Source organism: Haloferula chungangensis, assembly GCF_042664875.1.
Taxonomy (GTDB): Bacteria; Verrucomicrobiota; Verrucomicrobiia; order Verrucomicrobiales; family Akkermansiaceae; genus Haloferula; species Haloferula chungangensis.
The window spans coordinates 1-55,142 of the sequence record NZ_JBHTBS010000017.1; the positions used below are offsets into that span (position 1 = coordinate 1).

The 55,142-nt window shown below is 59.0% G+C and carries 45 protein-coding genes and 1 rRNA gene; 29 read left to right on the plus strand and 17 right to left on the minus strand.

Translation table 11 applies throughout. The annotated features are described in order from the left end of the window. Both ACFQY0_RS19700 and ACFQY0_RS19705 read right to left on the minus strand, forming a co-directional pair. The coding region (locus ACFQY0_RS19700) for an IS4 family transposase (RefSeq protein WP_379716232.1) at positions 1-1,062 on the minus strand (1,062 nt) is incomplete at its 3' end. Between the two features lie 460 nt (positions 1,063-1,522). Next, positions 1,523-2,002: a hypothetical protein gene (locus ACFQY0_RS19705; RefSeq protein WP_379716235.1), complete on the minus strand. Its 480-nt coding sequence runs from the start codon at positions 2,000-2,002 to the stop codon at positions 1,523-1,525. Positions 2,003-2,318: 316 nt separating this feature from the next. Between ACFQY0_RS19705 and ACFQY0_RS19710 the strand changes: the two genes are divergently transcribed. Further along, positions 2,319-2,588: a glycine zipper domain-containing protein gene (locus ACFQY0_RS19710; RefSeq protein ID WP_379716238.1), complete on the plus strand. Its 270-nt coding sequence runs from the start codon at positions 2,319-2,321 to the stop codon at positions 2,586-2,588. Positions 2,589-2,867: 279 nt separating this feature from the next. After that, positions 2,868-3,308, plus strand: coding sequence for a hypothetical protein (locus tag ACFQY0_RS19715; protein WP_379716241.1), 441 nt, complete (start codon positions 2,868-2,870; stop codon positions 3,306-3,308). Here the strand turns inward: ACFQY0_RS19715 and ACFQY0_RS19720 are convergent. Both ACFQY0_RS19720 and ACFQY0_RS19725 read right to left on the minus strand, forming a co-directional pair. Then, the gene (locus ACFQY0_RS19720; protein ID WP_379716244.1) at positions 3,242-4,453 is read right to left on the minus strand and encodes an outer membrane protein assembly factor BamB family protein; all 1,212 of its coding nucleotides are present in this window, start codon (positions 4,451-4,453) and stop codon (positions 3,242-3,244) included. The genes ACFQY0_RS19715 and ACFQY0_RS19720 overlap by 67 nt on opposite strands. Positions 4,454-4,568: 115 nt before the next feature. After that, positions 4,569-5,996 carry a PQQ-binding-like beta-propeller repeat protein gene (locus ACFQY0_RS19725; protein WP_379716247.1) on the minus strand — a complete coding sequence of 476 codons (1,428 nt, stop codon included), beginning with the start codon at positions 5,994-5,996 and terminating at the stop codon, positions 4,569-4,571. Positions 5,997-6,091: 95 nt separating this feature from the next. Here ACFQY0_RS19725 and ACFQY0_RS19730 point away from each other — a divergent pair, with 95 nt between their 5' ends. The 6 genes from ACFQY0_RS19730 (at position 6,092) to ACFQY0_RS19755 (ending at position 14,881) form a co-directional block, all read left to right on the plus strand. Next, entirely contained in the window at positions 6,092-8,131 is a 2,040-nt protein-coding gene (locus tag ACFQY0_RS19730; RefSeq protein WP_379716250.1) for a TonB-dependent receptor, read from the plus strand. 206 nt (positions 8,132-8,337) lie between these two features. Further along, positions 8,338-10,584: an outer membrane protein assembly factor BamB family protein gene (locus ACFQY0_RS19735; protein WP_379716253.1), complete on the plus strand. Its 2,247-nt coding sequence runs from the start codon at positions 8,338-8,340 to the stop codon at positions 10,582-10,584. 185 nt (positions 10,585-10,769) lie between these two features. Continuing rightward, complete coding sequence (locus tag ACFQY0_RS19740; RefSeq protein ID WP_379716256.1) at positions 10,770-11,288, plus strand: hypothetical protein; 519 nt, start codon at positions 10,770-10,772, stop codon at positions 11,286-11,288. 35 nt (positions 11,289-11,323) lie between these two features. Continuing rightward, entirely contained in the window at positions 11,324-12,847 is a 1,524-nt protein-coding gene (locus ACFQY0_RS19745) for an outer membrane protein assembly factor BamB family protein (protein ID WP_379716259.1), read from the plus strand. A 182-nt stretch (positions 12,848-13,029) separates the two neighbouring features. Continuing rightward, the gene (locus ACFQY0_RS19750) at positions 13,030-13,254 is read left to right on the plus strand and encodes a DUF3311 domain-containing protein (protein ID WP_379716262.1); all 225 of its coding nucleotides are present in this window, start codon (positions 13,030-13,032) and stop codon (positions 13,252-13,254) included. A 70-nt stretch (positions 13,255-13,324) separates the two neighbouring features. Further along, the gene (locus ACFQY0_RS19755) at positions 13,325-14,881 is read left to right on the plus strand and encodes a sodium:solute symporter family protein (protein WP_379716265.1); all 1,557 of its coding nucleotides are present in this window, start codon (positions 13,325-13,327) and stop codon (positions 14,879-14,881) included. Here ACFQY0_RS19755 and ACFQY0_RS19760 read toward each other — a convergent pair. Then, the gene (locus ACFQY0_RS19760; RefSeq protein WP_379716268.1) at positions 14,878-15,237 is read right to left on the minus strand and encodes a hypothetical protein; all 360 of its coding nucleotides are present in this window, start codon (positions 15,235-15,237) and stop codon (positions 14,878-14,880) included. The genes ACFQY0_RS19755 and ACFQY0_RS19760 overlap by 4 nt on opposite strands. A 435-nt stretch (positions 15,238-15,672) precedes the next feature. Next, a complete protein-coding gene (locus ACFQY0_RS19765) occupies positions 15,673-17,010 on the minus strand; it encodes an outer membrane protein assembly factor BamB family protein (protein WP_379716271.1) in 1,338 nt (445 codons plus the stop codon). Positions 17,011-17,514: 504 nt separating this feature from the next. Here ACFQY0_RS19765 and ACFQY0_RS19770 point away from each other — a divergent pair. The 6 genes from ACFQY0_RS19770 to ACFQY0_RS19795 all read left to right on the plus strand — a co-directional run bounded on the left by ACFQY0_RS19770 (position 17,515) and on the right by ACFQY0_RS19795 (position 23,801). Beyond that, positions 17,515-18,585, plus strand: a complete 1,071-nt coding sequence (locus ACFQY0_RS19770; protein ID WP_379716274.1) for a hypothetical protein — start codon at positions 17,515-17,517, stop codon at positions 18,583-18,585. A gap of 153 nt (positions 18,586-18,738) precedes the next feature. Continuing rightward, complete coding sequence (locus tag ACFQY0_RS19775; protein WP_379716277.1) at positions 18,739-19,026, plus strand: hypothetical protein; 288 nt, start codon at positions 18,739-18,741, stop codon at positions 19,024-19,026. Positions 19,027-19,079: 53 nt separating this feature from the next. Continuing rightward, entirely contained in the window at positions 19,080-19,457 is a 378-nt protein-coding gene (locus ACFQY0_RS19780; RefSeq protein ID WP_379716280.1) for a hypothetical protein, read from the plus strand. A 40-nt stretch (positions 19,458-19,497) separates the two neighbouring features. After that, positions 19,498-21,015, plus strand: coding sequence for an aldehyde dehydrogenase family protein (locus ACFQY0_RS19785; protein WP_379716282.1), 1,518 nt, complete (start codon positions 19,498-19,500; stop codon positions 21,013-21,015). A 375-nt stretch (positions 21,016-21,390) separates the two neighbouring features. Beyond that, positions 21,391-22,509, plus strand: a complete 1,119-nt coding sequence (locus ACFQY0_RS19790; RefSeq protein ID WP_379716285.1) for an iron-containing alcohol dehydrogenase — start codon at positions 21,391-21,393, stop codon at positions 22,507-22,509. Next, positions 22,506-23,801, plus strand: a complete 1,296-nt coding sequence (locus ACFQY0_RS19795) for a beta-alanine-activating enzyme beta-propeller domain-containing protein (protein WP_379716288.1) — start codon at positions 22,506-22,508, stop codon at positions 23,799-23,801. The genes ACFQY0_RS19790 and ACFQY0_RS19795 overlap by 4 nt, the downstream gene beginning before the upstream one ends. Position 23,802: 1 nt before the next feature. Here the strand turns inward: ACFQY0_RS19795 and ACFQY0_RS19800 are convergent, their stop codons facing one another. Beyond that, positions 23,803-25,008 carry a cation:proton antiporter gene (locus ACFQY0_RS19800; protein WP_379716291.1) on the minus strand — a complete coding sequence of 402 codons (1,206 nt, stop codon included), beginning with the start codon at positions 25,006-25,008 and terminating at the stop codon, positions 23,803-23,805. A 143-nt stretch (positions 25,009-25,151) separates the two neighbouring features. Here ACFQY0_RS19800 and ACFQY0_RS19805 point away from each other — a divergent pair, with 143 nt between their 5' ends. The 13 genes from ACFQY0_RS19805 to ACFQY0_RS19865 all read left to right on the plus strand — a co-directional run bounded on the left by ACFQY0_RS19805 (position 25,152) and on the right by ACFQY0_RS19865 (position 38,488). Continuing rightward, positions 25,152-26,477 carry a coproporphyrinogen-III oxidase family protein gene (locus ACFQY0_RS19805; RefSeq protein ID WP_379716294.1) on the plus strand — a complete coding sequence of 442 codons (1,326 nt, stop codon included), beginning with the start codon at positions 25,152-25,154 and terminating at the stop codon, positions 26,475-26,477. A gap of 129 nt (positions 26,478-26,606) precedes the next feature. Beyond that, complete coding sequence (locus ACFQY0_RS19810; RefSeq protein ID WP_379716297.1) at positions 26,607-26,813, plus strand: addiction module protein; 207 nt, start codon at positions 26,607-26,609, stop codon at positions 26,811-26,813. A 288-nt stretch (positions 26,814-27,101) separates the two neighbouring features. After that, entirely contained in the window at positions 27,102-27,641 is a 540-nt protein-coding gene (locus ACFQY0_RS19815) for a hypothetical protein (protein WP_379716300.1), read from the plus strand. Between the two features lie 26 nt (positions 27,642-27,667). Next, positions 27,668-28,924 (plus strand): NAD(P)/FAD-dependent oxidoreductase, encoded by a 1,257-nt coding sequence (locus ACFQY0_RS19820; protein ID WP_379716303.1) that lies wholly within the window; start codon positions 27,668-27,670, stop codon positions 28,922-28,924. A gap of 132 nt (positions 28,925-29,056) precedes the next feature. Then, on the plus strand, positions 29,057-29,281 hold the full coding sequence (locus ACFQY0_RS19825) for a DUF433 domain-containing protein (protein ID WP_379716306.1): 225 nt from the start codon (positions 29,057-29,059) through the stop codon (positions 29,279-29,281). A gap of 126 nt (positions 29,282-29,407) precedes the next feature. Next, the gene (locus ACFQY0_RS19830) at positions 29,408-29,884 is read left to right on the plus strand and encodes a hypothetical protein (RefSeq protein ID WP_379716309.1); all 477 of its coding nucleotides are present in this window, start codon (positions 29,408-29,410) and stop codon (positions 29,882-29,884) included. 63 nt (positions 29,885-29,947) lie between these two features. Next, entirely contained in the window at positions 29,948-31,321 is a 1,374-nt protein-coding gene (locus tag ACFQY0_RS19835) for a glycosyltransferase family 4 protein (protein ID WP_379716312.1), read from the plus strand. Further along, positions 31,318-31,452 (plus strand): hypothetical protein, encoded by a 135-nt coding sequence (locus tag ACFQY0_RS19840; RefSeq protein ID WP_379716315.1) that lies wholly within the window; start codon positions 31,318-31,320, stop codon positions 31,450-31,452. The genes ACFQY0_RS19835 and ACFQY0_RS19840 overlap by 4 nt, the downstream gene beginning before the upstream one ends. 367 nt (positions 31,453-31,819) lie before the next feature. Beyond that, complete coding sequence (locus tag ACFQY0_RS19845) at positions 31,820-32,245, plus strand: acyl-CoA thioesterase (protein ID WP_379716318.1); 426 nt, start codon at positions 31,820-31,822, stop codon at positions 32,243-32,245. A 32-nt stretch (positions 32,246-32,277) separates the two neighbouring features. Next, entirely contained in the window at positions 32,278-32,814 is a 537-nt protein-coding gene (locus ACFQY0_RS19850) for a hypothetical protein (protein WP_379716321.1), read from the plus strand. Between the two features lie 97 nt (positions 32,815-32,911). Beyond that, entirely contained in the window at positions 32,912-34,183 is a 1,272-nt protein-coding gene (locus ACFQY0_RS19855; protein ID WP_379716324.1) for a phenylacetate--CoA ligase family protein, read from the plus strand. Between the two features lie 122 nt (positions 34,184-34,305). Then, positions 34,306-34,989, plus strand: coding sequence for an ABC transporter ATP-binding protein (locus ACFQY0_RS19860; RefSeq protein WP_379716327.1), 684 nt, complete (start codon positions 34,306-34,308; stop codon positions 34,987-34,989). 247 nt (positions 34,990-35,236) lie between these two features. Next, the gene (locus ACFQY0_RS19865) at positions 35,237-38,488 is read left to right on the plus strand and encodes an FtsX-like permease family protein (protein WP_379716330.1); all 3,252 of its coding nucleotides are present in this window, start codon (positions 35,237-35,239) and stop codon (positions 38,486-38,488) included. Between the two features lie 21 nt (positions 38,489-38,509). Here ACFQY0_RS19865 and ACFQY0_RS19870 read toward each other — a convergent pair whose 3' ends face one another. The 7 genes from ACFQY0_RS19870 to ACFQY0_RS19900 all read right to left on the minus strand — a co-directional run bounded on the left by ACFQY0_RS19870 (position 38,510) and on the right by ACFQY0_RS19900 (position 52,303). Next, positions 38,510-39,649, minus strand: coding sequence for a DUF6242 domain-containing protein (locus ACFQY0_RS19870; RefSeq protein ID WP_379716333.1), 1,140 nt, complete (start codon positions 39,647-39,649; stop codon positions 38,510-38,512). Between the two features lie 85 nt (positions 39,650-39,734). After that, positions 39,735-41,771 carry a serine/threonine protein kinase gene (locus ACFQY0_RS19875; protein WP_379716336.1) on the minus strand — a complete coding sequence of 679 codons (2,037 nt, stop codon included), beginning with the start codon at positions 41,769-41,771 and terminating at the stop codon, positions 39,735-39,737. After that, positions 41,768-42,358, minus strand: coding sequence for an RNA polymerase sigma factor (locus ACFQY0_RS19880; RefSeq protein ID WP_379716339.1), 591 nt, complete (start codon positions 42,356-42,358; stop codon positions 41,768-41,770). The genes ACFQY0_RS19875 and ACFQY0_RS19880 overlap by 4 nt, the downstream gene beginning before the upstream one ends. Positions 42,359-42,755: 397 nt before the next feature. Further along, on the minus strand, positions 42,756-45,854 hold the full coding sequence (locus tag ACFQY0_RS19885; RefSeq protein WP_379716342.1) for a sulfatase-like hydrolase/transferase: 3,099 nt from the start codon (positions 45,852-45,854) through the stop codon (positions 42,756-42,758). Between the two features lie 103 nt (positions 45,855-45,957). After that, a complete protein-coding gene (locus ACFQY0_RS19890) occupies positions 45,958-48,213 on the minus strand; it encodes a hypothetical protein (RefSeq protein ID WP_379716345.1) in 2,256 nt (751 codons plus the stop codon). Positions 48,214-48,345: 132 nt separating this feature from the next. After that, entirely contained in the window at positions 48,346-51,885 is a 3,540-nt protein-coding gene (locus ACFQY0_RS19895) for a sulfatase-like hydrolase/transferase (RefSeq protein ID WP_379716348.1), read from the minus strand. Between the two features lie 316 nt (positions 51,886-52,201). Next, positions 52,202-52,303 (minus strand): PEP-CTERM sorting domain-containing protein, encoded by a 102-nt coding sequence (locus ACFQY0_RS19900; protein WP_379716363.1) that lies wholly within the window; start codon positions 52,301-52,303, stop codon positions 52,202-52,204. A 240-nt stretch (positions 52,304-52,543) separates the two neighbouring features. On the opposite strand from ACFQY0_RS19900, the gene ACFQY0_RS19905 reads away from it, so the two are divergent. After that, entirely contained in the window at positions 52,544-53,191 is a 648-nt protein-coding gene (locus ACFQY0_RS19905) for a 3-keto-disaccharide hydrolase (protein ID WP_379716351.1), read from the plus strand. 27 nt (positions 53,192-53,218) lie between these two features. On the opposite strand, the gene ACFQY0_RS19910 is transcribed toward ACFQY0_RS19905, so the two are convergent. Both ACFQY0_RS19910 and ACFQY0_RS19915 read right to left on the minus strand, forming a co-directional pair. Further along, entirely contained in the window at positions 53,219-53,749 is a 531-nt protein-coding gene (locus tag ACFQY0_RS19910; RefSeq protein WP_379716354.1) for a plasmid pRiA4b ORF-3 family protein, read from the minus strand. Between the two features lie 13 nt (positions 53,750-53,762). After that, positions 53,763-54,437 (minus strand): TVP38/TMEM64 family protein, encoded by a 675-nt coding sequence (locus ACFQY0_RS19915; protein ID WP_379716357.1) that lies wholly within the window; start codon positions 54,435-54,437, stop codon positions 53,763-53,765. 110 nt (positions 54,438-54,547) lie between these two features. On the opposite strand from ACFQY0_RS19915, the gene ACFQY0_RS19920 reads away from it, so the two are divergent. After that, entirely contained in the window at positions 54,548-54,985 is a 438-nt protein-coding gene (locus tag ACFQY0_RS19920) for a ribosomal maturation YjgA family protein (protein WP_379716360.1), read from the plus strand. Positions 54,986-55,059: 74 nt separating this feature from the next. On the opposite strand, the gene rrf is transcribed toward ACFQY0_RS19920, so the two are convergent. Next, positions 55,060-55,142: ribosomal RNA gene (rrf, locus tag ACFQY0_RS19925) — 5S ribosomal RNA — on the minus strand; the annotation flags it as partial.

Sequence of the window (55,142 nt, forward strand, 5' to 3'; positions counted from 1 at the left end):
ACGCAGCTTCAACTCGATGTCCCAGCGCTGCGCGTAGAGGGCGGAGAGCTCGAGCCAATCGTAGCTCTCGTGGTCGGTCAGGGTGGTGGCCAGCACCATGCGGCGCTTCTTGCCATCGCGGTCCTCGAACCAGAAACGGATGAGCCGGATTTCCATCTCCTCGGGAAGCGCGGCCCACTCCTCGGCGTTGAGCGTGCTGCCTGAGGGCTGTTGCGCCGGCCTCTTCCAGATGACGAGACGCTGGTTGCTGCCGATGCGTCGGCCGCGGCGCCAGTCGAGGCTGCGGTGCCGCGCCTGGTGCAGGCGCATCAGGGTGTGGACGCTGCGTTCGTGCAAGGTGGCCATGAGTTCGTAGGTGCAGAAGGCGCGGTCTCCGCAGAGAATGTCGCCTGGATTGAAACAGTGCAGCAGCTTGCGGTAGATCGGCGCGTCGTGGGCGCTTTGCTCGCCTTCCGCGAAGTCCTCCCATCCGCCGTGGGCGTGGTTGAGCACGCCCATGATGCCCATGACCGGAAAACCGCAGCCGACATCCTGGCTGGAGGGCTGGGGAAACTCGGCCTGGTTTTCTTCGGTGTCGTCGAGGGCCACCGAGCTGCCGTCGATCGACTTGACGACATGGCCCCGGTAGGTGTCTTCGGGCCGGATCCGGGTGCTCAACCGGTCGTTGATCCGTCTGTTCACCGCTTCGAGGAACTTCATGGGGAGGCGTCCCCGGCCTTTGCTGTAAGCTCCGGTGTCCTTGCCCGGAGCAGGTAGTCCGGCGTCCTCACACCACGCCTGGATCAGGCTCACTCCCTTGGAAAGCGAGGCGTTGGCTTCGAGGATCTGGGCGAGCCAGGCCCAGAAGACCGTGACGTTGCAATACTGCCTGATCCGCCGGGAAACCGACAGGCCGTGAAGGAAGTCGGCCGGCAGGACATGGGAGAACTGCATCGCGTAAGTCGCGATGGAGGAGTCGGCCAGGGCACGGCGTGTGGCGGCGATAATATCTTGCAGGCGGCGCTTGGCGGAGCCACAAAGCTGCGTCGGGAATCCGCTGAGTAACGGTTGGTTTTTGGTCACACAGGATCTAACAGGACCAGCGGATTTCCGGCCACTCTTTATCCCGAGGTCCGGCTTAAAACAGTGCCATTCCTCACCTGACACCTCTTTTGTTGCTCGCCTCGCTCATTCGCTTCGCTAGCTCTTTGTGGCTCTTGGTCTTCGGCATCGCTGGTCAGTCCCGGGGGGCACCGCTTTAAGGAGGAGTCGGGAAGGTGATGTGTCATGATCATTGGTCATGAATCTGTGCTGTCCTGGAGAATACAGGGGGAGTAAGCATTGTTGAGGTCTATCTTTCATGACCGCGACGGTCATGCCACTGGCAGGTGGGGCAACCATTGCCCTTAAAGCAGCTCCATGCGTGTCAGCCCTTTCATTCTAAATCTCCTGCCTGGGGTCAGCATCGATTCCTAGATGTGTCATCACCACTCCGGGAAATGCACAATCCAAGGACTGACCTCTGATCTCTGCCCCCCCTTGCTCAGCGCCCCAGATAGCCCGCGTTGTATCCATGAGCGAATGACTCACGGAAGGCCGGTGCCACCACGCTCCAGTGTCGACTGGCCTGGCGCGCCAACCCGCGACGAGCATCGCTGGCTCCGTACCGCTGACCTTGGCTGTATGCCTGCTGAGCCTGACTACCGCCTCCACTTCCCCCGCCGCCGCTGTTCCGGTAGCCGACGTTGTATCCATTGGCGAAGGCTTCCCTACTCGGAGGAGGGACCACATTCCAATGCCGGCTGGCCTGGCGGGCAAGCCCCCGTCTGGCGTCCTGACGTCCGTAGCTTACTCCGCTGTTGTAGGCCTTGTTCGACTGTGGCGGCGGATAAGCCCCCCCGCCACCATAACCTCCTCCCGGTGGGTAGCCAGAAGCATTGGGATCGTAGTAACACCCGCTCAGCAGCCACGTGGAAACGAGAACCGAACCGAGCAGAAAAAGACGACTAACGGATACCTTCATGATGAAACCCTGATGCTCTTCTAACGTGAGTCAAGCACTGCTTGTCGGGGACCTCGGCCGGCGGCGACGAGATCGACGTGACGGTATTCCGAGCAGACGGGTGACACGTTGACCGCGGACATGGGCGACCGATTAGGGTGATGATTGCATTGTTCCAATTTTGCCGAGCAGCTGACGAGTGCGTGATGCATTCCGAGTGATTGCGCATCGCATCCCCTCAAGGGCTTCCTCAGTCTGGGCGTTCAACAACTAACACTGATAATGAAGGCGTTGCGACTCCCATCAAGATCGGCACGTTTCGGGCAATAGAGAGGGCATGGAGAAAAGAAAAATTCATATCATCCGTTGGTTTTCCAAGTCCGTGGTCATCGCATCGACTGCCCTGGCGCTGTCAAACTGCGGACCGGGCTACTCGAACGCGCAGAGGGACGCAACGACGGGGGCGCTCATCGGTGGCGCGGCCGGCGGCATCATCGGCCATCAGTCAGGGAACACTGCTGCAGGCGCTGCGATTGGAGCAGGCGTTGGCGGAGCGACTGGTTATGCCGTGGGCAATGAGAAAGACAAGCGCCGAGGCGGCTACTAATCCGTCGGCGGCCGGCACCGTCCAACGTCGGCAAGGACCTGGACCGTGGGGGCACTTTGCTCGCGGCACGAACTGCTGTCCAAAACAGCGTCTGTTAGATTGGCGGGTTCTGTTGGAATCTGCGATTCCCGCGCTGACTTCCGCTCCTGCCCCGGCTCTAGCCTGCGATCGGCCGAGCGTCGCTCAGGTTCCATCGCCCTTACTTCGAGGGCCTCGCGGCACGAGAAGGTGATGCCGAGGCGGCGCAGGACGTCATCGGCCTGATTTCAGGGCTCAGCAATGACCAGCGCCTATCCGCGGTCAAAGACACCGCCCGCGACGATTGATGCCATCTTCTCGGTGTTCCCAACAGCGGCCGGACAAACCGAATTGCTGCTCCAGATCGCTCCTTCCTACAGACAGGCGGTTTCGCGAACCTGCGGCTCCGGAAAGGACGCTCTAACATTTTTCGAAAAGACCATGGACCGTCTCGATCTCGCGGCTGAGTTCCGCCAAAGTGTGATCAAGTCCCTCCACGAGCCCCCCCGGAGGCACCCTGAGTTCCGTCTCATCAATGGCGTTCGCTCCCTGTCGCGAGCCCCGGACCGGCATCCATCGTCGATCACTCCCGTTTTCACGCTGCCGCGGAGAGATCATCGGGAGCAGTTCGAATATCAGTCCACCTTCAAGCAGACCGCTTCGCCCTTGTTGCTGCGGGCGAAAATCATGCCGTCGGAATAGGCGACGGGAGCCCAGCAGAGCCCAGAGAGCGGCGTCACACGCCCTTGCTCCTTCCAACCGGACTTTGCCGGATTTCCGACAATGATGTCCCCCTTTTCCGATAGGATCACCAGCGTGTCTCCCACCATCAACGAACTCCCGCGAGTACCGGGCATGCTTTCACGCCAGTGAATCTTCCCGGACTTCAAGTCCATCCGGATCAGCTCGGCATCGATGTTCTTGTCGCCGAAGACACCGAGGATATCGCCATCGATCAGAATGCTGTTTTGGAAAATCATGCGCGTGTCCTCTTCCTTGTGGAGCACCTCCGCCTTGCTTTTCGTGACGTCGATCACGGCGTATCCCATGCCATAACCAGAAGCCAGGAACATGTTTCCGTCGAGATACTGCGGGTTGCTTGCATTGATGTCGTAGGATGTCCGCCAGGTGAATTCGAAGAGTTCCTTGCCGGTCTTCAGATTGTAACCCACCAACTCGCGACCATAGAAGCCGGCCATTGCCGGGGTGCCCTGATAGTCGAAAAATACCGGTGCCGCATATCCGGGCTTGGTCTTTCCACCGAATTTGGACTCCACTTCACCCGTCTTTGCGTTCAGCACGTAGACCGCCTCGTCCTTCGCACAGGGCAGACAATACAATACCGATCCTCTAACAATCGGCGAAGCCGAGTATCCCCATGATGGGGCGGTGCCGCCGAAGTCTGACTGATAGTGCTTGTGCCAAACGGGTTTCCCGTCAGCCATGGAAAGGCAGAACAGGTTGCCCGTTTTGCTCAGGGTGTAGACCACGTCGCCATCGATGGTGGGCGTGGCATTGGGACCACCGGCATAAAGTTTCGGCTGAAGCTCTTCTTCATACTCGTATTTCCAGATCACATCGCCGGTCTTCGCCTCGAGACACCAGACCGTATCCTTGCCACCATCATTGCCCATCACCACGGCCTTGCCGTCCACGATCGCAAAGCTTGTGCAGCCCGCGCCCAGCTGTTTTTTCCAGAGCTCAACCGGTTTTTTCGATGCCCAGTCGGTCGAGATCTTGCCATCGACCCGCGCATTCCCATCCGGTCCCAGGTAACGAGGCCAATCCTGAGCAAGGGAGCTGCCAACCATCGCGGTTACGGCAAAAAGGAATGCGGGCACTTTCATTGTCACTGACCCTATCCCGCAAATGCGCCGCGGCAAGCGGGGAGTGAAGCCGGGAAGAGTAGAAACGCCCCTGCATCGCCATGGCGACGAAAAGGCGCGATCCCATACGGTTCAATCAATCGGCCTTGATGGCCATCAGCGACTCCTGGGTCCGCAGGTATCCCACGCCATCCGCAAAGATCGCCGAGCTCCGGAAAGGCTTCACCTCGGTGCGGGCGATCTCTTCAAAGACCTTGCCAGGCTTCACGAAGGCCACGCGACCATCTTCGGCTCCCACCACGATCACCTCACCTGCCAGGGTCAGGCTCGGGTAGGCGGTTCCGGTCAGACCTTTCACCTTCTGTTCATAATGAAGCTTCCCCGTCGCCGCATCGAGTGCCTGCATGTCATAGTCGCGTGAAATCAGATGCACCACACCATCCACCACCAGCGGTGATGAGTAGTAGCGATTCTTCGCCACCTGCGTGTGCCAGATTTCCTTCAAGCCATCCTTATCCATCGCCTCAATCGTCGATGGAATTTCCAAACAATAGGCATCGCCCTGGTCTCCCTCGCTGCCATGCGCAAAGTAGACGCGCTTGCCGATCACCGATGGGGTATTCATGAAGCTCCATTCCTTCGACTTATTGACATAGCCTGCCGACCATAACTTTTCTCCATCGTCCGCCCGGATCAATTCACCGCGCGACGTAATCAGAAACGACTTCCCTTCCAGCTCGAAGTTTGCCGGAGCGTTGAACACCACGCCTTCGCTTGGCGTTTTCCACAGCTCCTCACCCGTCGCCGGATCCAGCGCGTGGTAATCCTTGAAGCGCACGATCAACTTGCCATCGACGAGGGTCGGTGAGCTGGCACCACCCCAGCTGTGGTCCGGATTTTCCAGGCGCTTGTGCCAGATCCTTTTGCCATCGAAATCATAGCCTACCACCACACCGATGCCGAAACAGGCGAAGACGTGCTTTCCATCGGAAACCGGCGTGTAGGACGAATATCCGTTCGTATCATGAGCTTTCGGCTTCTGTTCGCTTGCTGGGCCCGATCCGGATTCTCCCACGATCGCCGCGATCTGTTTCTTCAGTTCTGCCACTTTTCCTTCAAGCGCCTTATCCCCCTTCTTGCGGCGCAATTGCCGCTCCGCGCGGTAGAGATCGCGCTCCAGTGGCTCGGCCTTCTTGGCCGCTTCCGCCGCCTTGGCCTTCGCTTCATCCGCCTTGGCCCGCTCCTCCGGCGTCAGATCCAGGAGGTCACTGTATTCATTCCCCTTCTCCCACAGGATCTTACCACTCTCCGCATCCGCACAAATCAGCGTCGCCGGCTCCGCTGTTAGGAACAACTTGCCATCCACGACAATCGGCGAGGCATTGCTCCGTGAGGAAATCGGCGTCTCCCATTTCACCTTCGATCCATCCTTCCAATCGAGCGCCGGATTGGCTTCGGGAAAGAGTCCGTTGCCTCCATTTCGCCAGCCTTTCACGTCGTCGGCTGAGGAAAACGAGCTGATGACGAAACTCGCGGCAATTATTGGGTAATATTGGATTCTCATAGGCGTATGGATTTGGCTACGGCATTTAATGCAAAACGATTCAAGCTGCCAGCGAAAGATTGACCCATCCTCCACCTCTTCCAAACTCCCACCGAATGCACACCACCCGAATCGCCCTCGCCACGACCGCCATTCTGAGTTCTCTCGCTGCGGCGCAGGACCTCGAATCCCTTCCCGCTACCATTGTCGAAGCCGAACGCGCCGAGGATAACCTCTCCGCCGTCAGCGTGCTTTCCCAAGACTCGCTCGACCTCTTCCAAGCCGAGAGCTTCTCCGACCTCACCGGCCTCGTCCCCGGCTTCAACGTCGTTTCCGCCGACTCCCGTGGCTACGGTCAGGTCGTCGCCATGCGCGGTTCGACCAATACCCTCTTCTTCGGCCCGCCCGCGCTCGGCCTCTACGTCGATGACGTGCCACTCGGCGACGCCTATTCCTACCCCTCCGAGCTCCTCGACCTTCAGGAGCTCCGCGTTTATCGAGGTCCCCAGGGCCCCTGGTTCGGCCGAAATGGTGCCGCCGGTCTCGTCGAAATGACCACCCCCGGAGCCACCGACACCCCGTTCACCAAACTCACCGCCGAATACGGTTCCTACAACCACCTCGGCCTCCACCTGCTCAACTCCGGCTCGCTCGGTGGCGACTTTTCCTACTCCCTCCAACTCTTTCACGACCAGAGGGATGGATTCATTCGCAATGCCTACCTCGGTGACAATACCGACGATCGCGAAGCTTCGGGCGGCCTCCTCAAGCTTTACTGGAATCCCAGCGACGACTTCGAGCTGATGCTGCGATTTTCTGCGGAATTCATCGACGATGGCTCTCAGCGCCTGACCTCCCTCTTCAGCCCCGATCCCTACACCGACTTCTCCGATTTCCGTGGTCAGACCGACCTCGAGCGCTACCAGACCTCGCTCCACTCGCGCAAGGACCTCGACTGGGGCCGGATTGAAACCATTTCCAGCTACCAGACCTGGAACATGGACCCTTCGACCGTCGATCTCGACCTCTCCTACCCCGCAATCAATGGCGGATCCGACGCCCGCTCGATCATCACTCAGCGGCAGGATCTCATCTCGAACGAAATCCGCTTCACCTCGAATGACGACGCCCCGCTGACCTGGCGCGCCGGACTATTCCAGCTCTGGACCGACAACGTCGGCGTCGCCTCCCGTCAGCTTTTCCCCGGTTTCACCGAAATCACCAACTTCGACATCGAGCAACTCAACCTCGCCGCCTTTGCCAACACCACCTGGCAGGCCACCGAGCAGCTCAGCTTGGACGCCGGACTCCGCATCGACTACTACGATACGGAAATCGACCGCGTGCAACGCGCGCCCTTCCAAGCCGACCAGTACGTCATCGGCTCGCAGGATGACGTCTACGTTTCACCCGTCGCCGGCATCACCTATGCCTTCCACCCTGCCCTCGAAGGCTTCTTCCGCTCCGGGCTCGGCATCAAGCCCGCCGGCTACTCCGCCTACGTCGACAATCCCGCCGTCGCCGCCTACGACGACGAGCAGAATTGGTCGAACGAGATTGGCCTGAACTACGACTGCCCGGCCTACAATCTGCGCGTCGGCGTCCGCGCCTTCTACGACCAGATCGACGACTATCAGGTCAATTTTTCACCGCCACTCGCCTTCCGCTCGACGGATTTCTTCATCCTCAATGCCAATGAAGTCACCTCCAAGGGCGTCGAGCTTGATGCCGCATGGGCACCTGTCGATGGCCTGACCGTCCGCGGCAGCATCGGCTACACCGACGCCGAATTCGATTCCTTCGCCGACCCCTTCACTCCCGGCGTCTACTACAACGGCAACCAGGTTCCTTTCGTCCCCGAATACACCGGCAGCCTCGGCGTCCGCTACGAATTTGACTGTGGCTTCTACGTCGGCAGCTCCGCCCGCGCCTTCGGACCCACCAAGTTCGACTCCGCCAATACCGCCCTCTTCAGCCAGGACGCCACCATCACCTGGGATGCCGAGATCGGCTATGTCGCCGAGCATTTCACCGTCGCCCTCTTCGGGACGAACCTGCTCGACGCGAACTACTACACCTTCATCAACCCGCAGATCGCCGCCGGTGCCCCCGCCGACCCGCAGCAATTCGGCATTCGCGTCAGCACGACCTTCTAACGGGACGATCAAAGGGGGAAGGGGCGATCTGGCTCCTTCCTCCCCGCCGAATTTCTCGATTCTTTAGCAGCCTATCCCCCAAAAAAACCTTCTCCCTTCCCTCGAAAGAAAAACCCGTCACCATCAGCGCAAATGTCCCCCGTCCCCGCCAAACCCGACTCGGGCTCATTTGAAACCTAAGACCTAGAAGTTAGAATTTCGCTCCAATGAAACCTTTTACCACCTTCGCCCTCCTCGCCGCTCTGGCGGCCACTCCTCAGCTTCATGCCGATGCCACCGGTTGGCTCAACTGGCGCGGCCCGTCCCAAACCGGGGCATCCGCCGAAAAAGCCCTCCCCTCCGACCTCCAGCCCGGCAAGGAACTCTGGACCTACGAAATCCAGGGAGCCGGCACCCCGGTCATCGCCGATGGACTCCTCTACGCCTTTGGATTCTACGGCGAAAAAGGCGAGGACACCCAGGAAGCCCTGCTCTGCCTCGACGCCGTCACCGGCGAGAAAAAGTGGGAGCACCGCTTCTCCGACTACATCTCCGACGTCGTCTACAACCGCTACGGCATCGGCGCCCCCATCGTCGATCCTGAGACCCGAAACGTCTACCTTCAGACCTCCAACGGCCGCTGTGTCGCTTTCACCCGCGATGGCAAACAGCTCTGGGAAATCTCCCTCATTGAGGAATACGGCCGCCTCACTTTCCCCAACGGCCGCACCGGCTCGCCCGCGGTCTTCGGCGACCTCGTCATCTTTCACTGCGTGACCGCCAACTGGGGCCTCACCGGACCCGCCGCTGACCGCTTCTACGCCTTTGATAAAATCACCGGCGAACCTGTCTGGGACTCCACCCCCGGCATTCGCCCGGTCGATTCCTCCTTCGCCCTGCCCGTCTTCGCCAAGCTCGGTGGGCACGACGTGTTCTACGCCGGCGGTGGCGATGGCAACGTCTACGGAGTCGACGCCCGCACCGGCAAACCGCTCTGGCGCTTTCCCGTTTCCGCCGGGGGCGTGAACTCGCAGGTCATTCTCCTCGGCAACGACAAACTTGTCGCTGTCCACGGGGCTGAGAATCTCGACGCCTCGACCACCGGTCGGATGGTCTGCATCAAGATCCCGACGACTTACCCGGATGGCAAGGAACCGCTCGTCCTCGGAAAAGACGCGGAAGTCTGGCGCAGCGACGACATCACTGCCTTCACCTCCTCGCCCGTTCTCGCCGAAGGCAAACTCTACACCACCATCGCCACCGGAGAACTGCTCTGCAACGACCCCGAAACCGGTAAGACCCTCTGGCGCAAGAAGCTCGCCCCCGACCAGATCCACGCCTCTCCGACCTACGGCGACGGCAAACTTTACGTCCCCTTCTTCGATGGCCACTTCTACGTCGTCGAGCCCGGGGACACCGGCGCCGAAGTCCTTTCTGAAGTCAAACTCACCGAAAACTGCCTCGGCGCTCCGGCCATTTGGGAAGGCAAAGTCTACCTCTTCACCAAATCGAAGATTCACTGCTGGGGAGTCAAAGAAGGGAAGTATTTCACCGTCAAGAACACACCCAAACCCGAACCCGGCGAGATCACTCAGCTCCAGATCATCCCCAACGAATTCGCCCTCAAACCGGGTGATTCCGAAACCTTCAAAGTCTTCGGTCTCGATCAGTATGGCAATCGCGTGAAGGAAGTGACTCCCGAGTCCTGGGAAGCCTTCATCCCACCCTCGGCCCAAGTGAAGGCCAAAGTCGATGCCAGCTTCAAGGACAGCACCCTCACCGCCGGCCCCGACGCCCAACTCTCCGCCGGTGCTTTCAAAGCCACCTTCGACGGCATGAGCGCCACCACCCGCGGACGAGTCGTCGCCGGGCCCGGCTACAGCGAGGACTTCGAGGACATCGAGCTCAGCATGGACTCACCGGAAGGAGAAAAGGTCAACTTCCCGCCGCTCCCATGGCTCGGCGCCCGCATCAAATGGTATGTCCTCGAAAAGGACGGCTCCAAAGTCCTCGCCAACCGGCTCGACAACGTTCTCTTCCAGCGGACCATGAACTTTTTCGGCCACGTTGACGAAAGCGACTACGTCCTCCAGGCTGACGTCTGCACCGACGGCAACCGCCGCATCATGTCGAGCGTCGGACTCGTCAACCAGCGCTACCTCATCGCGCTCGTCGGCAACTCGCAGATCCTCGAAGTTTCCTCGAACTACGAGCGCGTCAGCCAGTCGGTAAAATTCAAGATCACGCCCAACACCTGGTACACCCTCAAGACCCATGTGAAGCCCAACGGCGACGGCACCGGCACGGTCTTCGCCAAAGTCTGGCCCCGTGAGGATGACGAGCCGGAGGCTTGGACCATCGAAGTCCCCGTCAAGCACTGCCACCCCAACGGCGCCCCCGCCGTCTTCGCCTTCTCCCCACAGGCTCAAAAACGCGTCTACGTCGACAACATCAAACTGGAGAGCGCCAAGTAGCCCTCTCTTTGGACTGCGGTGGCAGAGCGAAGCGGCGACACCGCTTTGCGAGCCACTCTTCCACCATCTCTTCCCAAAACCAACTCCCGCCTGAAACAGAAACCTCATCCCACCATTCAAATCGTCGACCCCGCCACCAAAGCGGTGTCGCCGTTCGTTCCTCACTTTGCCACCGCACGCCAAAGATGCTCCGCATCCTCTCCATCCTCCTTCTAACAACCCTAACCCTCTTTGCGCACCCGCACGAAGACCTCCCCGTCGACGCCTCCGAAGAAGCCCGCCTCGCCCTCGCCAAAGCCAAAAAGTTCGGCCTCTCCGAAGGCCTCCCCCACCCCGCCAAGGAAACCGAACGCTTCAGCGCCGAAGCCCAACGCAGAGACACCCAGCAGATCACCGGCTTCTTTTTCTACAAACCCGATCAGAAACTCGACCCCGCCACGACCGACAAGCTCCGCCAGATCATCGCCGACTCCGACAACCTCACCGAGTGGAAGGAACACAAAACCTGCGGTGGCTTCCACCCCGACTGGTCCCTCAACTGGCGACGCGGCTGGAGCAAGGACCACGCCTTGATTTGCTTCAGCTGCGACGAGATCATTTACATCTCCGGCGACTTCCAACTCCGCTACAACCTCACCCCCGCCGCCTCCAAACAACTCAAAACCCTCCTCAACCCCTTTCAAAGCAAACGCCCCGCCCAATAACTGTTAACCGACAACTGATAACCGGCCGCCAACTCATGAAACTTCCGCACTATCTTCTCGCTCTCTCGACCACTCTCGCTCTCCCGACACAAGCAGCCGATTGGCCCATGTGGGGACGCAGCCCCGACCGCAACATGGTCGGCACCGCCAGCAACCTTCCCACCGAAATCAATCCCGGCGAAATCGGCGACGACGAACAAGTCGACCTCAGCGAAGCCAAGAACATCCTCTGGGCCGCCAAGCTCGGTTCCCAAACCTACGGCAACACCGTCGTCGCCGACGGCCGCGTCTACGTCGGCACCAACAACGAAGTCCCACGCGACGCCAAACAGCAAGGCGACCGTGGCGTGCTCATGGTCTTCGATGAAAAGACCGGCAAGTTCCTCTGGCAGCTCGTCATCCCCAAGCTCGGCGCCGGCAAGGTTTCCGACTGGGAATACGTCGGCCTCTGCTCATCTCCCGCCGTCGTCGGCGAGAAAGCCTACATCGTCACCAACCGTGGCGAAGTCATCTGCCTCGACACCAAGGGCATGAGCAACGGCAACGACGGCCCCTTCAAGGATGAGGCCAAATACTCCACCGCCGATCCCGCCGCCCCCTACGAGCTCGGCCCCGAATCCGCCGACATCCTCTGGATTTACGACATGCGTGAGGAGCTCGGCGTCTTCCCTCATAACGTCTCCTCCTGCTCACCCGTCGTTGTCGATGGCATCGTCTACACCGCCACTTCGAACGGCGTCGACTGGTCGCACACCAATATCCCCGCACCCCTCGCCCCCGCCCTCGTCGCTCTCGACGCGGAAAAAGGCACGCTGTTAGGCGAGGAACTCTCCGGCGTTTCCGAGCGCGTTCTCCACGCCTCCTGGTCCTCCCCCGCCTACGGCAAGCTCGGCGGCAAGGACCGCATCGTCTGGGGTGGCGGCGACGGCTTTGCCTACGCGTACGAACCCAAACCGACCTTCGACAAGGATGAGGAACTCGACGTCCTCAAGGAAATCTGGAGCTACGACGCCAACCCCGTCGAATACCGATTCAAAGGAGGTGATCCGAAAGGTGAACCGATCAAATACGCCACCTTCAAGGGCCCTTCCGAAATCATCGGCACCACCGTCGTCTATGAAGACCACGTCTACGCCGTCACCGGCCAGGACCCCGAACACGGCGACGGACTTGGCATCCTCACCTGTCTCGATGCCTCCGGCAAACCCGTCTGGACCTTCAAGGACATCGGTCGCTCCATTTCCACCCCGAGCATCCACGACGGCCTCATCTATCAGGCCGAGTATGACGGTGACCTCCACTGCATCGACATCAAGACCGGCAAGCAGCTCTGGGTTCACGAAACGCAGTCCCGCATCTGGGGCAGCACCTTGGTTGCCGATGGCAAAGTCTTCCTCCCTACGGAAGACGGCGAGGTTCACATCCTCGCCGCTGGCCGCGAGAAAAAGGAGCTCGGCCTCTACACCTTCGACGCCCCGATCTACAGCAGCCCGATCGTCGCCAACGACGTCCTCTACGTCGCCACCATGACCCACCTCTACGCGATCAAGTCGAAGTAACTTGGACTGCGGTGGCAGAGCGAAGCGGCGACACCGCTTTGCGAGCCACCCTTCCAATCCCTCTCCCCAAACCAACTCCCGCCTGACGCAGAACTCCCAATTCACCCTTCGAACCCCAAAATGCCCGCCACCAAAGCGGTGTCGCCGTTCGAAGACTCACTCTGCCACCGCACTCCAAAATCATGAAACCGCCCGTCCTCATCTCCATCATCACTTTCGTGATCCTTTTCGCCCTCCATCAGGACTCGTGGAATTGGGGCAACACCACGCTCCTCTTCGGTTTCATGCCGATCGGCCTCGCCTACCACGCCGGTTTCTCGATCGTCGCCGCCCTGTTCTGGTTCCTCGTCTCCAAATTCGCCTGGCCCCACGCCATCGAAAAGTGGGCCGACGAGCCCAACGACTAAAGCCCGGACCGCGCGACTCCAGTCGGCCTCTTCCACTGCTCACTGATCACTGCTCACTCGGCACTTCTCCATGACAAGTTTATACATCATCGCCGGCTACCTCCTGCTCCTCATCGGACTGGGGATCGTCTCCAACCGCTTCTCCAAAGGCACCAGCGCCGACTTCTTCGTCGTCTCTCGCACCGTCGGCTCCTTCCTCCTGCTGATGTCGATTTTCGGCACCACCATGACCGGCTTCGCCTTGGTCGGCTCCACCGGCAAGGCCTACACCTCCGGCATCGGCACCTACGGTCTCATGGCCTCCTGGTCCGGATTGATCCATTCCGCCGTCTTCTTCCTCGTCGGCATCCGACTGTGGGCCGTGGGCAAAAAACACGGCTACCTGACCCAGTGCGAGTACTTCCGTAACCGCTACGACGCCCCCGCGATCGGCTACATCCTTTTCCCGATCCTCATTCTACTACTCATCCCGTACTTGCTCGTCGGAGTCATCGCTGCCGGAAAATTCATCCAGGCTTCCACCAAGGGCATGTTCCCCGAGCAGTTCGAACTGCTCCTCCCCAACGGCAACCCGCACCCACTCAGCGGTGGGATCCCACCCGAACTCGGCGGCGGCGCCATCTGCGCCATCGTGCTCTTCTACGTCTTCTTCGGCGGTCTGCGCGGTGCCGTCTGGGCAAACACCTTCCAGACCATCGTCTTCATGGTCACCGGCATCATCGCCTTCTACATGATCTCCAACAAGCTCGGCGGCCTGCAAGCCGCCAGCCAGGCCGTGCTTGAAAGCGACTTCGCCAAACCCCGCGCCGCCCGCGAAGGGATGATCGGCCAGGCCCAGTTCTTCACCTACTGCTTCATCCCGCTCTCCGTCGGGATGTTCCCCCATCTTTTCCAGCACTGGCTGACCGCCAAAAGCGCCAAGACCTTCAAGCTGACCGTCGTCGCCCATCCGATCTTCATCATGATTGTCTGGGTTCCCTGCATTCTCATCGGCATCTGGGCCGCTGCCCACGTCGGTCCCCTCGGCCCCGGCCAGTCGCCAAACTCGATCCTCGGCCGCATGGTCGAAAGCCTCGTCCACTCGCCCGTCCTCAGCGGACTTGTCGGCGCCGGCGTGCTCGCCGCCATCATGTCGTCACTCGACTCCCAGTTCATGTGCCTTGGCACCATGTTCACGCGCGACATCGTCATCCGGAAATTCGGCGAAGACCGCTTCACGGATCAGCAGAAGGTGCTCATCGCCCGCGGCTTCATCCTGCTCATCGTCGCTCTCACCTACGGCCTCGCCTGCGCCCTCATGGATACCGCTCAGGTCTTCGCCCTCGGCGTTTGGTGCTTCAGTGGCTTCGCCGGCCTCTTCCCTCTGATCGTCGGTTCCGTCTACTGGAAGGGGACCACCAAGGCCGGTGCCATTTCGTGCATCCTCGTCACCGCCACCGTCTGGTGCATCCTCTTCTACCACGACATCATCGCCGTGAAACCTGCGGGAGCCGAAGAGGACGAACTTCTCATCGCCGGCATGATGCCCGTCACCCTGATCATCGCCGCCAGCGCCATCACCCTGGTCGTCGTCTCCCTCCTGACTAAAAAGCCCAGCGACACCACCCTCAAGAAGTTCTTCGCTTAATCAGGAGGCGACTCTCCTCGCGCTTCAAACTGCTGCCTCAAAAAAAGCAAATCGCCCGCATCCTTCTCACGATGGGTCGTCCTCTTCATCCGCCACAGCAAGGCTTCTGAAGCAAAAGGAATAGAGACTCCGTTGACTTCCCGAACGATGACCTCCTTCGAGGCCTCCTCATAGTCGATCCCACTCGCCGATTTCATCAAGTCGACGACGATCTCATCGGCAATCCGCACCACGGTGAAACGGTCCACATCTCCGGCTTCAAGTTCATCCACCGCTCGATCCGGAAGCGATCTCAAGGCATCGTAAACCTTGGCCTCATTCTCAAGCGCAACATCGATCACAAGATCGATGTCCATGGTCGCCCGAAGGTAACCCGCACCTCGAATCGCGAACCCTCCTACCACAAGGTACTTTGCCCCTCGTTCATTGAGGCTCCTACAGAGATCCGCAAGATCACCCGCAGATGGCTCACGCGATTCTAGCCCTTCCTCGGACGACTGATCATCTTCCACATCCATGCATCTGCCTCTTCGTGACTCGTAAATCGATAGACCCCACGCGGAACAAGACGACTCCCAAAAGCCTTATGCCACTCCTTCGCATGCTCCTTGCTACTGGTTTTCACCGACAAAGGATCACCAACCGTCCGCTTTCCGACAGTCTTCCCAATCACTTCATCCACGTTGACTTTCCTTTCCACTGGTCAGGAAGCTAACACAAGACCCCGGATCCCACAACAGCCGTGATCTCTAGATAGAGACCAACAAAGAATCTCTCCATCTTCGCACTATTCACTCGGAACTTGGCACTCCGCCGGGGGCGGAAAGATCCACCCGCACCAACTCCTCATCATTCCTAACAAACGCCGACTTCATCGCGAACGCCGGCGCCGTCCACACCACATCCCGCCCAAACGTATCATTCGTCGGCTTCAGAATCTGCGACTTCCCGAGCTCCTTGTAGCCCTCCGGCGTCAGCTCCGCGATGATCAGCTCACCCTTCTCGTTGAACAGATAGAAGCGCCCGCTCGGCTCGTGCCGCGTCAGGAACACCGTCCCGTGCCGCACCCGCGAACCCTCTTCGCCCGTCACCGGAAGCGTCGTCTCCCACAGCCGCTTGCCGTCCTTCAAATCCACCGCCACCAGCAAGCTCGTCTCGATGTCCGGACCATACATCGTCCCATCGAAGATCACCGGCGTCGCATTCGATGAATAAAGCGAAGTCTTCGGCTTCCCCCTCCACAGCCTTTTCGCCCCCGGCTTCTCCGCGTCCAGCTGATAGAGCGCCCCGATCCGGCCCATCCCGCTTGCATACAGATTCCCGTCCGAAAACTGCGGCGCCGCGATCGACATATTGAAGTTCACCTTCAGCCGCTGTGACCAAAGCACTTCCCCCGTCTTTGGTTCCAAACTCGCCAGCTCCTCCGGCGTGAAAACAATCATCTGCTCGGTCCCGCCATACTCGATCACCGTCGGCGGACAGTAGCCCGGCTCCTTCGAGGAAAGCTGCTTCCATTTTTCCTCCCCCGTCTCCGCATCGAAAGCCACCACCGAGCTCCCCTCGCCACCCGCCATCGTCACCACCAGCCCCTCATGGACCAGCGGATGTGCCGAGTATCCCCAGATCGGAAATCCCGGCTCGTACAGCTTCACCAGATCCTTCTCCCAAAGCAGTTTCCCGCTCTTCGCATCCAAACACATCAAATGCCCCATGCCTCCCAGCGCATACGCCTTTCCTCCGCTCACCGTCACCGTCGACCGTGGCCCCGAAGGATACGAAAGCTCGTAAGGACGCTCCGTCGCATGCTCCCAGATCGGCTTGCCCGTCTCTGCATCGAAGCAGCGCACCCGCTCCTTCCCCTTAATCTCCACCGCCTTCCCCGGATCATTCACCACCTCCCCCTCCGTCATCAGATAGTCCATCAGGAACACCTTCCCCTCAGAAACCGACGGCCCCGAATACCCCAGCCCCACCGGCTCCCGCCAGAGCACCTTCGGCCCCCCTTCGGGAAAATCCGCGATCACTCCCTCCTCATTCCAGGTCCCATTCCGATCCGGCCCCAGCCACTGCGGCCAGTCCGCCGCCATCCCCACACCCGTCATCAGCATCCCCAGCAGCAAGATCTTCATGCCCGCATCCTCCGGTCGGGAGAGGTCCGCCGTCAACCGTGCAGAGGACGTCGCCAGTTCTTCCGGCTTTGGGGTACAGGATTCAGGGGTCAGGGAGTATCCGCAATGGCCAAGGAGCCTCAACGGTAGGGACTACCACAATCGGCCAAATTCTTGCCGGAGGCGCAAGCTCTCCGGCCGCCGAACCCCGTTTCGCCCCCCTACCGACAAAGTGCTTGGGGGTCTGACCAGCCCCTCCCTGATCCCTGAATCCTGACCCCCAAAGCCCGCACCACCAACCCACCCCTCTTGCACGCCCCCTGAACCACTCAAAATGTCCGCCCCCACCCTTGCCCAAATCCCCGTATGATCTACCCATAAGCACCCGTAACAACACCACCTCCCTCAAAAATTCTGCGTCCATCCGCGTTCATCCGCGGTTAAAAACCTGCCTTTCCCAAAATCAAAGATCCTCAGACCTTGGCGTCCTTGGCGTCTTGGCGTTTCAATTTTCCCAATCAAGCAATGTCCTCCACCCTCACCATCCCCGAAGCCGCCGCCCAGCTCGACGCCCACACCCTCGAAATGGTCAAGTGGCACTTCTCCCCCGAAACCGGCTGCCCCTACTGGCTCGAAAAGGCCAAGACCCTCGACTTCAACCCGCTCACCGACATCCGCAGCTTCGCCGACCTCCTGAAGTTCGATCACTTCGACGACGAAGTCCTGCGCAAGGAAGACCCCGCCAAATTCATCCCCAAAGCCTTCGCCGGACGCCCCTACAACGTCTTCGAAACCGGCGGCACCACCGGCATGCCCAAGCAGCGCATCGGCTGGGACGACTACAAGACCGACTACACCGAATTCTCCGAACACTACGGCCCCGACTTTTTCCCCGCCGGCGCCAACTGGCTGATGGTCGGCCCGACCGGCCCGCGACGCCTGCGCATGGCCATCGAGCACCTCGCCAACATCCGCGGCGGCGCCTGCTACTTCATCGACCTCGACCCGCGCTGGGTCAAACGCCTCATCGGCATGGGTGAAATGAAAATGGCCAAGCTCTATCAGCAGCACGTCATCGACCAGGCCGCCACCATCATCCGCCACCGCGACATTGGCTGCCTCTTCACCACCCCGAAACTCCTCGAGTCGCTCGCCGAACGCATGTCGCTCGCCGACGCCGGCATCGGCGGCGTCTTCGCCGGCGGCACCACCATGACCCCGCAGTACGTCCGCTTCATCGAAGAAGAAGTCCTCGAAGGCAAAGTCAACTTCGCCCCCACCTACGGCAACACCCTGATGGGTCTCGCCATCAGCAAGAAGCGCGGCCCCGGCGAATACTCACTCACCTACCACGCCCCGCAACCGCGCGCCGTGCTCCGCATCGTCAACCCCGACGACACCACCCAGCTCATGGACTACGACGAATACGGCCGCGTCGAGCTCACCACCATGACCAAGGAATTCTTCATGCCCCGCTTCCTCGAACGCGACGAAGCCATCCGCCGCCAACCCTGCGACGAGTTCCCCTGGGACGGCGTCGGTGATGTCCGGCCGTTCCAGAGCGGCACGAAGACGGTGATCGAGGGGGTATACTAATCTGAAAGGTTCTTTTCCATGACGACAGTGATGAATCCCCGAGGCCCAAGGTTTCTGATCCAGCACGCGTGTTTCGGTTGCCGAAAGTCGTTCAAACGGTCTCCTCAGTCTAAATCGCCAAAGTGTCCTGACTGTGGAAATCCCGCAAATGAGATGGGTCGAAATTTCAAAGCCCCACCTATCGCAGACCTCGAACAATGGAAAAAAGTCGAAGTGCTTTACGAGGGCGGGATCAGATTCGCAGGAACTCAAAGCCCAGAACTTGGAAAGTTTCCGGACACCCTTGACGAAGCCGAAGAGTTTCTAACGCGAAACAAAGATTTCCTCGAAGCCCAAAAAGAATGGAGAAAGACGCTGGGAGAACGAAACGCGACGAAAGCTGAACGTCTAACTGAGAAACGCAGAGCCCAAAAGGCAAAGAGGAAGAAAGACCTTTCCTAGACAAACAACTCCTTGCTGACCAACGCCCACATTAGAACCCAGCAAACTTTCCTATGACCCTCCCCTTTTTCCGCATCAACCACTTCTTCGGCCTATTCCTCGGAATGCTTGGCTTGCTATCATCGGGTTGTAAGGAGTCATCGAACATCGATAACGAGATCTCGAAATGGGAGTCCTCCGGCTGGAAATTCGAAGAAGCTGTCGGGTCACAGATTCCCGATGCGATCTACATCTCGCACATCTCCAGTCCCACGGCTTCAAAGGTAACCGCCTTTTCTCACATCAACTCCGAAGGCCCATTGAAAAAATCTTTCGCACAGGACGATCGCAATTTCCTTCTCGTAACCATGGGCCACGAAGCTCACGGAAACTTCTCGCTAGTTTTCTCCAAACTCAAGCCCACAGAACCACAGTCTTCCACTGCTCACTGATCACTTCTCACTCGGCACTGCCGCTCTGCGGCCTTTTCCCATGAACATCCCCATCCTCCGCCTCGGCGAAAGCTACACCTCTCTCGACCTCGTCGAACTCGACCTTGGCAACGGTGAAACGCTCACCACCCACACCGCCAACCCCGGCCTGATCCGTCGCGACCTCCTTCAAGTCGCCAAAGCCAAAGCCGCCCTCGACGCCATTCCCGCCGAGACGCTTGCCGACTACTGTGAGCAAGCCGCCGAGCTCTTCCTTCACGCCGATCTCCCTTGCGGCACCAAGGAGCACAGGCGTCTCGCCTGTGTCGCCTCGCCCCAGGAGTCCGAACCCTCACTTCAATCCCCCCAGCAGTACATCGAGGCCCTCTCCGCCCTGACCCGCCTGCCGCACACCCTCGTGCGCATGAACATGGGCAAGATCCACGCCGCGATGTCCGAGATCCGCACCGTCATCGGCGGCCTCACCCGACAACTCCCGCTCGAAATCTTCGACAAAGGCCTCACCTCCATCGGAGCGCGGACTTTAGTCCGCCCGAATTCCCCAGAAAAAGAATCCCCCTCTCTCACTGTCAACTACTTCCCCGCCACCACCTCCCTCGGCGTCTCCCTCCCCAGCAACGCCCCCGCCGTCAACTCACTGTGGATTCCCGCCCCGGTGATGAAGATCCCCGTCTTCCTCAAGCCCGGCCGCGAAGACCCCTTCACCCCTCTGCGTATCGTCCAGGCGATGATCCAGGCCGGCTTCCCGAAAGAGGCCTTCGGCTTCTACCCGACCACCCACGAAGGCGGCGACACGATCCTAACAACCTGCGGCCGCGGCATCGCCTTCGGCAACGACACCACCCTCGCGAAGTACGCCGCCTTCCCCAGCATCTCCGTCCACGGCACCGGCCGCTCGAAGATCCTCATCGGCGAAGACATGATCGAACGCTGGCCCGAGTTCCTCGACGTCATCGTCCAATCCATTTCCGCCAACGGCGGCCGCTCCTGCATCAACACCTCCGCCATCCTCGTCCCCAGCCACCGCGACGAACTCGCCGACGCCCTCGCCAAAAAGCTCGCCGAGATCCAGCCCCACGCCCGCGACGACGAAAACGCGCTCCTCTGTGGCTTCGCCAACCCCGCCATGGCCGACGGCATCGACGAACTCATCACCGCCCACCTCAAGGAGCCCGGCGCCGAAGACCTCACCGCCAAGCACCGCAGCAGCGAGCGCAAGGTCGAAGCCTTCGATCAATTCTACCTCAACCCGACCCTCATTTCCTGCACCGACAAGGACCACCCGCTCGCCAACACCGAGTTCATGTTCCCCTACGCCAGTATCGTCGAGATGCCGCAGAGCGAAATGGTCGGCAGCATCGGCGAGACCCTCGTCGTCAGCGCCTTTACCGAAGACCAGAATTTCATCAGCGAACTGCTCCTCAGCCCCGACATCGAACGCCTCAACCTCGGCCCGTATCCCACCAACCGCGTCCAGTGGGAACAACCCCACGAAGGCAACCTCTTCGAATTCCTCTACCACCGCCGCGCCATCCAAGGCGACGTCGCCCTCACTTAAATTAAGAAAATTTGAAACGCCAAGAACGCCAAGTTTCATCAATTGACTCCCAAAGCAGACTGCGCGTAGCGCAGCAAAAACTTTGGACTGCGGTGGCAAAGCGAAGCGTCGACACCGCTTTGCGAGCCACCTGAAAAAATCCACCACCTCACCCAGCCGCAACGCCCCAAGCCACGTCCACATCCCGACTCCTCAAATTTCGCGACATTTCGCGCGCTTTCGTTGTTCCCTAAATGTCTGCGAACAAGCCAAGCCTCCAAAAGCGGTGTCGTCGTTCGCAGACTCACTCTGCCACCGCACTCCAAAGTTCTCCGAACTTCTCCCACTTTTCACTTTCTACTTTTCACTCGGCACTGCCGCGCAGCGGCCTCTAACATGACCTCCTTCGACGCCCGCCCATCTCCCCGCATCCTCTTCGGACCCGGACGTCTCGCCGAGCTCCCGGACGCCGCCAAATCCCTCGGCGCCACCAACATCCTGCTCGTCACCGACAGCGGGATCGTCGCCGCCGGTCACATCCGCCACGCCACCGGCCTGCTCCGTGATGCCGGCCTGAAAGTCACCACCTATCAGGACACCCACATCAACCCCGGCGAAACCGACATCGAAGCCTGCCGCGCCTTCGCTGAGCCCCTCGCCCCCGACCTGATCATCGGCTTCGGCGGCGGCAGCAGCATGGACACCGCCAAGGGCTGCAACTTCCTCCTCAACAACGGCGGCCGCATGTCCGACTACCACGGCTACGGCCACGCCGAAAAGCCACTGCTCCCCTTCATCGCCATCCCGACCACCGCCGGCACCGGCAGCGAATGCCAGTCCTACGCCGTCGTCTCGCGCGAGGACTCCCACGAAAAGATGGCCTGCGGCGACCCCAAGGCACTCGCCAAAATCGCCATCCTCGATCCCGAGCTCACCCTCTCCCAACCTCAAAAGGTCGCCACCCTCACCGCGCTCGACGCCTTGAGCCACGCCCTGGAGTCCGCCGTCTGCACCAAGCGCAACCCGATCTCCTCCGCCTACTCGCGCGAGTCTTTCCGTCTGATCGCCTCATCCATTTCCTCGATCCTCAAGCCCGACGCCCCCATCGGGCAACGCAGCAAGATGCTCCTTGGAGCCGCCATGGCCGGCAGCGCCATCGAGAACAGCATGCTCGGCGCCGCCCACGCCACCGCCAACCCGCTCACCGCCTTCTTCGATGTGCCCCATGGCCACGCCGTCGCCCTGACCCTCCCCCACGTCATCCGCTTCAACTCCGTAGACCCGGAATCCGCCGCCATCTACGATGACTTTAGTAGCTACCTCGGCGAGCCGCTCATCGATTGGCTCGAGAACATCATTGCCAGTGCCCATCTTCCCCGTCTGGACATCGACATCACCCGCATCCCCGAACTCACCGCCGCCGCCCTCCCGCAGTGGACCGGCAAGTTCAACCCGCGCCCGATCAACGGACCGGAAGTCACCGCCATCTACACCGCCGCCCTAACAGTGACATGACCTTACCGGTCATCAACGCAGGACTCCTCTTCATCTTGAAAGCTTCAACCTCCCAAGCCACTCCTCCCGCCCCTGACCGAGACCCGTCCTCCACACGAGGCTGCGGAAAGCAGGCCGGTTATGCCACGTCACGCGCCCTCATCCTACTCGCATCCCTTCTCATCCTCCCCGCCTGCAAAAAGGAATCCCCGCCCGAAGTCGAGCCCGCCGCCTCGCCCGTACAAGCCACCAAGCCCATCACCCCCGACTGGCCCATCACCCGCGGTGGTCCCGCACTTCAGGGCCGCGTCCACGCGCCCGTCCCGCAGTCTCCCGCCATCGACTGGACTTATGACCTCGAAGCTCCTGCGATGGCAGAGGCCACGGTGGCTGAGCAGCATCTCGTCGTCGGCGACATCATGGGCCTTGTCCATTGTCTCGATCTCGAAACACGGAAACTCCTCTGGTCCCACGAAACCGACGATACCATCCAGGCCGCCCCCGCACTTTCCAACAACCGCGTCTTCGTCGGCTCCGGTGACAACACTTTCCTCGCCCTCGATCTCAAGACCGGCGACGAACTCTGGTCGATCCAAGGCGACGAAAAGTTCCCCTCCGCCCCCGTCGTCACTTCTTCAGCCGATGGCAAAAGCGAATGGGTGCTCGTCAACGGCTACGACGGCATCGCCCGCTGTCTCGACGCCAGCAACGGCGAAGCCGTCTGGTCTTACAAGACGGACAACTACATCAACGGCACCCCCGCGATCATTGATGAGACCCATGTCGCCTTCGGCGGTTGTGACAAGGTCATCCATGTCATCAAGCTTTCGGACGGCACCCTCACCAACGAAGTCACCACTGACGCCGAGATCATCAGCAGCGTGGCCACCTTCGGTAAAATCATCTACTGCACGACCTACGCCCATCAACTCGTCGCCACGCTCGCCGATGGCGACTCGCTCGACTGGATCTACGAAGCCGAGGACTTCCCCTTTTCCAGCGCCCCCGCCATCAACGAGCAGGTCGGCCATGTCTATGTGGGCTCGAAAGACAAGCACCTCCACGCCGTCGATACCACCACCGGAGAGCTACTCTGGAGATTTCGCACCGGCGGCCCGGTCGAATCCTCCCCCTTGGTATTCGACGACGCCATCGTATTCGGCTCCAACGACGGCCGCCTCTATGCCGTCACCTTTGAAGGCAAAGAGCTCTGGACGCTCGATCTAGGAGAAAAACTGAGCGCCCCCGCCATCTTCGCCCAAAACCGGCTCATCGTCACCGGCGCCAAAGGCACCGTCTTCGTGATCAAGTAGATCAGCCCTTCTTCTCCAGATACGCCCCATACCACCTCGAGAACGGCACCGCCGTGACTCCGTGGAGGAGCACGCTCAATAGCACCGTCAGCACGATCACCGAGAGCATCCGTTCGCTTCCTTCCCCGCCCACCTCTGTTAGAAAAATCAGCAGATAGAGCACCGAGGCAATGCCTCGTGGCCCGAACCACCCGATAAAGGCCACCGTCACGCGGTCCATCTTTGTGCCCATCAGGCACAAGGCCACCGGCAACATCCGGATCACGGTCAGGCTCAGCAACGCGTAGAGCAGAGCCATCATGTCCCAGTGATCGCTCAACTTCGGCACCAGCACCATGCCGAAGATCAGGAACACGGAGAGCGAAAGCAGCTGACCCTCCGCCTCTCCAAATTCCTGCAACCGCTCCCTCACCCGTTCCGTCTGTGTTCCCAGCATCAGTCCGCCGAAGAATGCCGCAATGAATCCATTTCCTCCCACCTCTTCGGCCAGCGCATAACTGATCACCGCCAAGGAAATCGAAGCCAGGCGCTGAAATACCGGTTTCATCCAGTCCCGCTGCACGGCGCGATCCATCAGGCGACCTCCCACCAGCCCCACCGCAGCCCCCACGACCGGCCCCAGTCCGATCTGTTTCGCGGCAAAAACCACCCACTGCCAAACGTCCGCTTCGGCATCTGCCTCCGCCGCGATCACCGCCATGCACGCCATCACCGCGGGCAAAGCGATTCCGTCGTTCAGTCCGCTTTCCACTTCGATCGTGTCCCTCACTTCATCGGGCACCTGGTCGCTCGACACCACCGCCTGCCCCAGCGCCGCATCGGTAGGCGACAAAATGAAAGCCATTGCCGCCACCAGCCACAGGCTCACTCCGGGAAACATCGGCACCGCCAGCGCAAAGCCCAGCATCATCGTCAACGGCAGTCCGAACGCCAGCAGTCTCAGCGGCACCTTGTATTCCCGCTTCAGCGCCCCCAATTTCAAGGTCGAGGCATCCGTGAACAGGATCACCATCAGGGTCACCTCCGCCACCACCTTGACCATCTCCGATTCCAAGCCGGGATCGAACAAGTCGAATCCCAGCGGCCCTGCGAGCACGCCTGCCAAAACGAACAACATCGGACCGGAAATCACCGTCTTCGACAGCCTCCCCGAGAACAGGCCGTAGCCAAAAACCAGCAGCGCCGCGAGAGAGATCAAGGTATCCATGAGCTCCTCCGACGAAATGCCAATCCAAGCTCCACTGAAAGCCCAATCCCCTCAAATAAATATCAGAGAGATTCCCGGTTCGGGTCGCGTAAAATCCTCCGCCTTCCATTTTCCCAGAACTCCACTACCTTTGCTCCCACATCATGCCTGAATCCACCGCTCCAGAAAAAAAAGGCACCCGCGCCGGCAACTACTTCATCTCGAACTACCCGCCCTTCTCCTTCTGGTCGGAAGACAATGCCGCCGCTGTCGAGCAGGCCTATGCCACGCCGCACGAAGGCACCCCGCCCGCACTCGGCCTCTACCACCACATCCCTTTCTGCCGGAAGCGCTGCCATTTCTGCTACTTCCGCGTCTACACCGACAAGAACGCCGACGAGATCAAGCACTACCTCGATTGCACCGTCCGCGAGCTGGAAACGATGGCCCGCAAGCCGCTCATCGAGGGCCGCAAGCCGCATTTCGTCTACTTCGGCGGCGGCACTCCGAGCTACCTCTCGCCCAGCCAGCTCACCGAGCTGACCGACCGCATGAAAGCGCTGCTCCCCTGGGATGCCGCCGAGGAAATCGCCTTCGAAGCCGAACCCGGCACGCTCAATCCGAACAAGGTCAAGGCCATCAAGGACATCGGCGTCACCCGCCTGTCGCTTGGGATTGAAAACTTCGACGACCGTATTCTCGAAATCAACGGCCGCGCCCACCGCACCAAGGAAGTCTACCGCGCCTACGAACGCATCCGCGCCGAAGGCTTCGATCAGGTCAACATCGACCTCATTGCCGGCATGCTCGAAGAGACCGAGGAAAACTGGCAGCGCAACATCGAGAAGACCCTCGAGCTGCAACCCGACAGCGTCACCATCTATCAGATGGAGGTTCCCTACAACACCGGCATCTACAAGGACATGAAGGCCAGCGGCTCGCTCGTCGCACCGATCGCCGACTGGGAAACCAAACGTCGCTGGGTCAAGGAAGCCTTCGCCGCCCTTGAAGCCGACGGCTACACCATTTCCTCGGGTTACACCGCCGTGAAGGACCCCAGCCGCACCAAGTTCATCTATCGCGACTCGCTCTGGGGAGGAGCCGACCTGTTAGGCCTCGGTGTCGCATCCTTCTCCCACGCGAAAGGGGTCCATTATCAGAACCTCACCGAGATCGACGACTACGACAAGGCGCTCGACGCCGGCCGCATGCCGATCAAGCGCGCCCTCCAGACCACCGAGGAAGAGCGCATGATCCGCGAGTTCATTCTCAGAATGAAACTCGGCAAGGTCGAGGCCGGCCACTTCAGCGAAAAGTTTGGCGTCAACATCCTCGAGCGCTTCGACAGCCAACTTGCCCAGATCCACGACGAAGGCCTGCTGAATGTCGAGGACGGCAAGATCATCCTCACCCGCGACGGCCTGCTCTGTGTCGACAACCTCCTCCACGACTTCTTCCTGCCCCAACACGTCACCGACCAGATTGTCTGAGTGAAAGCGTCGCTGCTGCGGCGCGCAGCAGGCCCTGCTTGCGGCGGCCCGCCGCGAATCAGCTGGCACATCCCACCCGCCAAACTCCCGCTCGCATTCCCATCCAAGTCACGCTAAATTGCCAGCATCATGAACCTCGCAGAAGTTTCGAAACTGTCCGGCCGTGAGAAGCTCCAACTGATGGATGCTCTCTGGGAAGACATGCGCCAGAAAGCTGACGAAGACGAGTTTCGTGAAGACCATCTCGAACTGGTTCGTCGTCGATGGGCAAAAATTGAATCAGGCGAATCGAAGATGCTCGATTGGGACGCCGTAAAAGATTCGATCGGAAGATGATTCGGATCGAACTCACACCCGAGGCGCACGACGACCTCGCTGAAGGGTTCGTTTTTTACGAGAAGCAAGAGCCCGGAGCTGGGGACTACTTTCTCGTTTCGCTAAAGGCCGAAATCGAAAGCCTTCGCTGGATGGCTGGCACTCACAGACAAATTGGAGGTTTTCATCGCTCAAACTGCCGGAACTTTCCCCATCAGATTTATTACCGATTCACGGCGAAACCATCTCCGTGATCGCCGTGATCGACAACCGACGAAGTCCCGAATGGATCCGCAAACGCCTCAGCGAATGACCTCTGCACCCCACCTCCCCGCCGAGCTGGACAACATCCTCTCGCACTCCCATCTCGCCGTCGCTCCGCTTGAATGGCTTCCCCCCGAAGCCGTCCCCGAGCCCTACCATCGTCTCCTGGTCCACGACCACGACATGACCTCCGAACTTGAGCGCTTCCACGGCGATGCCATCACGCTCAAAGTCATCCATTCCGAGCAGAACGAAAACCTCTACCTGCGTGAAGTCACCCTCCACACCTCGATCGAAGGCAAACCCGCCGAATACGGCCTCATCGAGATCCTTCTCGATCATTTTCCTACCGAACTCCGGCCCAAGATCCTCGCTGGCGACACCCCCCTCGGGGCCATCCTCAATCAATCCGGCCTCACTTATCACAGCCAGCCCCAAGGTTTTCTCAGCGTCCCCGCCGAGTCTCTGAAGGTGGTCTTCAAGAAAACTCCGGGTAGCGCAATCCTCTACGGACGCTACAATCACCTGATCCGTAGCGACGATGGCAGCTGCCTCGCCCGCATCATCGAGATCCTTCCAACATAATTCCCATTCGTTCCAAAATTCCCATCATGCCAAGCTATGATGCCATCATCATCGGAGGAGGCCCCGCCGGAAGCACCACCGCCGCGCTCCTCGCGGAAAGAGGCCATCGTGTCCTCCTGTTGGAGAAAGCCAAATTTCCCCGTTACCACATCGGCGAATCGCTGATGCCCTTCTGTTATTTCTCGCTCGAGCGACTCGGCGTCGCCGAGAAAATGAACCAGATTGGCTACCAGCAGAAAAAGTCTGTCCAGTTCGCCGTCCCCGACGGTCGCATCTCCGCCCCCTTTTACTTCACCCAGCACATCGACCACCCCGCCGCCGTCACCTGGCAAGTCGAGCGCTCCGACTTCGACCTCATGCTGTTAGACAACGCCCGCAGCAAAGGCGCCGAAGTCCGCGAGAACACCACTGTCCTTGACTTCCTCAAGGAAGGCGAACGCATCACCGGCGTCCGTGCCAGCACCGACGGCGACGCAGCCTTCGAAGTCCACGCCCCGATCACTCTCGACTGCACCGGCCGCGACGCCCTTTACCAACGCAAGCACGGCACCCGCCAGCGCGATCCGATGCTCAACAAGATCTCCATTTGGACCTATTTCAAGGACGCCAAACGGGATCCCGGCGACGACGAAGGCGCCACCACCATTGCCTACCTGCCTGAAGGCGGCTGGTTCTGGAACATCCCGCTGCGCAACGGCATCGTCAGCTCCGGCATCGTCGCCGAACGCGACTACCTCTACAAACCCGGCGAAACCCGCGACCCCGCCGAAATTTTCACCCGCGAGATCGACAACAACGCCTGGATCAAGGACCACCTCGACCCCGGCACGCAGTTCGGCGAATACTGGGTCACCGGCGAATACAGTTACCGTGCCGAGCACTGCGCCACCGATGGTCTCGTCCTCGTCGGCGACGCCTTCTCATTCCTCGATCCCGTCTTCTCCAGCGGCGTCTTCCTCGCCTTGAAATCCGGTGAAATGGCCGCCGACGCCACCCACATGGCTCTCGAAAAAGGTGACTTCTCCGCGTCCGCCTTCACCCAATACGGAGAAACCCTCTGCGGGCACATCGAGACCATGCGCAAGATCGTCTACGCCTTCTACGATCCCGATTTCAGTTTTGGAAAACTCATCCGCGCCCACCCCGACCTCCGCCCGAAATTGACCGACCTGCTCATCGGTAACGTTGAGGGCGTCGACTTCACTGAGCTCCTCGCCGCCATGGCCGAAATCGCCGAACTTCCCGAGCCCATCGAATACGGCAAGCCCCTTGCCATAACCTAGCCGAAGGCTTTGGACTGCGGTGGCTTGCCACCGTCTTCCGAGCCACTTCCAAGTATTCTCTTACCCCTCGACCTCCACCTAAGCCTCTGCCATTGTCCCAGTATGACCTTCCCTGATTTTACGCGCATCACAATGGACCCCGCAATTATGGGCGGAAAGCCTTGCATCAAAGGCACCAGAGTCACCGTCGGAACCATCCTGGGCCTGATCACATCCGGCACAACGCCGACAGAGATCATCCAACTCTATCCCTACCTTTCGAAGGACGATGTCACTGCCGCACTAGGCTACGCGACATGGCGATCTGAAGAGCGCGAAGTTACACTCGCAACTACCTGCGAAGGGTCGGCTACTTAACAGTGACGTTATCGATGTGTGAGGATGCAACTTCGGATTCCATATTTCCCAACTGGAGAATCGGTCGTCAATCACGCATCGCCCCCCTCTTCCTCCACAGGATTCATCACTGGAAGTATCAGCCAAATGCCGCTTCGTTTCCACCTCGTCATCTTTCTCCTGATCTCCACTCTTTGTCCCGCAATCGCCAAAGACTCTCTGGGTGACCTCGTTCTCAAAAAACTCGAAGGAATCGTCATCCCCATAATTGATTTTCAAGACACCACCCTCGAAGAAGCTATCGACTACTTGCGAGTAAGATCCCTTGAGCTGGATCGCGAGGAAGCAGCTGAGATGCGCGGAGTTTCCATTATCATCAGGAAACCTCGCAAACTTGAGGCAGACGACGGCCTCGATATCCACGAAGCGGCTCGTTCGAGCCGCATCAAAAAATATCAAAGAAGGAATATTTCTCTGCTCAAGGTTTTGACCGATGTCTGCGACCTGACGCAGCAAGACGCCTACATCACCTCTGTCGGAATCATCATCTGCCCGAAGGACCAAAAACCCTTCCCCAACACCAAAGGCCAGAACGGAGAGATCTGGAAAAAACTCACCAAGTGATTCAACTCCTCCTCAAGATTTTGCGTCCTTGGTGCCTTTGCGTTTCAATCCTCTTCAACTGACATGCGCATCGCCATCCTCACCCCCGGCACCGGCTCCTACTACTGCGGAGCCTGCATGCGCGACAACGCTCTCGCCAAATCCCTGCACGCCGCCGGCCACGAGGTCTCGCTGCTGCCGATGTATCTCCCGCTTCAGCTCGACGAGTCCCAGCTCCCCACCGCCGACAACCCGATCTTCTTCGGCGGCATCAATGTCTTTCTCCAGCAAAAGCTTCGCATCCGCATTCCCGGCATTCTCCACAAGCTCCTCAACAACGCCTCGCTGCTCCGCTCCGCCGCCAGGCGCAGCCACATGACCTCCGCCCGTGAGCACGGCGAAATGGCCCTCGCCATGCTGCGCATCGAGGACAGCCCTTTCGGCCAGGAAATGGACAAGCTCATCGACTGGCTCGCTCAGGAAAAGCCCGACATCCTGCTGCTCGGCACCGCCCTCCAGGCCGGCATGATCCGCGAATTGAGGAAACGCCTCGACGTCAAAATCCTTTGTTCCTTCCAAGGGGAGGACAGCTTTCTCGACGGACTCCCGGAGCCCTTCAAAACCGATTGCTGGAACGAACTCACTGCCCGTCTCCCGGAAGCCGACCTGCTCATTTCCCCCAGCCAGTTCTACGCCGACCTGATGCGCGGGCGCCTGAATCTCCCCAAGCAGAAAATCGAAGTCCTCCCCAACGGCATCTCCCTCTCTCAATCGGACCGCGAGCTTCAGCTCGCCCCGGAGCCCCAGCCTCACACCCATGCGGCCCAGCCGCCTGAATCTCCACTGCTCACTGCTCACTGCTCACTCGGCACTGCCGCGCAGCGGCCAACGATCGGCTACCTCGCCCGCATGATCCGGGAAAAAGGCGTCCACCACCTTGTCGAAGCCTTCATCCACCTCCGCCACGAGCTCAAGCACCCCGACGCGCGCCTCCACATCGCCGGAGCCATGACCGCCGGTGATGAGAAGCTCGTCGCCGAGCTCAAGCAACAACTCGCCGCCGCCAATCTAACAGAGCACGTCAACTGGTCCCCCAACATCGACCTCGAAGAAAAGCACCAATTTTTCAGCGGTCTCGCCCTCTTCAGCGTCCCCGCCACCTACCCTGAAGCCTTCGGCCTCTACATGGTCGAAGCCCTCGCCGCCGGCGTCCCGCTCGTCCAGCCCGACGCCGCCTCGTTCCGCGAAATCATTCACCGAAGCCAGGCCGGCCACCTCGTTTCCCCGAACGACCCCATAGCCCTCGCCACCGCCTGGCATGAACTCCTTTCCAATCCCACCGAACTCCAAACCCTCAGCAAAAACGGTCGTCGAGCCGCCGCAGAATTCTACAGTGTCGAAGCCATGCGCGACCGCTTCCTCGCCCTCGCCGAATCCCTTCCGAACTCGCTCTCATGAACTCGCCGCGACTCAAAAACGCCAAGGACTCAGAACAGAAAACGTGGAACTACACCCTGATTCTCACATGGATTCTGGTCCCCTTCGTTTTTGCCGCCATCCTTCGTCTCCTCAACTTTCTCGGATCCTAAGCCTTGAAGATCGCCGAATACGCAACGCTCCCTCATAAGTGGCCTCATCGGATTGCCTCTGTCATCGTACTCGGCCTTTCTCTCTGGATGATCTTTGTTGAAGGCCCTGCACTTGCAAAAAGTCGATCCGGAGCGATGCAGGCCGCCATACAGTTCGTGGCGACCGGAGTGATTTGGTTCAGCAACGACGGCTACCACGATCCCATCCTCAAAAAAAATCGTCACATACCGAACCGCTGCTTGGATCGCCCTTTTAGGTATTTTCCCAGCAGCCTGGATCGCCTTTCGCCTTCTCGATTTGAGCCTCAACTAGCATCATCAACCCCAGCCTTGGCGTCCTTTGCGTCTTAGCGTTTCAATTTCCCTCATGTCCGCACCCGCCCACCAAATCCAACGCCGCGTCGAGTTCTACGAAACCGACATGGCCGGGATCGTGCACTTCACGAACTTCTTCCGCTTCATGGAGTCCTGCGAGCACTCCTTCCTCCGCAGCCTCGATCACGAACTTCATGGCCTCGTCGAGGGCCTCGAAACCGGTTGGCCCCGTGTCAATGCCACCTGCGACTACCGTGCCCCCGCCCGCTTCGGCGACCTCCTCACCGTCAGTCTCTATATCGAAGAAATCAGAAACCGCTCCGTTCGCTACCGTTTTGAGATCACCAAGGAAGAAACCCTCGTCGCCGAAGGTAAACTCTCCGTCGCCCACGTTGCCATCACCGATGAAGGCATCAAGGCCGTCCCGCTTCCCGAAGCCCTCAAAGTAAAACTTCAATCACTGATCACTGATCACTGATCACTCTGCACTTTCTCCCAATGACCAAAAACATGAACTGGCTCTACTTTGCACTCATCACCGTCGCCTGCTGGGGCCTTTACGGCATCTTCCTTCACGCCGGCCAGATGGGCATGGCTGACAAGGAACTCGGACGCTACAAAGCCTTTTTCTTCGTCGGCATCGCCTACTTCCTCGTCGCCGTGCTCGCCCCGCTCGCCATCCTTCTCATGTCGAAAAACATGTCTTGGGACATGCCACCGAAAGGCATGTGGCTCTCCCTCTTCGCCGGGATCCTCGGAGCCGTCGGAGCCTTTTTCGTGCTCGTCGCCATGGGCTCCGGCGTCAAATCCGGCATGAACCCCGGCATCGTCGCGGTGCTCGTCATGTCCACCATCTTCGCCGGCGCCCCGATCATCAACGCTGTCGTCGGCATCATGATGCACCCGCCCAAAGGAGGCTTCTCCGCGATCCCAATCCCCTTCTACATCGGCATCCTCATGGCCGCCGTCGGTGGCTTCATGGCCACCAAGTTCAAACCCACCCCGGCACCTCCCGCGAAACCCGTCCCCGTGCAAACCGACCGTTAGAGTCGTTCAAGCATTGGGGAACAGGGGTCAGGATTCAGGGGTCAGAAAGACCGCCGAACCACCATTCCGCCTCTCTGCCTTTCTGACCACTGCCCCCTTGAATCCTGACCCCAAAAAGCCCGCAGCACCTCCCCGCGACGTCACCGCACCCATGCCCGACCCACTCCCCAAGCTCAACCAACTCCTCGCCGCGATTCTCCCGGCGAACCGCTTCTACGCGGAAAAACTCAGCGGCCTCCCCACCCGCTTTGAAAGCCTCGCCGAGTTCACCGCCACCATCCCTTTCACCACCAAGGACGAGCTCGCCGCCGACCACGAAGCGCATCCGCCCTACGGCAGCACCCACAGCTTCCCACTCGAAGGCTATCATCGCTATCACCAGACCAGCGGCACCCGAGGCAAACCGCTCATCTGGCTCGACGACCCTAACAGCTGGACCTGGATCCTCGATAACTGGGAGTGGGTCTGGCGCGGTGCCGGTGTCCTCCCAGGTGACACCGCCTTCTTTCCTTTTTCCTTCGGTCCCTTCCTCGGCTTCTGGGCCGGCTTCGAGGCCGCCACCCGCATGGGAGTCCGCGCCGTTCCCGGTGGTGGACTCTCCTCGGAAGACCGTCTCCACCTTCTCAAGCGCAGCAGGTCCCGCATCCTCTGCTGCACGCCCACCTACGCCCTGCGGCTCGCCGAAGTCGGACTGAATATCGGACTCCCCGTCTCATCCCTCGGCATCCGCACCATCGTCGTCTGCGGCGAACCCGGAGGCAGCATCCCAGAAGTCCGCCGCGCCATCGAATCCACCTGGCAGGCCCGCGTCTTCGACCACCATGGCATGACCGAAATCGGGCCGGTCTCCGTCAGCTCGATGGATCAAGCCGACCTGCTCTTGCTACGGCACGAGTCGTACTTCTGCGAAGTCATCGATCCCGATTCCGAAAAAATCATCGAACCCGGCAGCGACCAAACCGGCGAGCTCGTACTCACCACCCTCGGTCGGCATGGCTCGCCGCTCCTCCGCTACCGCACCGGCGACCTCGTCAAGCCCGTGCCGCACGGTGATCACTTCGCGCTCGATGGCGGCGTCCTCTCCCGCTGCGACGACATGGTCGTCATCCGCGGCATCAACATCCACCCCAGCGCGATCGACGCCGTCGTCCGAAGCTTCCCCGAGATCGGCGAGTATCAGGTGGAAATCGATCAACGCCACGCCCTCACCGAGCTCAGTCTCAAAGTCGAGACCACCGAAGAAACCGCCGCCGACCTCGCTCATCAGCTGCGCTCCACCTTCAGCCTCCGCATTCCCGTCAGCGCCGCGCCCTCCGGCTCCCTCCCCACCTTCGAAGTCAAAGCGAAACGCTGGAACATCCTTAAATAAGGGACCGCGGACTTCAGTCCGCCCCAAAGCCCAAGCCTCCTACCCCTTGCGGCCCAGCCGCCAATTCCTCCACTTCCTACTTTTTACTTCTCACTCGGCACTGCGGCGAAGCCGCCATCACCATGATCTCCGCCACCAACATTTCCAAATCCTTCGAAACTCCGGGGGAAACCGTCGACGTCCTCAAGGATCTCTCACTCGATCTCGCCGACGGCGAAGCCGCCTCAATCATCGGGCCCTCCGGCAGCGGGAAAACCACCTTGCTGAACCTCATCGGAGCCCTCGACCGTCCGAGCTCCGGCTCCATATGGATCGGCAATCAAGACATCGCCACCCTCACGGCCGACGAAGCCACCCGCTTCCGGAACCACTCGCTCGGCTTTGTTTTCCAACAGCACTACCTTCTTCCCCAGCTTAGCGTGCTGGAAAACGTCCTCGTCCCCCGCCTCGCTGGCGACTGGAAGGAGCCCGCCGAAGAAACCGAGCAACGTGCCCGCGAGCTCCTGGCCAAAGTCGGCCTCGACCACCGCCTCAAGCATCTCCCCTGGCAACTTTCCGGCGGCGAAAAGCTCCGTACTGCCGTCGCCCGCGCCCTGATCAACCAGCCGAGCCTCGTCCTCGCCGACGAACCCACCGGCTCCCTCGACCCCTCGTCCACCGACACCATCGCCGACCTCCTCCTCGACCTGAACCGTGACCAGAAAGTCACCTTGTTGGTCGTCACCCACAACCAGGCCCTCGCCAAACGCATCGGCAAAACCTTCGAGCTCCGCGACGGCAAACTTTGGAGTGCGGTGGCAAAGTGAGGAACGAACGCCGACACCGCTTTCGAGCAAACCCACCGACTCCCGTAAATTCTCCCTGCCCCTTTCCCCAAAAGAGCCCCTCCCATCAGCGAATGCCTTTCCGCATCAACAAAGCCTCTAATAGCGGTGTCGCCGCTCCGCTCTGCCACCGCACTCCAAGGTACCGAGCACCACTCAAGCCAGGTTCTTCCACGTCACAGCTTTCACTCGGCACTTGTCACTGCCGCGCAGCCGCCACCACCCGACCATGACAGCCCTTTCCTTCATCCTCCGCGGTCTCAAGCACCACCACACCGGCTACCTCGGTGTCCTTCTGGGTTCCGCGCTCGGTGCCATGGTGTTGTTAGGTGCCCTCTTCGCGGGCGACTCCGTCAAATCCACCCTGCGCCAGATTGCCGAGCAACGCACCGGCCAAACCAAGCTCATCCTCACCGGCGGCGAAAACCTCTTTCGCTCGCAGCTCGCCAGCGACATCGACGACACCAGCTCCGCCCTCCTTCAACTTCGCGGCCAAGTCAACGAACCCAGCGGTCGCTCCACCGGTCAGGTCGACCTCCTCGGCGTCGACCCCCGCTTCTGGTCCTTCGCCCCGAGGGAAATGGAGGCCCCCCAGCTGAGCAATCGCGCCTGGGCCATCAACCAGGAACTCGCCCGCACCCTCGATCTCAGCATCGACGACGCCATCATTCTCCGCCTCCGCAAGCCTGGCCTCGTTTCAGGCGATGCCCCGCTCGCCGAGAACAACGATGAATTGATCACCCTCCGCGGCACCGTCACCCGCATCCTCAGCGACGACGAAATGGGCCGCTTCAGCCTCGCCGCCACCCAACTGGCTACGCCAAAGGTTTTCCTCCCCCTTGAAACCCTCGCCGAAGCCATCGAGCACCCGAACCGCGCCAACCTCATCCTGTCGCGCGACGAAAGTCTTGCCACCAAGGTCAGAAGTCACGCTGAACTCGCCGACTACGGTCTCACGATCAAGGACATCCCCCTTGCCCAAGCCACCGAAATCCGCACCGAACGGATCTTCATCAGCCTCGCCATCGAAGAAAAAATCCGTCAGTTTGTTCCCAACGCCAAACCCACCCTCACCTACCTCGTCAACACCCTCGCCGCCAACGAGCGCGAGACTCCCTACTCGATGGTCACCGGCGCCGACCCATCACTCGCACCCTTCCTCCCCGACGATCTCGAAGACGACGAAATCGTTCTCAACTCCTGGGAAGCCGAGGACCTCAACGCCAAGGTGGGCGACACCGTCAAGCTGAGCTACTACGTTCTCAGTAAAACGGGAACGCTCATCGAAGAACACGCCGACTTCACCGTCCGCAGCGTCGTTCCGCTTGAAGGCCTCGCCGCCGACAGGCTCTGGACCCCCGATTTCCCCGGCATCGCCGAAGCTGAGAACAACGCCGACTGGGAAAGCGGCCTCCCGCTTGACACCACCCGCATCCGCGACAAGGACGAAACCTACTGGGACGACCACCGCGCCACCCCAAAGGCCTTCATCACCCACCGCGCCGCCGCCAAACTCTGGCAAAACCGCTGGGGCAGCAGCACAGCCTTCCGGAGCAAGGTCGGACCCTCCTCGCTCATAAAGGGCGAACTCCTCTCCACCCTCACCCCCACCGACGCCGGTCTCCAAGTCCGCGACATCGCCACCGAAGCCGCACGCGCCGCCTCCTCCCCCGTCGACATCGCCAGCCTTTTCCTGAGCATGTCCTTCTTCCTCATCTTCGCCGCCATTGCCCTCACCGCCATGCTCTTCCGCTTCAATGTCGAGCAGCGCAACAGCGAGTCCGGCCTTCTAACAGCCGTCGGAATCCCCGCCCGAAAAATCCTCCGGTGGCGGCTCGCCGAAGGCCTCGTCATCATCACCCTCGGCGCCCTGTCAGGCACCATCCTTGCCTTTGCCTACACGCGAGGCCTGCTTCTCTTCCTCGAAAAGATCTGGAACAGCGGCGGCGAACGCCTTTTCCATTTTCACGCCGCTCCCGGTTCCGTGATCGGCGGCATGGTTGGCTTCATCGTCCTCATGATGATCACCATCTGGTTCACGACACGGAAGCAATCCAAGCAGACCGCGTCCCTGCGCCTCTCCGCCGGCAACGAGGAAATCCCACCCAGCATCCAAAGCCGCCGCCCCCGCCTGATCGCCATCATCTCCGCCCTCATCGGCATCGGCTCCCTCGCCGCCTCCAGGCAACTCGGCCCCTCCTCCGCCTTCTTCCTCTCCGGCTTCGCCTTCCTCATCGCCGGCCTCTCAGTTTGGAGAGTGAGATTTACCCGGCCCTCAAGCGGAGCACGCGATTCCAGTCGCGCCCCCGAGTCCCCACTTCCCACTTCTCACGTCTCACTCGGCACTCCAGCCCAATTGGCCCGCCTCAATCTCTCCCGCCGCCCCACCCGTTCCCTCGTTGCCATCGGCACCCTCGCCTCCGCGATTTTCCTCGTTGTCTCCGTCACCGCCTTTCAGAAACACGGCAGCGGTGACTGGCAGAAGCTCTCCGGCGGTACCGGCGGCTACGGCACATGGATCGAAACCTCCTCACCCCTCACCCGACTCTCCTCGGGCAAATTCGAATTCCAGGACGACGACATCCAGGACCTTCTTCCCATCCGTGTCGGCAGCGGAGACGATGCCTCCTGCTTCAATCTCAACTCGGTTTCCCAGCCGCGCCTCCTTGCCGCCGACACCACCAAACTCGAAGACCGCTTCACGATCAAATCCACCGCCGACGGCATCGCCCCATCCTGGGCGACCCTCCGGGAAGGAGAACACCTCAGAGCTTTCATCGACGAGACCACCTTGTTGTGGGTTCTCAAAATGAAGCTCGGCGACACCATCGAATACACCGACGACCAAGGTACGAGCTTCCTAGTAGAAATCGCCGGCACCCTGACTGAATCGGTTTTCCAAGGCAGCTTCATTGTCGATGAGTCCCGTTTCCTCGCCCACTACCCCAGCTCATCGGGCTACCGTCTCTTCCTTGCCAGCACTGAAAAGCCACCAACAGAAGCCCGCCCCGACCTTCAGAAATCCCTTACTGACCTCGGGGCCACCGTCACGCCAACCGCCGAGCGCCTCGCCGCCTTCCACTCCGTGGAAAACACCTACATTTCCATCTTCAATGTCCTCGGCGGACTCGGCGTCATCCTCGGCGCCGCCGGCCTCGGGCTCGTCACCGCGCGCAACCTCGCCGAGCGGAAGGATGAACTCTCCATGCTCCACACCATCGGCATCTCAAATAGAGTGATCCGAAGCATCATCACCAGGGAAGTCCGCACCCTCATCCTCGCTGCGCTCATCATCGGCCTAACAGCCGCGATCATTTCCATCCTTCCCTCCCTCCCCCAACAAACTTCTCCTCAGCTCACCCTGACCTGGATCGCCGTCCTTGCTCTTCTAACAGCACTCTGCGCCAGCTTCAGTGCTTGGCTCGCGTATCGTGCAAGTTACCGCGGCGAGGCCCGAACAGGCAGACTGAGTATCGACTGAGACTTCGGGCCAGGTGCCTGTTCACCTAAACTTCAAGGTGTAGCAGCGTCCCTGAACCGCATGATTTCCGACACCGACGATGATCGTGTCTTTTGAGATCACCGCACAGTTGCTGGCACCGCCACCCTGTTTTTCATCCAGATCCACCACCAGCCAGACCCACTCGAACCAACTCTTGCCAAGGTCGTCCGAAATCAGAACCACGTGGCGGGGCACGGTCTCGGTTTGATCGGTTGCCGGGATCACGCGATAGGATTTCCCGTGCCAAGCGAAGGTCGCCGTTGAACCGATGAAGCCCTGTTTCCAGAACTGGCGCGACTTCGCCCAGGACTCCCCCTCATCCTCACTCACAAACAGCGTCCCGATTCCGGAGGTCAGCACATAAATCCTGCTACCTTCCTGATAGAAGGCCATCACATCGCGAGCTTCTTCGAACTCTCCGGTCTTCTTCCATGTTCTACCGGAGTCCACCGATTTGTAAATCTTGCCGGATCCCTCGTAGCCGACGCCACTCAACACACTCGACCCGCCCAAAGAGTGAAAGCAGGTCGTATTCTGTTGCTTCTTCTCCTCCGAAACCGGAATCCAGTCGAAGGACTTGAAGCCATCGTCCGAGCGAATGATGCTGGTCTTGTCATTCTCCGAGCGACGGAGCCCGACAAGAATCGCGCCATCATCCAACTGAATGATGCCCACGGTTCGGGACGACTTCGGCTTGCACATGACTTCCCAGGACTCTCCCTCATCAGTGGATCGGAGCACTAAAGCGGGCTCCGAAGTGGTGGCATAAAGATGATGATCGCGGGCGCGGATGATATTGCGGATGTCCTGGATACCCCATTCGTCGCCACCATCGACGGCTTTGGTCCATCTGACCCCGGAATCCACGGATTTGAACAGATCACCCGTCTCCTCCGTGCCGATGAGCGCCTTTCCTTCAGCGAGCCGGAATGAGGCACGCACATTCGATTCCCCATCGGGTTCAAATACCCTGGTGATCTGCACGCTCGGAAAGCGTCCTGCTTCTGCCTTCGCGATCGGCAAGGGCGGGTTGCCGCCACGAGTGACGCGGCTTTCCGCGCGCAATGATCCGACACCAACGGCAATCAGCCCGAAGCCGATGACTGCGATGAAATGCGATAGCGATCGATGGAAAGTCATTATTTGAAGAGCCTGATGATTCAGTAAATTCCGACAAGAACATTGGAAGCGTCAGCAAAGTGAAATGTCATTTGCTCAACATGTTTCAGGAATCGGGCCGTGGGCTGATCTCGAAATCGACCGAGCTTTGAATCCACCTCCGCAAGTTGTCTGCAGAGTGCTTCTGCGGGTCGATCATGATGCTATCGATGGACGGCAGAATGAGCGGCCCCTCCAAGATGAACGACGCGCATCCCGAGAGATCGAGTCTGTGGATAGTGAGCCCGCTGAGCTGATGAAGATCGATTTCGTCATCGGTCTCCAACCTGAGTGATCGCAGCCCGAGATAACGCAGCACGCACTCCTCAGAGCCTCCCGGGTCAGCGATCATTCTGATGGATTTCCCAACGCGGAGAGTAGCAATCCGGTTCCTGGAAAATTTCAAGTCAATCGATTCACTGTCTGGATTGAGATATCTCAGGAGTTCCTCGATCACCTCATGATAGGACCGCTTGGAGAAACGGAGAGCTGCGTCGTAGGATATCATCCGTTCGATGACCGGGCTTTCATCGGGATTGAGCCTGCGGGCTTCCACAAGAAATTCCCGAAGATTCTCGAGCGATGGTCGCTTCGACTTGCTATAGTCGAACTCGGGGAACGCTTCAGCAAACAACATGTATCCGTAACGCCCCTGCCCCTCGCTCAGGGGATACTTCAGAGCCTCTTTAAAATTGAGCTGAATCAGATTCAACGCAAAGAGCTGGTATTTCGCAGCAGTGGAATCCGGGTCGAGCGCAAGAGCATGGTCCGCAAGAACAAGAGCCTCCCGGACACTCTTCATCGGGGTATCGAAAATCCCCCGGTTCTTGAGGTTGCTGACTGAGGAGATCAGCGATCGGGAGAGCGCGAGATGACGGTCCCGGGACTTGGAAAGCGATTCGACGTACAACTCGTTCGCCGCCTCCGCCTTGCTTGCGTATTGCTCGGCAAGCTGGGATTCGGCCATCACGGACCGATGCAGAAAATCAACTTTCTGGATGAAAAGGGTGCTGAGAACCGTGAGCAGGATCAGAGCCAGCGATGTGATCAGGACGGGAGTCCGGTTGCGGGAAACAAACAAGCGCGCGTCCCGCAAAAAGCTCCGCTCTTCCGCATTGGTGGAAAAGCCGTCGAGATGACGCTGCACGTCATCCCGGAGTTCGGCGACCGACTGATATCGGTCCTCTGGTCTTCTGGCCAGAGCCTTCATCGTTACCGCGCCGAGACTCGCGGGCATCCTGACGGAAGGGTACTTCACACAGGGATCCTCCACGTGCCCGCGAGCGGTCGCCTCCAGAATGGTCCGACGGTCCCCCATGAATGGCGGGTCTCCCGTGAGGATCACGTGGAGAATGCAGCCGAGCGAAAAGATGTCCGTGCGATGATCCTTCTGCCTACCGCTCTCGACCTGTTCGGGGGCCATGTAGCCAGGAGAGCCCTTGATTTCCCCGACAAGGGTCATGTTATCAAGAAACTCGGTGGCGGGAGTTGACTCGTTCTCAAATCCATCCTGGGAAATCACTTTCCCCAGTCCCCAGTCACAGACGAGCACCTCACCGTAGTCATCCGTTTGGATATTTTCCGGCTTGAGATCGAGGTGAATGATATCCCGCGAGTGGGCGTATGCCACCGCATCGCAGATCTTGAGAAAGTCCCGAAGCAAGGCGCGCCGATCGCTCTGTTTCGATCCGATGAGATCGGCAAGGGTGGTGTTGCCCTTGAGGTCCATCGTAAAGAACGGACGACCCGATGAATCGATACCCACATCATAGACGCTGATGATGTTAGGGTGCTTCAGGGTGGACGTAAGCCAGGCCTCGTTGACGAACAGATCGAAGAACTCCGGACCGAGATCCTCACGAAGCCGGGCCATCGCCACCCACCGCCGAGCATGGTTGTCGAACGCTCGGCAGACCTCTTTAACTCCTCCTTTCCCCAGCAGCTTTTCGTCCTCGTACCGGATCGTGGTTTCAGCGAGTTCAACGTATGAGGGACAGAGTGCTTCAAGCCCTCCTTCGTCGAGACTCGTCGCTTCGCGATAGGCCTCGATCAAGCGGTGGTCGTTCCCGTACGGACCGCCATTCCCCAGAGATTGGTTCATCATTCCAGTTCGGCTGCGAGCTTTCTGATCTCGAGATAGAGACGCTTCTTCACGCGCTTTTTGAGAGTATAGACCGAAGCGATGCTGAGCTCCGTCATCTCGGCAATCCGAGCTGCCGAATGGCCATCCAATCCCAGCTCGAAAACCTCGATGGCTTGGCCTTGAAACGAGTCGCGCACACGGTTCATCGCCTTGCTGGCAACGTAGGCCGCCCATTCCGTTTCGATAATCTGCTCGATCTCAGGGACGCTGATCTCGGCGCGCACCTGGCAATCGTGCGACACCTCATCGAGGCATCTCCTCGTGCTGTAGTGCTTGCGAAAATGGCTGTTGGCCTTGTTACGGACAATGGCGCCGAGCCAGGCACGAAATCTTGCCCGCTTCCGATCATAGCATGGAAGGTCACGAGTCAGGGCGATGAGGATCTGCTGTGTCAAATCCTCGATGTCGTCCTGAGCGATTCCGAGCTGATGGAGCACACAGCAGATAAACTGGCGGTATTGCAGAACAATTTCATCCCATGCCCCTTCGTCCTTCAGATCGGTCGCACGCTGAAGGAGGGAATAGCGGGTCTGGAACGTCGATGCCATGGCTGCCGGGAGAGCTCTCGCACCCCCTGGAATCGCCGTGACCGACGGGAAATCCAACGCGAGGGTCACACAAGCTAGCCCAAAACATCGGCCATATGAAGGAAATGTTCAGGGCCTCCTGAACAGGGCGATCAAGTTAGGGAGAGAATCGGCTCCAGCTGAATTTTTTCGGACCAAGATGGATAGGATCCTCCGTCGCCAAGGCTATGGCGGGACAGGTGGGTAGGATTTTGAAATCATTGCGCTCAGTTCAGGCTAGAATTGAGGTTCAACCATGACGATCATCGCCAAGATAATTGGATTTCGTTGTCTTCATCCTATTTATCCCATCCATCCTGGTCCAATTTCTTCCCTAGCTTGATCGCCTTGGCCTCCTGATTCGCGGGAAAGTTATCGGCTACTCGGCCATCGAGACCTCCACACGGAAGAAAAGCTGGTCGAGATTGTCCTTGATGCCGTCCATGTCGTCAATCGGACCCAGCTCGACATTGACGCGGATCTCAGCTCCGGTGCCCGTTTCCGTTGCTGCTCGCGACCAGCTCTTCAAGTCGCTCGACCAGACGAGCTGGTAGCTGCGGCCGATCACGCTTGGCCAGCTTAGATCAACGGATTGGCCCTCGAGTTCGAAAACGCTGATACGTAACACGTCACGGTTGTCCGTCGGATTGGTACCCGCGATGAATTCGTCCACGTTCGTGGCTCCGTCGCCATCAAGGTCACCAGTGGCATCCGGTGGCCAATCCGGATCAAGCCCATTGGCGATTTCGTAGGCATTCGGCATCGAGTCACCATCGTTGTCCGGCGCCCGGGGAAATATCGCGGTGGACTCGGTGCTACGAAGGGTGTCGAGTAACTCAAGGAGGTCGCGGCCGGTGAGATTCTTCAGCTCGTTGCGAATCTCGGTCTCGCCCGTCAGATTCTCGATGAGGTTCACGTTCTCACCGAGGTCGACCCCAAACCTGAACAGCTGTTTGGGCGTGCCGCGATCGATGCCTGCCACTCCGGAAAGCTCGTTATTCGCGGAGTCCCACGAAGTGTCGGAACTGCCACCCGTAGCATCGATGAACTTCCAGCCATCAGCGGTCTTGAGAGCCAGGTCTCCCCGTTGGGCACTCAGAACGATGGCCTCGCGCTGCGGTGATGGCTTTGCCTGACCGCGCAGGAGGTTGAGGAAACTTTCACCGTCGGGTGCCGTCGTATCCGGCAATTCAACACCGAGATAGGCCGCGATGGTGGCAAAGATGTCCCCCTGCCAAACGGTGTCGGTGACCTTCATTCCGGCGGCTGCCTGACCGGGCCAGCGAACCAGAAAAGGGACACGGGTGCCGCCGTCGTAAGTCTCCCGCTTGTGACCTCTCAAGGGACCATTCGGGTCACCTCCGAACTGAAGGCTTTGCCGCTGCATGTCATGCTCAGGTCCATTGTCCGAGGTGAAAACCACCATCGTATTGGCGCCGAAGCCGTTGTTGTCGATGGCGGCAATGATGCGCCCGATTCGGTGATCGACCTCGCGCATCCAGTCGCCAAAGGGAAATCCCCGACTGGTGTCGGCGTCGACGAATGATGTCGTTAGAGCCCATGGCCGGTGTGGTGAGTGGAGTGGAAGATAGACGAAGAAGGGATCGGGATCACCGCTGGTGGCGCGCTCCGCGAAGTAGTCTTCCGCGTCCTCAATCAATTGGGGACCGAGATCGACCTGCCGGTAGGATGGGTCGCCCAGACCTGCACGGGAACCTTTGGCACCAACCACCGTGGAATTGAGCTCCGATGTCGTAAACCAGCGGAATGGATCGCTGTTGAGGGCATCGCGGTATGCTCCGGCACCTCCATTCAAGCTCGCGTCCCAAAACTGCATCCGGTCGTCGATCATGTAAACGTAAGGCGCGAAGTTGATCGCTACCGCATTTCCACGAAAGTAGTCGAAGCCATGGGCGACGGCGTGCAATCCCACCGGACGCGCCCAATCCACTTCACTTGAAGCGGATGGATTGTCGGTGATGCGTTCTCCATTCCGACGGTAGAATGCTCCCCCCAGATGCCATTTGCCAATGGCGGCGGTATCGTATTCCTGGGTCTTGAGAAATTCCGCGATGGTCACATCCGAGACCCGAGGCAACTCGTCGCCGCCAATCGTCCCCCCGTAGTTCCCGGTGATATCATCAAACTCCCGCCAATTGTATTTTCCTGTTAAAAGCGCGTAGCGGCTTGGCGTGCAGACACCGTTTCCGGCATGGCCATGGGTGAACATTACGCCTTGCGCTGCCAGAGCGTCGACATTCGGAGTGGGGGCAGAGCTAGCCGAGCCAAAGAGGCTGGCGTAAGCGGAAATATCCCCGAAACCGAGATCGTCCGCATAGATGATGACGATGTTGGGTCTGCGTGCTGATGGGCGGTTGTCAGGAATGTCCGACGGATCGTTCGGATCACTCCCAAAAGCGGTCTCTGCTTCATCACGGTAGCCGTCATCATCGCTATCAATAAAAGGAATGATCGGTCCGGTATCCGGTGGACGAACGTTCGGATCGGTGCCGGCAATGATCTCGTCGTAATCGTTGACGCCATCGCCATCAGAATCCGACACGAGGGGATCGGTGGGATCCCCAGGAGGGCCGGAGGGCGCACCCGATACCCAGAGGTTGAGAGTGCCTTCGAGTTCCTGCCCGTCGAGGAGACCGTCGTCGTCGCTATCACTGTCCTGAGGATCGGTGCCAGCCGTGTATTCTTCCAGATTGCTCAGACCGTCCGGACCGCCCACCTCATCATCGTCGAGGTCTGCGTCGTTGACATTCGGATCGAGCCCATTGGCCCTTTCATAATCATCCGGCATGCCGTCGCGGTCGCTATCACGAGGACTCGAGATGACCAGACGCGGATTACTGAATCCCGCTCCATTGGACGCCAATTCGCCACAAAAGACCACGAGACCGAAGTTGTCGATGCTGCCAGTCACCCAGCCTCTAACAATGCTGGTAACATCTGCGGACACTGCCACCGGAGGGGCGAGCGAGGAAATGTCAGCGATCAGGGAAAAACGGTCCGCAGCCTCGTCGATACCCCAGCTGTGCAGCGGACTCGTGGTGCCGCCGTTCCACGCACTGTTGGTGACACGACCCAGAACCGCAGAAGCGCTGTTCGAGTTATTGAGCTGGAAATCATAGTCGGCCGTGAATGTTACGGAAAACCCCGGACGATTGAGGTCCTCGATCGTCAGGGAACTGACATCGAAGTTCAAATAGGAGCTGATCCGACGGCTCGCCTGGGTCGCACTCAATCTTTCGCGAATGTAGATCTCGGATTCAGGAGATGGATCGCCGCTATCCACATTGGCAGCTCCCGCAAGTGCCGGTGTTTGAGCATCGGTCGTGTAAAGGGTGGTCGGTGTCAGAATCGTCGTGGCATGACCCGGAGTGATCGGAGCTGCGGACAGCGCGGATAGACCTGCTCCGAGCATGAGCCCACAGAACCGTGGCAGGCGATTGGATGAGTTCCGTTTCATGAGGATGTATGATGTCTAGAAGACGAAGGCCACAGGGCTTACCAAACAAAAAAGGCCGGGAGGTTGATTTCACCTCCCAGCCACTTGAAAAGGCAGCCGTTTCTCAAGGAGCAACTTCCTCAAGGACATAGAACCCTTGATTCGTCAGTGGCGAATCATCCTTGAAAACTTCGCTGCTTGCCGTGGGAACACGAGGTCCGTCCACAACCTCCGGAAAGCCGTCACCAAGATTTGCGGAGCGCGAAAGCTGGTACGTCTTTGATGTGTCAAGATTTCCAAATCCGATTTCGAAAGATCCGCCATTGAAGCCAGTGGACACGATCTGAACCGCCGATGGCTGAGAAGTCGACACATCATCGGTTTGACGCACCTGGATGAAGTTGATCACATTCGCTCCCGCACCAGTTGGATCCGCCGCAGTATTGAACTGGCGAACGTCGAAACTCTGCACGGGCTCGGTTGCAACAAATGTTCCGGTGAATAGAACCGCCGGGTTTGCGACACCTCCGAAGATCGTATTCGTCGGCCCGACCGGATCCGTCGGCACCTCGCCACCGACACCATCGATGGTATAGAAGCGGCCCGGGATCGATGCGAAGTTCCGATCGTCGGCGCGTCCGACCTGGATCACATATGGCAAGCCAGGAGTAAGGCCGAAGATGCTGACCGTTTCATCACTGCTTCCTGTCCAGACCGTTTCCAGAAGAGGCGAAAGCGCGGGGACCTCATCGTCGTAGAATTCATCGCCTCCAGCGTTGGAGGTGATCAGTGTCACGAAATTCGGCGTGCTCTTGTACGTCGTGCTGTCGATCGCGCCGGCAAATGGGATTCCGTTCACCGTAGCAGCCGGTCCATTGCAGTTTTCCGCCAGAACTAGCGGACCATTCGTGATGAGATCGTACTCGCTGTCCAGCGCCGACGCCGTCCAGGTGATCGTCGCCAATGTCGGAGTCTCCTCAAAAAGATTCGGGTCGGTCCCGGCAGCAATCTCAACGCTGTCGAGGAAGGTATCAGAGTCGGAATCAGCGCTCAGGGGATCGGTGTCGCCATCCACTTCTTGCTTGTCGGTCAGATTGTCGCCATCGGTGTCGGGATCCAGCGGGTTGGTCCCTTCATTGAAATATTCCGTCGGGTCGTCGAGGAGATCCCCATCGGTATCCGCACGATGTGGATTCGTTCCGGCCTCTTGTTCCTCGTCGTTGTAGAAATCGTCCAGATCCGGATCCCCATCTCTACCATTATCTCCAGTGCTATCCACCGGATCAAGACCGGAGGCGACTTCGTAAGGGTCTAGAAGGGTGTCACCATCGGTATCATTCGTCCATGGGTTGCTGATCGAACCATTTTCATCATTCAACTCCTCGAAATCCGTCAGGCCGTCGTCGTCAGAGTCGGCGTCTAGCGGATCAGTCGCCAATCCCGGAGCTGCGGTTGAAGCGTCACCAGGATTTGTTGTCTGATACGGATTGAGGGTCCCATTGACTTCCGCTCCATCGAGCAGAAGATCGTCGTCCGAATCACTATCCTGAGGGTTGGTGCCGGCACGGAATTCCTCGAGATTGGTCAAACCGTCGGGACCACCATCACTGTCATTATCAACCGTCGCATCGGCACCGTCATTTGGATCCAGAGGATTCTCAGGTGTGCTGTTGGCGATCTCCCAATCATTGGGCATGCCATCATTGTCATCATCAGGTGGAACCGCCAGCACCAGTTGCGGATGGTCAAAGCCAGCGCCCTGGGAGGTCAGCTGGTTGATGAAAAGAACAAATCCGTAGTTCGGATTCACGCCATCGATCCAGCTGCGGACAATCTCGGTGACGTCGAGACTGACGGTCTCGCCGGCTGCCGGGGTGGCAGCGATGTTGTCAATGAGCGCCATCACATCGGCAGCCTGGGTTCCGACTCCACCCTCAAGACCGTAGGAATGCAGCGGAGGATTGGAGGAGCTGTCCCATGCCGCGGTAGTTACGCGACCGATCGAGGCAGGTGCCCCGTTGACGGTATTCAGCTGACCGACATAGTCCACGCTCAACGTGGCCGTGAAAAGGGGCGACGCCAGCACGTCTTCGACGGAAGGATCCGTGAGATCGAACAAAAAATAAGAGCTGATACGCCGATCACTTTGAGCGGCGCTTGATCTTTCGCGGATGACAAATTCGCCGCTGACACCGCCATTGACGAGAGCCGGCGCGGTCGTGCTGGCCGTTGCGCCCACGTTCGCCGGCGACAAATTGTCGGTCACGGCCGTATCGACGGGCTCGAGCGTCACACTTTGGGCATCAAGCCCTAGCGATAGGGAAACGAATAATCCAAGGGCACCAACCAGGCACCTTCCTTTAATGATTTGAAACTTCATGGGGTTTATAGGGTTTCGGAGAGAAGTCGCCCGAAAGGCAACTTCCATCTCCAGACCCTATTCGCAGCCCACGGTGATTTTGGGACAGTTGAAGGAAATAATCGCAGCGTTGCCTGCGAAACCCTTTGGAAATCAGGGCCCATTCATGGATTGAATGGAGATTCGATAAAACAGGTTGGCGGGAAGCGGCGCCATCGGTTCAAGAACCACTTTGTCAAAATCAGCTCCAAGCTCGCTAGCTGGCGGTGGATTCTGGTAGCGATAGTATCGGCTGAAAGGGCTCCAGGTGCTCAAGTCTTCCGAAAGTTCGATCTGGTAGCCCAATCCAGCATCAATGATGCGGTGAAACGAGAAGTCGATCGCCCCGGGGCCGGTCGGCACGACCCCGAAAAGTGGAAATCCGCCCGCGCTCGCCGCATTGCCTCCCAACGCCCACTCCTCGAGATTGGATTTTCCATCTCCATCGAAGTCGCTGGAACCTGATTCGGTCATGCTGCCAAAGGCCGTCAGCTCAAAGTCATCGTTCAGCTGATCCCGGTCCTCGTCCTTGTTCTCGACAGGAACGTAGGTGACAAGAAGCTGAAGTCTCTCGTCTTCAGGGCTTGTCGGATCATCGCTGTCAGCAAAGGCAGCCCCAACCAAAGCCTGCGATTCAAAGGCAATGCGGATGCCATGATTCGGCTGAATGCCATCCTTCCAGGCCGTCACCATGTCCGTGATGCGCTTGTCAGGATCGAAGCCGTTTTCATCGCCAATCACCCCAGGGGCCCCACCGTAGAAACCCGAGGCGTCGGCGGCCGTGCCGAAGTCGTTGTTGTTTCCTATCGTAAAGACTTCGGCGACGGGCGTGACGTCGAATACCGGGTAGCTGCCAGGCGAAGTCCCCCAACTGGCGGTAACCCGACCGAGCCCAATCGGCGCACTATGCAAGTCATTGAGACGGTGCGTTTGATAAACTTTGAGCCTCGCTTCAGTGATGATGCCTTGAACCGAACTCAGATCAAACTTGAGGAAAAGCTGGGTGCGGAGCTGCTGGCTACTCCCGCTGGCGCTCCGCTCGCGGACATAAATTGAACCGGATTCCGCCCAGCTCCCGAGCACTTGAGGATTATCAATAGTGCCCGTGAACCCGGCGAGCTGAATCACGCTAGGATTCAGGACGACCGTGACCGGAGCTCCGACCGTCAAGGTGGAATTGGCATCGCGGGGATTCGAGAAATTGGCGAGCTCAACATTGTCATTGTGACCATCGCCATCGCTGTCTTCCAAGATGGGATCGGTATTCCAGAGATAAACTTCGTCGCCGTCGGTGAGACCATCACTGTCGGACTGAGGGTTGTTAGGAAGTGAGAAGTAGGTGAGCACTTCCAGAGCATCGCCAAGATTGTCGTCGTCAGTGTCGGGATCAAAGAGATCCGCGCCATTCTGGAATTCCAGACTGTTGATCAGGCCGTCGATGTCGAAGTCGAGAAGCCCGTCAGCAGGATCATCACGGTCCAGACCATTGGTCTCGTTTTCGAAATAGTTGGGAATCTTGTCGCCATCGCTATCGATGGGCGGGACATTGCTGTCACCATCGGTTCCGTATCCCGTATTGCCGCGAATCTCGTTGAGGAGATCGTAGAGTTCCTGCTCCTTCGCCAGAACCACCGGATCCGAGGAAGGGAGCAGATTGGTGGTTTCTCCAATGTCTGAAGAGAGATTGAAGAGCTGTCTCGGAGTGCCGAAAATTTCACCGGCAGCCTGCTCGGCAGGAATGTTATTGTTGTTAGAGTCGTAGGAATTGCTCCCGTTTCCTCCGGTGCCATCGAGGAGTTTCCAAACGCCGTCCTTGTCGAGAATGGCAAGTTGACCGTTGTAAGCGTGCTGGGTTGTGGCAGGTCGGCGCTCGTCCGGCATGGGCTGTCCACTGAGAACGGGCAGAAAACTCTCCGCATCTGGAGCCTCATCGGGGGTGAAATCGTAGCGGAGGAACTCCGCCATGGTGGCGAAGAAGTCGCCTTGCCAACAGCTGTGATCGGTGGTGGATCCCGGAGTGGTCACGCCGGGCCAGCGAATGACGAAAGGAACCCGGGTGCCACCTTCCCAGTTGTCGAGTTTCTGCCCGCGGAAAGGACCGTTGCCATCGTGACCATGATCGAGCCCCTGTCCCATCGCACCTCTCTCGACGCCGTTATCGCTGCTGAAGAAAACGACGGTGTTGCCGTCAAGCCCGTCATCTGTCGAGGGGTCCCCATCCGGATCCTCGAGCGCTGCGAGAATCTGACCGGCATAGTGATCCGTCTGAGCCAGATAGTCGCCATAGGCGAAGGGAGTGGAACCACGGAACGCACTCTGCACGGCCCAGGGAAGATGCGGGGCGGGAATCGGCACATAGATAAAGAATGGCTCGCCATCCCGCGAGTGTTGCAACAATCGATCCGCGACCTTCTGGGCTTGCACCTGAAGATAGTCGGAAACGACGAAATGAGGATCGTAGACGCCATCCCGGACATTATTGACGGCACCGATCGGCTCGCCCTCCAGAAGATCCGAGTTGGTCGCGGGAGTCGCCTGAGTAAAGTCCACCGAGCCACCATTCACGAGCCCCCCTCTGGTGAGCACCGTTTGGTTCTCAATCCATGCGTAAGGCGGCATATCCAGAGAAGCGGAGGTGCCGAAAAAGTAATCGAAGCCGTAGGTGTTGGGAGTGTGCGTGAGCGGACGTGAGAAATCGATCTGGTCGTCGCTGGTCGTTCCACTGTCATTGCCCAGGACATCCGCGGCATTTCCAAGGTCCACCGGCGATCCGGAAGGACTGTAGAACTGCATGCCGATGTGCCATTTCCCGATCATCGAGGTGCGGTAGCCGAGTTCTTGAAACATCCTCGGCATGGTCAGACGATCGGTGGCGATCAGGGGCGAGGAGTAGCCGCCCGTCACCCGAGTTTTCAAACTCGTGCGCCAGCAATAGCGCCCCGTCAGGATACCATAGCGGGAAGGAGTGCAGACCGCATCACCGGAATGCCCGGCATCGAAGCGGAGGCCGCTATTGGTAAGAGTATCAAGGTTCGGCGTGTAGGAACTCTGAGTGGTATCATAGGCTCCGACATTGGAGTATCCGAGGTCGTCATAATAGAGAATCAGGACGTTGGGCTTCTTGGGATCCCGATTAGGGTTCGGGGGACCCAGCGGATCGACGGGATCTTCTCCGCTGCGATCAATTCCGAGCAAATTGAGTGCACCCGATCCCGCTCCGGCGGCTTCCATTAAAATCGTGATCTCACCGGATCCATTGGGTGCCAGACCGGCGATCTCGACAACTTCGCTGGCATTGTTGAAGACTGTGGTGATCGAAGCGCTGAGCTCATCTTCCCCAGTAATGGTAAAGGTCACCCCTGCCCCATTGTTTCCCCGTGCTCCATACAGAGTGAGATCGTAAGCGGATGCCGGATCAAGATCGCTCAAGGTCAAGGTAACGGTGACACTGCCAAAAAATAATCCGTCCATCAGTGCCGACCCCGGGTGACCCGCGATTGCCGAGGGATAGGCACCGCCGTAGTTGGCTCCGGATCCTGCGGCACCGCTATCGGTTCCGCTGGTCGCATAAGCCAGGTCGATCGAGGTCGGCGCTCCCGTGCTGTCCACAAGATTGACGAGGTCGACGGGATCATCTCCCGTTCCTGCACTCATGTTATTCCATCCACTTTCAACGGTTTCCTGGGAACTGTGGCCGAAATCAACCCACACAGGAGCTGCCCCCAAATAGGAGCACATGGAAAGAACGAGGATGGAGACGCGGAGAGAGGTATTATTTACCAACTTCATATATAGGGAATATCTGCAAAACGACATGGACAATGATCCATCGAGTCCACGAAAACCTGGCTCTACTGGACCACAACACCCTGCTTCTTTTCAAGAAACAGGGTGATCAGGGGCGGTTTGCTCCCGGGTGGGAAACAAACCTGAGAATCTAATTCTTGGATCAATCAACTCATTCCGTCGGCTATCTCCGACGATGAACGAGAGGGAGTAATCCAAGGCCAAATAAAACCATCGCGGAAGGTTCGGGAACCGCCGTTGTCAGTTTTGCGTAATGGCGTGTGATAAATTCGGTTTTCTCGTGGCTTCATTGATTCCGTCATCGATCCGTTGCCATCGACGAAGGAAGGTTTCTCCCTCCCATTCGAACCCAGCCAGCCAATTGGGACACTGCAGGTGAAATAAATTGGGGAAAATCCGGCACGGCGATCGTCCCGTCGGTTTAGCCATCAAAGTGCGGGCATCTCAAAATGACCCACTTCTGTGGAAAGCTTCAGATTATCAATTCCGTAGAGACCATGAACCCATGAAGCATCTTCTCTTTCTCGCCCTCTTTCCACTCACCGCGATGGCCGATCCGGCAGCCCAATCCGGTTGGACCGACCTTCTTGCCAACAACTCTACCGAGCTCTGGCAGTCCGGACGATCCGGCGAAGTGACCGAAGCCTGGACGCTGAAGGACGGCGTCCTTCACCTCGATAAATCCGGAAAAAAACGCGGCGGACACATCGTCACCAAGAAAGATTATTTCAACTTCGAACTGAAATTCGAGTGGAAGATCTCCAAGGAGGGAAACTCCGGCGTGAAATACCGCATCACCAACTTGCTCGGCTTCGAATACCAGGTGATCGACGACGCTTCAAAAGCAGCCTCCAAAGACTCCCATCGCGCCGCTTCCCTTTACGACCTTGTTCCTGCCTCGGCCGACAAGAAACTGAAACCCGTCGGCGAATGGAACAGCTCACGCATTGTCGCCAAGGACCAACATCTCCAACATTGGCTCAACGGCGTCAAAGTCGTCGACATCAGGATGGAGGGCGACGAGTGGGATGCCCGCTTCGCCAAGAGCAAATACAAGGAGATCCCGGAATTTGCAGCAAAGCCTGGTCCCATACTCCTTCAGGACCACGGCAACGACGTCTGGTTCCGTAACGTCGAAATCAAAGAGGATTGAAAGAACCGTGCACGCCGCTCCTCTCCATCAGCGCTTCCGCTTCTTCTTCGGCGTGAAATCGACTTTTTCAGCTTCGAACAATTCGGGATCATAACCGGGATGGTCCCAGGCAATCTCACCATGGAGCGCCTGCATGTATTGAAATGCACCACCGAAATCTTCCGGAGGACATGCACGCTCCCCACCTAACAATTCGACTCCTTCGCCTTCGTCCTTTTTCTCGAGGACAACTTCGTGAATCCACTCTTCGGCAAAATCGTAGCGGTAGAGCATCCGGATCGGCAGACGCCTTCTGCCAATAAACTGCTTGAGCGTGAGCTTCGCCTCATCCTGAAACTCTCCGGGAGTCTGATCTTCAAGTCCTACAGGACCGATCACATCCACCAAGCGCTTGCCTTTTCCATGGCGAAATTCATGCGGATGCTTGTTCTCCCAGCCCATCGCGGCCTGAAGCGCATCGCTCACCTGAATGAAGGTGAAATCTTCAGGCACCGCCACCTGGCGCCAGATCTGAGGAGTAATCTGATAAAGGAAGATCTTAATGACGATTCTGCTCACGCCCCGAGCCTATTCACCGATCTTCGGGAGAATCAATCTCTTCCTTCTTTCCATCCCCGAACTTCGATCGAAAAAATAGAATTCGGGCCAATCCCCAGAGGATTGCCGGGACCACAAGACTGAAACCCAGCGCCCAACCCGGCGCATCACGCCCCTCTCCCCCGATCCAGGCAAAGAGAAAGCCCATTGGAACGCTCCCGCAGACCAGCGCCCCAAAAAAACGACCGAACGGCATCCCCACCAATCCCGCCGTGCAGGCAATGGCCTCCGGCAAAATGGGCAACGCTCGGGAAAGAGCCACCATCCAAGCCCCCCCACGACCAAACAGCATCCGTCCATTATCAAAATCCAGATCTCCCAAAATTCGCCGAGCCACCCGCTCACCCATCGCTCGGCACACCGCGTAAGCCACCAAACCCGCACAAATTGAACCCATAGCCGCAAACAACCCACCGACCATCGGCCCATAGATCCAACCCAACGCCGACATCACCACCGTCCCTGGCACCGGTAGAAGCACATCACTTACCAACAGTCCAATCCCAGCAAGCCAGGCCCAGCTGCCACTGGATTCCAACCACGCCACCGCACCCGAGAGAGAAAAACGCTCCTCCCAAGCGGATCCAAATCCCAGCCAGATTCCCAGCATCACAAGCGACACCATCACGAACCAGCCGAGCAATCTCATCGACGCCAAGCATCTGTCTCAAATCTGAGCAATCAAGCCTCGCATCCCCTCACCCCGGAAATTCACCACCCCAACATCAACGATTCATCAAAATCACCGTGATTTGCCCGATGGTAAACAATCCAGCAGCAAGTATCCAACCGAGCCCAGACCGTAAACGCTCGACCCTGGCCTTCCTCCTTCTAACCGTCATCCTCCTCGGACTCGGATCGCGACAATTCGGAAACGACCTACCGCACTTCATTTCCTCGAATGCCGGTGACGCCCTCTGGACCATCGCAGTGTATCTGAGCATCGCCATCATCCTTCCGAAATCCAGCGCCTGGATCCTCGGACTAGGCGCATTCGCCATCAGTATCGTAGTCGAATGTAGCCAACTCATCGACGTTGACTGGCTCAACACCCTCCGCAAAACCCTTCCGGGAAAGCTCCTGCTTGGTGCCGGATTCCAATGGGCGGATCTATTCCGCTATTTCGTAGGAGCCATGATCGCACTCACCACCGATGCCCTGTCCCAGAATCGAGATAGGACCTCGATTTCCACCTGAAATTCCCATTCAAAAATTCGTGCGATGTGAGCAAAAAAGAGCCTCGCACCAGCGTTAGCTAGTGCGAGGCAAATACCTGGCGGCGACCTACTCTCACAGGACCTGTCGTCCCACTACCATCGGCGCAACAGCGTTTCACTTCCGGGTTCGGAATGGG

What these genes read in the sequence shown, in the direction of transcription:
- ACFQY0_RS19840 (WP_379716315.1), top strand. Translation starts at nt 31,318, where the DNA reads ATGAACTCGCCGCGACTCAAAAACGCCAAGGACTCAGAACAGAAAACG.
- ACFQY0_RS19790 (WP_379716285.1), top strand. Translation starts at nt 21,391, where the DNA reads ATGACCTCCTTCGACGCCCGCCCATCTCCCCGCATCCTCTTCGGACCC.
- ACFQY0_RS19805 (WP_379716294.1), top strand. Translation starts at nt 25,152, where the DNA reads ATGCCTGAATCCACCGCTCCAGAAAAAAAAGGCACCCGCGCCGGCAAC.
- ACFQY0_RS19915 (WP_379716357.1), bottom strand. Translation starts at nt 54,437, where the DNA reads ATGAGATTGCTCGGCTGGTTCGTGATGGTGTCGCTTGTGATGCTGGGA.
- ACFQY0_RS19715 (WP_379716241.1), top strand. Translation starts at nt 2,868, where the DNA reads ATGACCAGCGCCTATCCGCGGTCAAAGACACCGCCCGCGACGATTGAT.
- ACFQY0_RS19745 (WP_379716259.1), top strand. Translation starts at nt 11,324, where the DNA reads ATGAAACTTCCGCACTATCTTCTCGCTCTCTCGACCACTCTCGCTCTC.
- ACFQY0_RS19730 (WP_379716250.1), top strand. Translation starts at nt 6,092, where the DNA reads ATGCACACCACCCGAATCGCCCTCGCCACGACCGCCATTCTGAGTTCT.
- ACFQY0_RS19830 (WP_379716309.1), top strand. Translation starts at nt 29,408, where the DNA reads ATGCCGCTTCGTTTCCACCTCGTCATCTTTCTCCTGATCTCCACTCTT.
- ACFQY0_RS19725 (WP_379716247.1), bottom strand. Translation starts at nt 5,996, where the DNA reads ATGAGAATCCAATATTACCCAATAATTGCCGCGAGTTTCGTCATCAGC.
- ACFQY0_RS19740 (WP_379716256.1), top strand. Translation starts at nt 10,770, where the DNA reads ATGCTCCGCATCCTCTCCATCCTCCTTCTAACAACCCTAACCCTCTTT.
- ACFQY0_RS19735 (WP_379716253.1), top strand. Translation starts at nt 8,338, where the DNA reads ATGAAACCTTTTACCACCTTCGCCCTCCTCGCCGCTCTGGCGGCCACT.
- ACFQY0_RS19760 (WP_379716268.1), bottom strand. Translation starts at nt 15,237, where the DNA reads ATGGACATCGATCTTGTGATCGATGTTGCGCTTGAGAATGAGGCCAAG.
- ACFQY0_RS19800 (WP_379716291.1), bottom strand. Translation starts at nt 25,008, where the DNA reads ATGGATACCTTGATCTCTCTCGCGGCGCTGCTGGTTTTTGGCTACGGC.
- ACFQY0_RS19850 (WP_379716321.1), top strand. Translation starts at nt 32,278, where the DNA reads ATGAACTGGCTCTACTTTGCACTCATCACCGTCGCCTGCTGGGGCCTT.
- ACFQY0_RS19815 (WP_379716300.1), top strand. Translation starts at nt 27,102, where the DNA reads ATGACCTCTGCACCCCACCTCCCCGCCGAGCTGGACAACATCCTCTCG.
- ACFQY0_RS19920 (WP_379716360.1), top strand. Translation starts at nt 54,548, where the DNA reads ATGGTAAACAATCCAGCAGCAAGTATCCAACCGAGCCCAGACCGTAAA.
- ACFQY0_RS19785 (WP_379716282.1), top strand. Translation starts at nt 19,498, where the DNA reads ATGAACATCCCCATCCTCCGCCTCGGCGAAAGCTACACCTCTCTCGAC.
- ACFQY0_RS19835 (WP_379716312.1), top strand. Translation starts at nt 29,948, where the DNA reads ATGCGCATCGCCATCCTCACCCCCGGCACCGGCTCCTACTACTGCGGA.
- ACFQY0_RS19875 (WP_379716336.1), bottom strand. Translation starts at nt 41,771, where the DNA reads ATGATGAACCAATCTCTGGGGAATGGCGGTCCGTACGGGAACGACCAC.
- ACFQY0_RS19825 (WP_379716306.1), top strand. Translation starts at nt 29,057, where the DNA reads ATGGACCCCGCAATTATGGGCGGAAAGCCTTGCATCAAAGGCACCAGA.
- ACFQY0_RS19845 (WP_379716318.1), top strand. Translation starts at nt 31,820, where the DNA reads ATGTCCGCACCCGCCCACCAAATCCAACGCCGCGTCGAGTTCTACGAA.
- ACFQY0_RS19865 (WP_379716330.1), top strand. Translation starts at nt 35,237, where the DNA reads ATGACAGCCCTTTCCTTCATCCTCCGCGGTCTCAAGCACCACCACACC.
- ACFQY0_RS19795 (WP_379716288.1), top strand. Translation starts at nt 22,506, where the DNA reads ATGACCTTACCGGTCATCAACGCAGGACTCCTCTTCATCTTGAAAGCT.
- ACFQY0_RS19880 (WP_379716339.1), bottom strand. Translation starts at nt 42,358, where the DNA reads ATGGCATCGACGTTCCAGACCCGCTATTCCCTCCTTCAGCGTGCGACC.
- ACFQY0_RS19755 (WP_379716265.1), top strand. Translation starts at nt 13,325, where the DNA reads ATGACAAGTTTATACATCATCGCCGGCTACCTCCTGCTCCTCATCGGA.
- ACFQY0_RS19885 (WP_379716342.1), bottom strand. Translation starts at nt 45,854, where the DNA reads ATGAAACGGAACTCATCCAATCGCCTGCCACGGTTCTGTGGGCTCATG.
- ACFQY0_RS19705 (WP_379716235.1), bottom strand. Translation starts at nt 2,002, where the DNA reads ATGAAGGTATCCGTTAGTCGTCTTTTTCTGCTCGGTTCGGTTCTCGTT.
- ACFQY0_RS19890 (WP_379716345.1), bottom strand. Translation starts at nt 48,213, where the DNA reads ATGAAGTTTCAAATCATTAAAGGAAGGTGCCTGGTTGGTGCCCTTGGA.
- ACFQY0_RS19905 (WP_379716351.1), top strand. Translation starts at nt 52,544, where the DNA reads ATGAAGCATCTTCTCTTTCTCGCCCTCTTTCCACTCACCGCGATGGCC.
- ACFQY0_RS19860 (WP_379716327.1), top strand. Translation starts at nt 34,306, where the DNA reads ATGATCTCCGCCACCAACATTTCCAAATCCTTCGAAACTCCGGGGGAA.
- ACFQY0_RS19820 (WP_379716303.1), top strand. Translation starts at nt 27,668, where the DNA reads ATGCCAAGCTATGATGCCATCATCATCGGAGGAGGCCCCGCCGGAAGC.
- ACFQY0_RS19810 (WP_379716297.1), top strand. Translation starts at nt 26,607, where the DNA reads ATGAACCTCGCAGAAGTTTCGAAACTGTCCGGCCGTGAGAAGCTCCAA.
- ACFQY0_RS19710 (WP_379716238.1), top strand. Translation starts at nt 2,319, where the DNA reads ATGGAGAAAAGAAAAATTCATATCATCCGTTGGTTTTCCAAGTCCGTG.
- ACFQY0_RS19720 (WP_379716244.1), bottom strand. Translation starts at nt 4,453, where the DNA reads ATGAAAGTGCCCGCATTCCTTTTTGCCGTAACCGCGATGGTTGGCAGC.
- ACFQY0_RS19765 (WP_379716271.1), bottom strand. Translation starts at nt 17,010, where the DNA reads ATGAAGATCTTGCTGCTGGGGATGCTGATGACGGGTGTGGGGATGGCG.
- ACFQY0_RS19775 (WP_379716277.1), top strand. Translation starts at nt 18,739, where the DNA reads ATGGGTCGAAATTTCAAAGCCCCACCTATCGCAGACCTCGAACAATGG.
- ACFQY0_RS19750 (WP_379716262.1), top strand. Translation starts at nt 13,030, where the DNA reads ATGAAACCGCCCGTCCTCATCTCCATCATCACTTTCGTGATCCTTTTC.
- ACFQY0_RS19770 (WP_379716274.1), top strand. Translation starts at nt 17,515, where the DNA reads ATGTCCTCCACCCTCACCATCCCCGAAGCCGCCGCCCAGCTCGACGCC.
- ACFQY0_RS19870 (WP_379716333.1), bottom strand. Translation starts at nt 39,649, where the DNA reads ATGACTTTCCATCGATCGCTATCGCATTTCATCGCAGTCATCGGCTTC.
- ACFQY0_RS19895 (WP_379716348.1), bottom strand. Translation starts at nt 51,885, where the DNA reads ATGAGTGCAGGAACGGGAGATGATCCCGTCGACCTCGTCAATCTTGTG.
- ACFQY0_RS19780 (WP_379716280.1), top strand. Translation starts at nt 19,080, where the DNA reads ATGACCCTCCCCTTTTTCCGCATCAACCACTTCTTCGGCCTATTCCTC.